This is a genomic window from Bradyrhizobium sp. UBA2491 (genome assembly GCF_002341725.1).
Taxonomy (GTDB): domain Bacteria; phylum Pseudomonadota; class Alphaproteobacteria; order Rhizobiales; family Xanthobacteraceae; genus Bradyrhizobium.
Genome location: NZ_DDOP01000042.1, coordinates 114,631 through 172,301, shown reverse-complemented (window position 1 = coordinate 172,301; position 57,671 = coordinate 114,631). Strand labels below are relative to the sequence as shown.

Annotated in this window: 48 protein-coding genes and 1 tRNA gene (2 of these 49 only partly in view); 29 read left to right on the top strand and 20 right to left on the bottom strand. The window is 64.3% G+C overall.

Annotated features, from left to right (window positions below):
- Positions 1-1,558 carry the beginning of an efflux RND transporter permease subunit gene (locus B2W55_RS14135; protein ID WP_006022564.1) on the bottom strand. The gene continues 1,673 nt to the left of window position 1, outside the view, so only the first 1,558 of its 3,231 coding nucleotides appear in the window; it begins with the start codon at positions 1,556-1,558; its stop codon lies beyond the left edge, outside the window.
- A complete protein-coding gene (locus B2W55_RS14130; RefSeq protein WP_006022563.1) occupies positions 1,555-2,829 on the bottom strand; it encodes a TolC family protein in 1,275 nt (424 codons plus the stop codon). The genes B2W55_RS14135 and B2W55_RS14130 overlap by 4 nt, the downstream gene beginning before the upstream one ends.
- A 119-nt stretch (positions 2,830-2,948) precedes the next feature.
- On the opposite strand from B2W55_RS14130, the gene B2W55_RS14125 reads away from it, so the two are divergent.
- Both B2W55_RS14125 and B2W55_RS14120 read left to right on the top strand, forming a co-directional pair.
- Positions 2,949-3,602: a response regulator transcription factor gene (locus tag B2W55_RS14125; RefSeq protein ID WP_024343199.1), complete on the top strand. Its 654-nt coding sequence runs from the start codon at positions 2,949-2,951 to the stop codon at positions 3,600-3,602.
- The gene (locus B2W55_RS14120) at positions 3,602-4,948 is read left to right on the top strand and encodes a sensor histidine kinase (RefSeq protein ID WP_006022561.1); all 1,347 of its coding nucleotides are present in this window, start codon (positions 3,602-3,604) and stop codon (positions 4,946-4,948) included. The genes B2W55_RS14125 and B2W55_RS14120 overlap by 1 nt, the downstream gene beginning before the upstream one ends.
- A 31-nt stretch (positions 4,949-4,979) precedes the next feature.
- Here the strand turns inward: B2W55_RS14120 and B2W55_RS14115 are convergent, their stop codons facing one another.
- Both B2W55_RS14115 and B2W55_RS14110 read right to left on the bottom strand, forming a co-directional pair.
- Positions 4,980-5,498 (bottom strand): tetratricopeptide repeat protein, encoded by a 519-nt coding sequence (locus B2W55_RS14115; RefSeq protein ID WP_223806705.1) that lies wholly within the window; start codon positions 5,496-5,498, stop codon positions 4,980-4,982.
- 640 nt (positions 5,499-6,138) lie between these two features.
- Positions 6,139-6,215, bottom strand: a tRNA-Arg gene (locus tag B2W55_RS14110).
- A 421-nt stretch (positions 6,216-6,636) separates the two neighbouring features.
- Between B2W55_RS14110 and B2W55_RS14105 the strand changes: the two genes are divergently transcribed.
- Positions 6,637-7,716, top strand: coding sequence for an LLM class flavin-dependent oxidoreductase (locus tag B2W55_RS14105; protein WP_024584640.1), 1,080 nt, complete (start codon positions 6,637-6,639; stop codon positions 7,714-7,716).
- Positions 7,717-7,837: 121 nt separating this feature from the next.
- A complete protein-coding gene (locus tag B2W55_RS14100; protein WP_024584641.1) occupies positions 7,838-8,878 on the top strand; it encodes a hypothetical protein in 1,041 nt (346 codons plus the stop codon).
- 97 nt (positions 8,879-8,975) lie between these two features.
- Here the strand turns inward: B2W55_RS14100 and B2W55_RS14095 are convergent, their stop codons facing one another.
- Positions 8,976-10,322 (bottom strand): oxygenase MpaB family protein, encoded by a 1,347-nt coding sequence (locus B2W55_RS14095; protein ID WP_024584642.1) that lies wholly within the window; start codon positions 10,320-10,322, stop codon positions 8,976-8,978.
- 92 nt (positions 10,323-10,414) lie between these two features.
- Between B2W55_RS14095 and B2W55_RS14090 the strand changes: the two genes are divergently transcribed.
- Positions 10,415-11,089, top strand: coding sequence for a TetR family transcriptional regulator (locus tag B2W55_RS14090; protein ID WP_029880140.1), 675 nt, complete (start codon positions 10,415-10,417; stop codon positions 11,087-11,089).
- Between the two features lie 31 nt (positions 11,090-11,120).
- Here B2W55_RS14090 and B2W55_RS14085 read toward each other — a convergent pair whose 3' ends face one another.
- The gene (locus B2W55_RS14085; protein WP_024584643.1) at positions 11,121-11,525 is read right to left on the bottom strand and encodes a YccF domain-containing protein; all 405 of its coding nucleotides are present in this window, start codon (positions 11,523-11,525) and stop codon (positions 11,121-11,123) included.
- Positions 11,526-11,655: 130 nt separating this feature from the next.
- Here B2W55_RS14085 and B2W55_RS14080 point away from each other — a divergent pair, with 130 nt between their 5' ends.
- The gene (locus tag B2W55_RS14080) at positions 11,656-12,291 is read left to right on the top strand and encodes a carboxymuconolactone decarboxylase family protein (protein ID WP_024584644.1); all 636 of its coding nucleotides are present in this window, start codon (positions 11,656-11,658) and stop codon (positions 12,289-12,291) included.
- An 83-nt stretch (positions 12,292-12,374) separates the two neighbouring features.
- Here the strand turns inward: B2W55_RS14080 and B2W55_RS14075 are convergent, their stop codons facing one another.
- The gene (locus tag B2W55_RS14075) at positions 12,375-14,147 is read right to left on the bottom strand and encodes a putative bifunctional diguanylate cyclase/phosphodiesterase (RefSeq protein ID WP_024584645.1); all 1,773 of its coding nucleotides are present in this window, start codon (positions 14,145-14,147) and stop codon (positions 12,375-12,377) included.
- Positions 14,148-14,360: 213 nt separating this feature from the next.
- Complete coding sequence (locus B2W55_RS14070) at positions 14,361-15,323, bottom strand: sensor histidine kinase (RefSeq protein WP_024584646.1); 963 nt, start codon at positions 15,321-15,323, stop codon at positions 14,361-14,363.
- Between the two features lie 179 nt (positions 15,324-15,502).
- Here B2W55_RS14070 and B2W55_RS14065 point away from each other — a divergent pair, with 179 nt between their 5' ends.
- Positions 15,503-16,345 (top strand): SDR family NAD(P)-dependent oxidoreductase, encoded by an 843-nt coding sequence (locus B2W55_RS14065; protein ID WP_024584647.1) that lies wholly within the window; start codon positions 15,503-15,505, stop codon positions 16,343-16,345.
- A 155-nt stretch (positions 16,346-16,500) separates the two neighbouring features.
- Complete coding sequence (locus tag B2W55_RS14060; protein ID WP_024584648.1) at positions 16,501-17,520, top strand: adenylate/guanylate cyclase domain-containing protein; 1,020 nt, start codon at positions 16,501-16,503, stop codon at positions 17,518-17,520.
- 199 nt (positions 17,521-17,719) lie between these two features.
- Here B2W55_RS14060 and B2W55_RS14055 read toward each other — a convergent pair whose 3' ends face one another.
- Positions 17,720-18,961, bottom strand: coding sequence for an LLM class flavin-dependent oxidoreductase (locus B2W55_RS14055; protein WP_024584649.1), 1,242 nt, complete (start codon positions 18,959-18,961; stop codon positions 17,720-17,722).
- Between the two features lie 295 nt (positions 18,962-19,256).
- Between B2W55_RS14055 and B2W55_RS14050 the strand changes: the two genes are divergently transcribed.
- Both B2W55_RS14050 and B2W55_RS14045 read left to right on the top strand, forming a co-directional pair.
- Positions 19,257-20,663 (top strand): MFS transporter, encoded by a 1,407-nt coding sequence (locus B2W55_RS14050; protein ID WP_024584650.1) that lies wholly within the window; start codon positions 19,257-19,259, stop codon positions 20,661-20,663.
- Between the two features lie 219 nt (positions 20,664-20,882).
- The gene (locus B2W55_RS14045; RefSeq protein WP_024584651.1) at positions 20,883-22,088 is read left to right on the top strand and encodes a PHB depolymerase family esterase; all 1,206 of its coding nucleotides are present in this window, start codon (positions 20,883-20,885) and stop codon (positions 22,086-22,088) included.
- A gap of 20 nt (positions 22,089-22,108) precedes the next feature.
- On the opposite strand, the gene B2W55_RS14040 is transcribed toward B2W55_RS14045, so the two are convergent.
- On the bottom strand, positions 22,109-22,777 hold the full coding sequence (locus B2W55_RS14040; protein WP_024584652.1) for an MBL fold metallo-hydrolase: 669 nt from the start codon (positions 22,775-22,777) through the stop codon (positions 22,109-22,111).
- A gap of 145 nt (positions 22,778-22,922) precedes the next feature.
- On the opposite strand from B2W55_RS14040, the gene B2W55_RS14035 reads away from it, so the two are divergent.
- Complete coding sequence (locus B2W55_RS14035) at positions 22,923-23,768, top strand: RMD1 family protein (RefSeq protein ID WP_244442332.1); 846 nt, start codon at positions 22,923-22,925, stop codon at positions 23,766-23,768.
- 92 nt (positions 23,769-23,860) lie between these two features.
- Positions 23,861-25,477: an alpha-amylase family glycosyl hydrolase gene (locus B2W55_RS14030; RefSeq protein ID WP_024584654.1), complete on the top strand. Its 1,617-nt coding sequence runs from the start codon at positions 23,861-23,863 to the stop codon at positions 25,475-25,477.
- A 68-nt stretch (positions 25,478-25,545) separates the two neighbouring features.
- Here the strand turns inward: B2W55_RS14030 and B2W55_RS14025 are convergent, their stop codons facing one another.
- Positions 25,546-26,664 (bottom strand): vWA domain-containing protein, encoded by a 1,119-nt coding sequence (locus tag B2W55_RS14025; RefSeq protein WP_024584655.1) that lies wholly within the window; start codon positions 26,662-26,664, stop codon positions 25,546-25,548.
- A gap of 207 nt (positions 26,665-26,871) precedes the next feature.
- Between B2W55_RS14025 and B2W55_RS14020 the strand changes: the two genes are divergently transcribed.
- A complete protein-coding gene (locus B2W55_RS14020; protein ID WP_024584656.1) occupies positions 26,872-27,354 on the top strand; it encodes an MmcB family DNA repair protein in 483 nt (160 codons plus the stop codon).
- A gap of 102 nt (positions 27,355-27,456) precedes the next feature.
- Here B2W55_RS14020 and B2W55_RS14015 read toward each other — a convergent pair whose 3' ends face one another.
- Both B2W55_RS14015 and B2W55_RS14010 read right to left on the bottom strand, forming a co-directional pair.
- Positions 27,457-28,011, bottom strand: a complete 555-nt coding sequence (locus tag B2W55_RS14015; protein ID WP_024584657.1) for an ActR/PrrA/RegA family redox response regulator transcription factor — start codon at positions 28,009-28,011, stop codon at positions 27,457-27,459.
- 134 nt (positions 28,012-28,145) lie between these two features.
- Positions 28,146-29,468 (bottom strand): ActS/PrrB/RegB family redox-sensitive histidine kinase, encoded by a 1,323-nt coding sequence (locus B2W55_RS14010; protein WP_024584658.1) that lies wholly within the window; start codon positions 29,466-29,468, stop codon positions 28,146-28,148.
- A 108-nt stretch (positions 29,469-29,576) separates the two neighbouring features.
- Between B2W55_RS14010 and B2W55_RS14005 the strand changes: the two genes are divergently transcribed.
- The 4 genes from B2W55_RS14005 (at position 29,577) to B2W55_RS13990 (ending at position 33,698) form a co-directional block, all read left to right on the top strand.
- On the top strand, positions 29,577-30,383 hold the full coding sequence (locus tag B2W55_RS14005) for an ABC transporter ATP-binding protein (RefSeq protein ID WP_024584659.1): 807 nt from the start codon (positions 29,577-29,579) through the stop codon (positions 30,381-30,383).
- The gene (locus B2W55_RS14000; RefSeq protein WP_024584660.1) at positions 30,380-31,204 is read left to right on the top strand and encodes an ABC transporter permease; all 825 of its coding nucleotides are present in this window, start codon (positions 30,380-30,382) and stop codon (positions 31,202-31,204) included. The genes B2W55_RS14005 and B2W55_RS14000 overlap by 4 nt, the downstream gene beginning before the upstream one ends.
- 127 nt (positions 31,205-31,331) lie before the next feature.
- Positions 31,332-32,660, top strand: coding sequence for a polyhydroxyalkanoate depolymerase (locus B2W55_RS13995; RefSeq protein ID WP_024584661.1), 1,329 nt, complete (start codon positions 31,332-31,334; stop codon positions 32,658-32,660).
- Between the two features lie 198 nt (positions 32,661-32,858).
- Entirely contained in the window at positions 32,859-33,698 is an 840-nt protein-coding gene (locus B2W55_RS13990; RefSeq protein ID WP_080890911.1) for a M48 family metallopeptidase, read from the top strand.
- 160 nt (positions 33,699-33,858) lie between these two features.
- Here the strand turns inward: B2W55_RS13990 and B2W55_RS13985 are convergent, their stop codons facing one another.
- The gene (locus tag B2W55_RS13985) at positions 33,859-36,111 is read right to left on the bottom strand and encodes a PBP1A family penicillin-binding protein (protein WP_024584663.1); all 2,253 of its coding nucleotides are present in this window, start codon (positions 36,109-36,111) and stop codon (positions 33,859-33,861) included.
- A 136-nt stretch (positions 36,112-36,247) separates the two neighbouring features.
- On the opposite strand from B2W55_RS13985, the gene B2W55_RS13980 reads away from it, so the two are divergent.
- Positions 36,248-36,673, top strand: coding sequence for a DUF1330 domain-containing protein (locus B2W55_RS13980; protein WP_024584664.1), 426 nt, complete (start codon positions 36,248-36,250; stop codon positions 36,671-36,673).
- 200 nt (positions 36,674-36,873) lie between these two features.
- Here the strand turns inward: B2W55_RS13980 and B2W55_RS13975 are convergent, their stop codons facing one another.
- The 3 genes from B2W55_RS13975 to B2W55_RS13965 form a co-directional block, all read right to left on the bottom strand.
- On the bottom strand, positions 36,874-38,100 hold the full coding sequence (locus B2W55_RS13975) for an ABC transporter substrate-binding protein (protein ID WP_024584665.1): 1,227 nt from the start codon (positions 38,098-38,100) through the stop codon (positions 36,874-36,876).
- Between the two features lie 307 nt (positions 38,101-38,407).
- Entirely contained in the window at positions 38,408-39,628 is a 1,221-nt protein-coding gene (locus B2W55_RS13970; protein WP_043855229.1) for an ABC transporter substrate-binding protein, read from the bottom strand.
- Between the two features lie 129 nt (positions 39,629-39,757).
- Positions 39,758-40,120, bottom strand: a complete 363-nt coding sequence (locus B2W55_RS13965) for a DUF1304 domain-containing protein (RefSeq protein ID WP_024584667.1) — start codon at positions 40,118-40,120, stop codon at positions 39,758-39,760.
- Positions 40,121-40,274: 154 nt separating this feature from the next.
- On the opposite strand from B2W55_RS13965, the gene B2W55_RS13960 reads away from it, so the two are divergent.
- Positions 40,275-40,799 (top strand): methylated-DNA--[protein]-cysteine S-methyltransferase, encoded by a 525-nt coding sequence (locus B2W55_RS13960; protein WP_024584668.1) that lies wholly within the window; start codon positions 40,275-40,277, stop codon positions 40,797-40,799.
- A gap of 129 nt (positions 40,800-40,928) precedes the next feature.
- On the opposite strand, the gene B2W55_RS13955 is transcribed toward B2W55_RS13960, so the two are convergent.
- Positions 40,929-43,721, bottom strand: coding sequence for a [protein-PII] uridylyltransferase (locus B2W55_RS13955; protein ID WP_024584669.1), 2,793 nt, complete (start codon positions 43,719-43,721; stop codon positions 40,929-40,931).
- Positions 43,722-43,919: 198 nt separating this feature from the next.
- Here B2W55_RS13955 and B2W55_RS13950 point away from each other — a divergent pair, with 198 nt between their 5' ends.
- The 5 genes from B2W55_RS13950 to B2W55_RS13930 all read left to right on the top strand — a co-directional run bounded on the left by B2W55_RS13950 (position 43,920) and on the right by B2W55_RS13930 (position 48,221).
- On the top strand, positions 43,920-44,894 hold the full coding sequence (locus B2W55_RS13950) for an aliphatic sulfonate ABC transporter substrate-binding protein (RefSeq protein WP_024584670.1): 975 nt from the start codon (positions 43,920-43,922) through the stop codon (positions 44,892-44,894).
- Positions 44,895-45,093: 199 nt separating this feature from the next.
- On the top strand, positions 45,094-45,930 hold the full coding sequence (locus B2W55_RS13945) for an ABC transporter permease (RefSeq protein WP_024584671.1): 837 nt from the start codon (positions 45,094-45,096) through the stop codon (positions 45,928-45,930).
- Entirely contained in the window at positions 45,930-46,715 is a 786-nt protein-coding gene (locus B2W55_RS13940; protein WP_024584672.1) for an ABC transporter ATP-binding protein, read from the top strand. The genes B2W55_RS13945 and B2W55_RS13940 overlap by 1 nt, the downstream gene beginning before the upstream one ends.
- 57 nt (positions 46,716-46,772) lie before the next feature.
- Positions 46,773-47,282: an OsmC family protein gene (locus B2W55_RS13935; protein ID WP_024584673.1), complete on the top strand. Its 510-nt coding sequence runs from the start codon at positions 46,773-46,775 to the stop codon at positions 47,280-47,282.
- A gap of 141 nt (positions 47,283-47,423) precedes the next feature.
- Positions 47,424-48,221, top strand: coding sequence for a hypothetical protein (locus B2W55_RS13930; protein WP_024584674.1), 798 nt, complete (start codon positions 47,424-47,426; stop codon positions 48,219-48,221).
- A 91-nt stretch (positions 48,222-48,312) separates the two neighbouring features.
- Here the strand turns inward: B2W55_RS13930 and mutS are convergent, their stop codons facing one another.
- Entirely contained in the window at positions 48,313-51,042 is a 2,730-nt protein-coding gene (mutS, locus tag B2W55_RS13925) for a DNA mismatch repair protein MutS (protein ID WP_024584675.1), read from the bottom strand.
- Positions 51,043-51,254: 212 nt separating this feature from the next.
- On the opposite strand from mutS, the gene pcaF reads away from it, so the two are divergent.
- The 5 genes from pcaF (at position 51,255) to B2W55_RS13900 (ending at position 55,972) form a co-directional block, all read left to right on the top strand.
- Entirely contained in the window at positions 51,255-52,463 is a 1,209-nt protein-coding gene (gene pcaF / locus B2W55_RS13920) for a 3-oxoadipyl-CoA thiolase (RefSeq protein WP_024584676.1), read from the top strand.
- A 105-nt stretch (positions 52,464-52,568) separates the two neighbouring features.
- Positions 52,569-53,270, top strand: a complete 702-nt coding sequence (gene pcaH, locus B2W55_RS13915) for a protocatechuate 3,4-dioxygenase subunit beta (RefSeq protein ID WP_024584677.1) — start codon at positions 52,569-52,571, stop codon at positions 53,268-53,270.
- Entirely contained in the window at positions 53,271-53,870 is a 600-nt protein-coding gene (pcaG, locus tag B2W55_RS13910) for a protocatechuate 3,4-dioxygenase subunit alpha (protein ID WP_024584678.1), read from the top strand.
- Between the two features lie 67 nt (positions 53,871-53,937).
- Positions 53,938-54,786: a shikimate dehydrogenase gene (locus B2W55_RS13905; RefSeq protein ID WP_024584679.1), complete on the top strand. Its 849-nt coding sequence runs from the start codon at positions 53,938-53,940 to the stop codon at positions 54,784-54,786.
- Positions 54,787-54,802: 16 nt separating this feature from the next.
- The gene (locus B2W55_RS13900) at positions 54,803-55,972 is read left to right on the top strand and encodes a Gfo/Idh/MocA family protein (RefSeq protein WP_024584680.1); all 1,170 of its coding nucleotides are present in this window, start codon (positions 54,803-54,805) and stop codon (positions 55,970-55,972) included.
- 392 nt (positions 55,973-56,364) lie between these two features.
- On the opposite strand, the gene B2W55_RS13895 is transcribed toward B2W55_RS13900, so the two are convergent.
- Positions 56,365-57,671, bottom strand: partial view of an ABC transporter substrate-binding protein gene (locus B2W55_RS13895; protein WP_024584681.1) — the 3' portion only. Its footprint extends 4 nt past the window's final position; only the last 1,307 of its 1,311 coding nucleotides appear in the window; its start codon lies off the right edge, out of view; the stop codon is at positions 56,365-56,367.

Below are 57,671 nucleotides of genomic sequence, written 5' to 3'. Positions count from 1 at the left end.
TTTCACTGACGCTCGGCTGACGCACCTTCTCGCCTCGTAGCAGCCGGGCGCACAGCGCCGGCACTAGCGTAAAGGTAACGATCAGCGCCGCTGCCAGCGCCAGCATCACGGCTTGCGCCATCGGCTGAAACAGCTTCCCCTCGACGCCGCCCAGGCTGAGTACCGGCACATAAACCAGCGCGATGATGGCCATGCCGAAGAACACGGGCCGCGCCACGCCCCCCGCAGCGTTGATGACGATGCGACGGCGTTCATCGGCCGTCAGCTCGCGCCCCTTGAGGCGCTGTGCCTCGCCCATCAGACGCAATGTGTTTTCCACGACGACGATCGCGCCATCTACGACCAGGCCGAAGTCGAGCGCGCCGAGGCTCATCAGATTGCCCGATATACCGAGCGCATGCATGCCCGAGATCATCATGAGAAAGGCCAGCGGGATGACCGACGCGACGATAAATGCCGCGCGCCAGTTGCCGACCACGATCAGCAATACGACGGCGACCAGCAACGCTCCCTCGCCAAGGTTGCGCTCGACCGTCGCGATGGTGCGATCCACCAATTCTGAACGATCGTACTGAACCTGAAGGATCATGCCTTTGGGCAGCGCGGCGCGCAGGTTCGGCAATTGCGCATCGACGCGCCGGGCAACGTCCCGGCTGTTCTGCCCGACCAGCATCATCACTGTGCCGAGCACGGTTTCCTTGCCGTTGGTGGTCGCGGCGCCATCGCGTGGAGCATGGCCGATGGTCACGGTCGCCAGATCCGCTACAGTCAGCGGCCGCACGCCACCTGCGAATTTCACGGGTAATGCGCGGATCATCTCCGCCGTCGTGACACGCGCTTCGGTTCGGACGGTGAAGCGTTGGCCGTTCTTGGTGATGGTCCCGCCGCCGGCATTGGCGACGTTGGCGCCAACAGCCTGGGCAAGCTCGCTCGGCGTGATGCCCGCTGTCGTGAGCTTCTTCAGATCAGGCTCGATGACAAACTGACGTTCGAGGCCGCCGTTGGAATTGACGTCGGCGACCCCCTCGATCGCGCGCAGCATCGGGCGCACGATATATTCCTGAGCCTCGAACAACTCCATCAGTTGTTGCCGCTCGTCCAAATCGGACGGCGGTTGCGCCCATTCGAGTGTGTAGTACCAGATTTCGCCAAGCCCGGTGGTGATCGGAGCGAGGCGCGGCGATGATCCGGCTGGCAGCATGTCGCGCACTGCGGAAAGCCGCTCGTTGACGAATTGGCGTGCGCGAAGCTGGTCCGTGCCGTCCTGATAGATGAGCGTGACCTGTGACAGTCCGGTCTTGGTGAGCGATCGCATTTCCCGCAGGCCCGGCTGACCACCCATGCTGCGCTCGATGGGCAGCGTCACAAGACGCTCGATTTCCTCTGGCGCCAGGGCAGGAACAGTCGTGTTGATCTGCACCTGCACGCCTGTGATGTCGGGAATGACATCGATTTGCAGATTCACGAAAGACCAGATTCCAAGACCAGCGATCAGCAAAGCGATGATCATCACCGTGGCTGGTCGACCGGTTGTCCATTCCAGAATCCGCCGCGTCATCGGGACACGCCGTCGAAGCTGCGGCCGCCATTGAGCGCCCGAAGTTGAAGCATCGCTTCCATAGCCTCACGTCGCGTGTCGAGCAGAGCCGACAGCGCGTCCAGATACTGGCGCTGCATCTCGACGTAAGTTGCGATCGGGATCGCTCCCTGGCGATAACTATCGGCGGCGGCGGTAGCTGCGGCCGCAAATTTCTCGGTGGCCCCGGCTGGCCAGCCCGCAAGGGCTCGACGCTTCGCCTCGTAGTAGGCTGCCTGTTCGTAAACCTGCCTCGCGATCCGTCGGTTGGCGGCGAGCAGGGCCGCATCGCCCTGGGATTGACGGCTCAACTCCTGTGCGAGGCCAGCAGCCTGGCTATTCCAAAGCGGCAACGTCGTCGTCAGCCGTATGCCGAAATTGGTCTCGCGGCTGTCTGACTTCGCGCGATTGAAGTAGGGACCGACTGAGACGTTCGGCACACGCGCTGCTTGTGCGAGGTCAACGCGCAACCCTTGCTGCTGCAATTGCGCGCGCAGCGACTGAATCTCGAAATTGTTGATGCCAGCTTGTTGCGCCATGCGCTCGACCGACGGAAGGCCGGGCAGCGTGATATCGGGCGGAGCAATGCGGAGCCGCGCTTTGAGCGGCGCGCCGCGAAGTTGATTCAGTTCGTAGACGATCGTGCTGGTCTCGGAATCAGCCATCGCGGCATTTCGCTCCGCCGTGATGGCACCCGCATCCAGAATGGCCGTGTCCAGCGTGGTGGCGATGCCCGCCGGATCCCGCTGCTCCACAACGCGTGCAAGCTCGCGCATCCGCGCGGCAACGTCGCGTGCCGCGGCGGCTTTCCGCTCGGCCGCGAACAAGGCATATCCCAAAGAGCGTGCCCGGCTTGCGAGCGTTGCGTCGAATTGCGCAAGACCGAGCCGCGCCAGCGCGATCTGATGCTCGGCGATGGCGCGACGGAGCGCCCCGCGTCCGGCAAAGTCGAGCGGCTGCATAATCGACAAGCCATATGTCGGCCCGGCGCCTTTCGGTGCACCTGTCAGGCCGTCGGCCATCCGGCGTTCGCCTAACTCGAATGCAGCTTCAGGGTCCGGCAGGCGATCAGCCGCGTCGCGCTCAACACCTGCAAGCCCGATCTGCTGGAAATAAAAGCGTCGTTCGGGGTTACTTGCCACGACGGAATTGGCAAGTGCATCAATCGACAGCACGGCGGCCTGCTGAGCGAAGGCTGGGGTCACCAAGATAATTGTTGATATGCGAACGATTATCAGGAGCAATTTTAACATTGGCACGAGTCTCAACACTGACTTCTAGACGCCTGATTGCCACGCTAGTCTGAACACAAGCTGTCAGCGTAAATGCAGGTTGATCCAGTATCGGACTGCAGCAATCAGGAGACATGACCATTCGCATTCTTCTTGTCGAAGACGATCAGGACATTGGCGCCCGCCTGAAGGAAGGGTTGGCCAGCTTTGGCTTTGTCGTTGAGCATGTGGAAGATGGTGAGCACGCCCTTTCCTTCGCGCTGCAAGAAGAATTCGACGCGATCGTTCTCGATCTCGGTTTACCCGGCCTGTCAGGCATCGAGGTCTTACGGAGGTTGCGACGTACCGGGGCCGCCACACCGGTCCTGATCCTGACGGCGCGCAGCAGCTGGACTGAGAAGGTGGAAGGTCTCAATGCAGGGGCTGATGACTATGTGGCGAAGCCGTTTCACGTCGACGAAGTCGCAGCTCGCCTGCGCGCGCTGATGCGGCGCGTCGCGGGCCAAGCCACCTCCGAATTGCGCCACGGAGATATCGTGCTTGACCCCGTTGCCGGCACCGCCAATGTTGCGGGCCAGCCGATCGAATTGACGGCACAGGAATTTCGCCTGCTCCACCTCTTCCTGCATCGCGTCGGCCGCGTCGTGACGCAAGCCGAGTTGCTCGACCATCTCTACGGCCTGAATGAGGAACGCAGCTCGAATACGATCGAGGTCTATGTCGGTCGGCTGCGACGCAAAATCGGCCGCGATACCATCAGGACCCTGCGCGGTCTGGGCTACAGGTTCGGCTGATGGTCAGAAGTCTGCGCGCCCGGCTGCTGGTTGGCGTTATTCTCACGACCGTGACAGGTATCGCTGTCGCTGGCGTTTCGATTTCCGCGCTGTTCCGGGCGCACGTCACGGAGCTTGTCAATGCCGAGCTGATCGGTCATCTCGACGAGCTCGAAGGTCTGTTGGCCCGCACGGCCGACGGACATGTCGCTCTGGCACAAAGGCTCAGTGATCCGCGCTTCGCGCAGCCCGGGACTGGCTATTACTGGCAGGTGAGCGATCGCAACGGCATCGTCCTACAATCAGCCTCCCTCGAACCGCAACGGCGTTTTCCGCCACCCGCGCGGGGGGCGGATCGGCAGCTTACTCGCTCAGTCGAAGCTGGCCCGGCTGGTGAGCCGATGATCGCATATGAGCGACCGTGGCAGACCGCTGAAAACGGTTACGTGCTTCAAATTGGCGCCGACCAGCGGATCGTCGATGATGTACTGAGACATTTTAATCAGGCGCTGGCCCTGTCACTCGGCACACTGGCAATAGCCCTAATTGGGGCCGGCACGTTGCAGGCCTGGTTTGGTCTGCGTCCCATGCGCCGTCTGCGCGACGCGCTGGGCGACATTCGCGCGGGCAAAGCAGAAACCCTGCCTGGTGACTTCCCGTCCGAAGTTCGGCCGCTGGTCGATGATCTCAACGCTCTGATCGACGCCAATACCCAGATGGTTCGCCGCGCCCGCACGCAGGCGGGCAATCTCGCGCATGGCCTGAAGACACCATTGGCCGTGCTGACGGACGAAGCGCGCCGGCTGCTCGCGAGAGGTGATACCGAGGGCGCCGCGGTCCTGACTCAGCAAACAGGGCGGATGCAGCGCCAGATTGATTTCCAGCTTGCCCGAGCCCGTGCCGCAGCCAACGCCGGCCTGCCTGGCGTCATCACGCAGGTCGAACCTGCCTTCGCATCAATAGCCGCGGCGATGCGGCGGCTCTATGCTCATCGTGAGCTGACGATCGTCCATACAGCCGAGACGGAATTGCTTGCCGCCGTCGATCCCAACGACCTTGACGAGATGGTCGCCAACCTGGTCGATAATGCCTGCAAGTGGGCTCGTGGTGTTGTCTCGATCAAGGCTACGCGCGATACCCCGACGGGGCAGCTCCTTATTACGATCGTTGATGACGGGCCAGGCATCCCGGCTGATGCACTAAACCGCGCGTTCGCCCCAGGCGAGCGGCTCGACGAGGCCAAACCGGGAAGCGGGCTCGGACTCGCAATCGTCCGCGATCTCGCCACACTGCACGGCGGCTCTGTCGAACTATCCAATGGCAGAAATGGAGGCCTTCACGCGGAGTTGCGGCTCCCATCAGCCTGACAAGTTCAACGGCGTCTAGGTTGGGCGAGTTTCATCGTGGCCGCGTCGTCCGCGCACCATTCGACCTGAGCGATTCGGCGCGCTCGAAATCAGCATCCGCGCCGCTCTGATCTCCAGCGTTCGCTTTCATCGTTCCGCGTTCGAACAAGAAGGTCGGATTCTTCGGATCAGCCTTGATGACCAGATCATAATCCGCGATGGCACGATCAAAGAGTCCTTTACGCCCGAGTGCCTTCCCGCGATTATAATAGGCACCGAGGTAGTCAGTCCTCAGTTGTACGGCGCGATCGAAATCAGAAATCGCGCGATCAAGCTCTCCCTTGCTCATTAAAGCAACGCCTCGGTTGTTGAGCGCGACATAGTAGTCGGGGGACAAACGAAGTGCTCGATCGTAATCCTCCATGGCACGGTCGATATCTCCACTCGACCGCAGCGCGACACCGCGATTGTTATAAGCCGCCGCCAACTGGGTGATCATCCGCTCGCCTGCCTGGATAACCGCTGTGCATCCCCGGATCGAGCGATCGGGTACGATTTCGGCCGCATGCACGCACGAGTCCCAATCCTCGTCGCTCAAAGCTGATGTGGGCGACGAGTTAATTGCAAAGTACGCAATAAATATCGTTGTGCTCAATAACGTAAGAGCACAACGCTTCCAGCGGGTGGTTCGCGCTAGGATCGATGCAGTTCGTGTTCTCGTATACAGCGGCGTAATGCAAATGAGCAAAGAGTAGCCTCAAGTACGTGCATTATATTATTCCCAGTTTGTTCTCTAACAATCCTGTCTGAATTTTCCCTGACAATCGACGTTTGAGACATCCGATCTGGTCGCTTCCCGAACGAGAGTACACCCGTCGAGTGCTATAGAGATTACCAAGCGAGCGCCGTGCGTGCCATCCGACAGGGACAGATCCAAGACTCCCGGACTAAGCCTCAGTCTGGTAGCATGAAGACATCAGCGGTGTTTGATGTACTAGCAGCGGCAATCGACGGGACGGGATGGATCCGGACTCGGTCACGGGAGGGCAACGAGGAGCCGCTATCCGGAAGAAATCGTCCTGCAAGAATTGAACATCGCGCTCTGCGGCGCTGCCAACTTGAATGACCTCTGAAATATCTGGAGGTCAATACGGCGAATTGCTCTGCAACGGCGCTCCGCAAATATGCAAGATATCAACCTAATATTAAGTTGGCGCGCCCGACACGATTCGAACGTGTGGCCTCCACCTTCGGAGGGTGGCGCTCTATCCAGCTGAGCTACGGGCGCATCGATATTCAGATAGTGTCCGAGATCGACCACGGTCAATCGCGAATTCTAGAATCGACATGGCTCAAACGACGCGGGCTAAAGCCTCGCCGATCATCGCCATTCGTACTCCACAACCTCCTTTCGGTTTGCTTCCGTGGTGCTTCCGCGACCTCGAATGCGATTTTCGTGCTTCCTTCGAGTTTCGCCAATCGCTTGGTTTCACTCGTTTTTTACGACACCCTCGACCATCAGAAAGAGCTTGCATTTGCCTTCGGAGGGCAACGCTCTATCCAGCTGAGCTACGGGTGCGTGCAGGGGTTCATTTAGCTGATTGGCCCGGTGTCGGCAACGGCCTTGGCGGGCCAGGGCCAGGCTGTAAACTGCCTGCGTTAATATGACAGGCCGACCCAAAAAGGCCGTGTTTCGAGGGAGTTTGCCCATGCGTCCGTTGGAGTTTGGCTGGTATCTGCCCACGCATGGCGACACCACGGCCTATGGGCTGATGGAGGCGCAGGTCGCCGGCTCGCCGGAACTCTGCGAGCGTGTGGTCGCGGCTGCGGAAGCGGCCGGTTTCGAATATCTGCTGATTCCGGTCGGCTCGGTGTGCTGGGAGGCCTGGATCACGGGCGCCTTCATGGCGGCGCGCTCGGCGCGGATCAAGCCGCTGATCGCAGCGCGGCCCGGCTACATCAACCCGGTGCTGATGGCCAAGATGATCTCGACCTTCGACCAGATGTCGGGCGGACGGATCTGCATCAACCTGATCGCCGGCCAGAACGAGAGCGAGGTCGAGGCCGAAGGCGTGCGCTACGCCAAGGAGGAGCGCTACGCGCTGATGGAGGAGGAGGTCTCGATCCTGAAGGCGCTGTGGACGACGCGCGGGCCGGTGAATTTCCAGGGCAAGTTTCACACCATCTCCGGCGCCCATATCAGGCCGCGCCCGTTGCAGCAGCCGTTTCCGAAATTCTATCTCGGCGGCGGCTCGCGGCAGGCCTGGGAGGTCTCGGCCAGGCATTCCGACATCCATCTGTTCTGGGGCGATCTGCCGGAGCGCATCGCCGACAACATCGCCGAGATCCGGCGGATGGCGCGGGCGCATGACCGCGAGGATGCGATCGGCTTCGGCATGCGGCTCCAGGTGATCTGCCGGGAAAACGAGGCCGATGCCTGGGAGGCCGCCGATCAATTGGTGCGTCACGCCACCGAGCGGCAGAGGCAGGAGATGAAGACGCTCTACGTCAGGTCGGAGGCCAACCAGCGCGTGCAGCAACTCGCGCGCGACTATGGCGACCTGCTGATGCCGCATCTGTGGACCGGGATCACCAAGGTGCGGCCCGGCGCCGGCATCGCCGTGGTAGGCAATCCCGAACAATGCGCCGCGACCTTGCAGCAGTTCATCGATGCCGGTTGCCACTCATTCTGCCTGTCCGGCTATCTGCACGACGAGGAAGCCGAGCGGTTCGGCCGCCTGGTCCGCCCGATCCTCGCTGCGAACAATCGCGGGCGGCTTGCCGCCTGAGCTCGGTCCGCCCGCGAGGGCGAACCTTTCCGAGATTTCATGCCTCAACCGCCGCGTAACGCGCCATGATCCAGGTCGCTCGCATCGCGTCACACGAGACTGGTAGCAACGGAGTTGAACCATGCATCATCGAGCCTGGCTTGCGGCCCTGGCGCTGTTCGTTGTGACGGCCGTTCACGCACCGATCGCGTCGGCGACGCAAGCGCAGATCGAGCGCGACAAGAAGCCGGTCAAGGCGATCGCGAGCGGGCGGATCGCGGTCGGCAATGCGAGCTTTCCGGTCTATCTCTCGGCGGACTGGTCCAATCCGCTGCCCGACGTCACCCGCGCGGTGCTGGTGTTGCATGGCGTGCTGCGCAATGCCGATGATTATTTCAGCGCGGCGCTGAGCGCGCAGGCCGCGGCCGGCGATGTCGGCAAGAGCGCGCTGATGATCGCGCCGCAATTCCTGATCGAGCCGGATGTCGAGGCGTTCAAGCTGCCGGAAGACACGCTACGCTGGAGTCTCTATGGCTGGCAGGGCGGCGAGCCCGCGCTCGCGCCCAATCCGGCGAGCTCGTTCGAGGCGCTGGATGCCATCCTGGCCAAGCTCGCCGACCGCAAGCTGTTTCCCAATTTGAAGCAGGTGGTCGTATTCGGCCATTCCGGCGGCGGCCAGGTGGTGCAGCGCTATGCGATCGCGGTGAAGGGCGATCAGGTGCTGCTGCGCGAGGGCATCGGCGTGCGCTATGTGGTCGCCAATCCGTCCTCCTATGCGTATTTCAGCAAGGACCGGCCGGATCCCGCGATCGCGGCGACATGCGAAGGCTATAACAGCTGGAAGTTCGGCATGGACGACCGTCCGCCCTATCTCGCCGCGCCGACGCCGGCCGCGCTCGAGCAGGCCTATGTCGGGCGCCGCGTGATCTATCTGCTCGGCACGCTCGACACCAACCCCAACCATCCCGCGCTCGACAAATCCTGCATGGCGGAGGCCGAAGGGCCGTATCGTTACGCGCGCGGTCACGCCTATGTCGCCGCGATGCAGGCCCGCGACCACGGCACGCCGAACCACAGCCTGTGGGACGTGCCCGGCGTCGGCCACGAGGGCGGCAAGATGCTCAACTCGCCGTGCGGCCTGACCGCCGTGTTCGACATTCCCGGCTGCGAGGCCGCGCGCTAGCGCATGATCCGGAAAAGTGCGAAGCGGGTTTCCGAAAGGACCATGCGTAAACAAGAAGCTGGAGCGCGATGAGGATTCAACCTGATCTCATCGCGCGCTAGGTGGATTTCGCGACCGAAGGCTGCGCCGGCCGATAGGCCGAGGCGTCGGTCGTAAACTCGGCGTGGCCATAGTCCTTCAGCAGGTTCTGGATTCGCCTGACCAGCCGCCGGTCGGCAATCCCGCGTAGGCCGGGAATGCGGGAGGCCAGCCGGTAGAGCGCAACCCGGCTGAACAGAAAGGCTCCGACCAGCGCCGTCAGAGCGCGATCCCCGGCTGTGATCGGCACGCCGATCGATGCGGCCCTCGCTCTGTCGCCGTTCAGGAAGCTATTGACGAAGAACAGCTTGGCGAAGCTGCGTTCGAAGGTCTCGAACAGGCGGCTGCGGAGCGACTCGTCCGGCCGCAAGGTCGCGGCCATCGTTGCCCGTACCAGCTCGCCGCAGGTCTTGTCGTCGTAGCCCGCGCGCAAGGTCGCGGATCGCAGCACCATGAGATCGACGATGCCCTGCGGCGTATCGGAGAGCAGGTCCTCCGGCAGGCCGAGTAGGAAGCAGCGGTAGCGCGCGAGCTCGACGCGGGCCCGCTCCTCCGCCGTGAACTGCGTGCGCCCTTCGGACAGCACCTTCTGCGCCAGCAGGAAGATCGGGATCAGTCCGGCGGGCATCTGGTCGACCTGCGGAATCGGGATGCCATAGACCGCGATGTCCCAATTGTCGGCGCGGCGCATCACATTGGCGCGCACCATCGCGTGCATCAACCGCACCATCGCGGCCGCCTTGAAGCCCGGGCCGAAACGGCCGAGCGCGCCCGGAAGCACCGACGTGGCGAAGAACGTCGCGGTTTCCTTGACGCGCCGCGCCGACGAGTTGCTCGACAGCGCGTTGGTGATCGCCATCGGCAGCGCCGCGTATTTGTTCATGAAGGTCGCGAGAAACGCGCCGCGGATCAGGAACGGGCTGAGATTGGCGGCTCCATTGCGGTCGATCTGGGCGCCTTGCTCGACCAGCTTCATGTCGAGCCAGGCCGGCGTCCGCTCCATGTCGCGGATCAGGGCGACGAGCTCGCGCGGCGCATCCGCGACCGTCTCGACTCCGGCGTCGCAGGCTTGCACCAGCATGCCGACCAGCCGGCGGAAGCCGTGTTCGCGCATCAGCGCCGCATAGGCGTCGGCCGCGGGATCGCCCATCATGCTGTAGTTGCGGATGAATGCCACGCGGTCGGCATCCGCCAGCAGCGCCGCGCGGGCGGCGGCGAATTTGCCGGGCAGGACGCTGGTGGCGCCGACGTCGCCGGCAAACCGCTCAGGGACGATCGAGAAATCGACCCTGCCGTAGATCTCGGGGATTTTCTCCCTTTGTGCCGCAACCCTGCTGCGCAGCCTGTCCAGCGTTTCGGTCTGCATCCGTCCGCCTCCCTCGAATTCATTGCTTGCTCATAATTTATATCAAGCGATAGCAAATGCAAATAAATAATGTCGTGTGATATGATTTGGCGATGAGCACGAAAAACAGTCCCCTTCCGCCGCCGACGCGGTCGGCGACCACCGGTTACAAGAAGGGTGACGAGACCCGGACCCGCATCCTCAACGCCGCGCTCGCAGCGTTCGGCAACAGCGGCTTCGCCCGCGTGACGACCCGGCAGATCGCCGAGGAGGCGGGCATCAACCTGCCCGCGCTCACCTATTATTTCGGCAACAAGGAAGGCCTGTACCTCGCCTGCGCGCATGAGATCGTGGCGCGCTATCGCGAGGCCATGGAAACGATAAGCCAGACCGCCGCGGCCTCGTTGCAGGCGCCACCCGATCCGAGCGGCGCCCGCGCGCAGCTCAAACTGCTGCTCGCGGCGCTGGCGCGGTTTCTGCTGACATCGGCGAGCGCCCAGAACCGGCTGTTCGTTCAACGCGAGCTGGCCGACCCTGGCCGGGCATTCGAGGTTCTCTACGCCGGGCTGTGGCGGCCCGGGATAGAGCTCGTCGCCCTGCTGATCATCGCTGCCTCACGCGCGCAATTGACGATCGCGCAGGCGCGTGTCCGCGCCGTGCTGATGATCGCGGGCCTGACCGGCTTTCAGTCCGGCGCGCCGATCATCTCGCGGACGATGGGGCAGGCGGCCTCGCTGACGATGGTGATCGAAGCGCTCGAAGCGCAGGTCGACGCGCTGGCGAACTGATCACAGCCGAGCAGCCGACGCGATTGGCCGGTTACGCCGGCACGATCACCTTGCCGATCGGCCACAGCGCGATGCCGGCAAGCTTGAGATGTGCCCATGCGAACGGAATGCCGATGATCGTCACCGCGAGCAGGATCGCGGTGATCAGATGGCCGATGGCGAGCCACCAGCCGGCCAGGATGAACCAGATCAGATTGCCGATCAGCCCGAGCGGCCCGGTTCCGATATCGGACATGCCCGTGACCTCGTCGCGGCGGACTGCGCGCGAGCCGAACGGCAGCAGCGTGTAGACCGCGATGTTGAAGGCGGCGCGCGCCCAGGGCAGCCCGATGATGGTGATCGCCATGATCACGGCGGCGATCAGCCAGCCAAACGCCATCCACGCGCCACCGATCAGGATCCAGAGGATATTCAGGAGGATAGAGACTGGCTGCATGGCTGAACCCTTCGCGCCGCGTAATACCAGCCCCAATATAGGCTGGCAGCCGGCACTCCGGTAGGGTGCGGCACCGATCGCGCGACGGCGGCATCGGAACGGGAGAGCGACAATGAGAAAAACATTTGGGATGACAGGACCAGGAGCGGCGATTTCGGTGGTGCTGGCATTGTCGGTGCCGGCTGCACGCGGCGAGGATGCCGTGCGCTTCGCGCCGCTCAAGGCCGAGGAGTTGTCGCCGCCGCAAAAGGCCTGGGCCGACATGATCAGCGCGCCGCCACGCAACGCCAAATTCACCGCGCCGCCCTACCGCGCCTATATCCGTAATCCCGACCTGGCGCCGAAGCTGTCGAGCTTGTCGGAGTATCTGCGCTGGAACACCTCGCTGCCGGCGCGGCTCAGCGAGATGGCGATCCTGATCACGGCGCGGCACTGGACCGCGCAATATGAATGGTCGGCGCATTATCCGTTGGCGATGAAGGGTGGGCTCGATCCGAAGGTTGCCGACGCCATCGCCAAGGGTACGCGGCCCGAGGGCATGAAGGACGACGAGGCCGCGCTCTACGATCTCGGCGTCGCGCTCTATCGCGACCGCAAGGTCAGCGACGCCGTCTACAAGGCCGCGCTGGAGAAGTTCGGCGAGCGCGGCATCATGGATATCATCGGCATCATGGGCTACTACGACCTGGTCTCGATGACGCTGATCACGATGCAGGCCGGCTCGGCCAATGACAGCGTGCCGCGATTGCCGGTGCTGGAGAAGTAGCGCTACTTTATCCCCCGCCCCGCTAGCGGGGGCGAGGTCAAGCAGGAGCCAGCAGTTCGAACGATTGCGCGATCGGCGCTTGCCTATCGCCTGAAGCCGCTGGCGCGGGAATAGCTCTGGCGGCCCTCCTGGGCCGGGCGCGCCGCCATGCTGGCGCGGGCCTCGCTGGCGACAGGGGTCGCGGGCTTCAGATCCTCGAGGAAGATCGGCTTGGCGAAGTAATAGCCCTGGGCGTAGCGGATCTTGGTCGCCGCCTGCAGGTAGGCGAGTTCCTCGTAGGATTCGATGCCCTCGGCGATCACGGTCATGCCGAGCGCCTCGCTCAGCGATTCGATCGCGCGCAGGATGCCCTGGCTGCGCGGCCGCTTATGGATGTCGGTGATGAAGGAGCGGTCGATCTTGATCTCGTCGGCGGTGATGTCGGCCAGCGCCGACAGCGACGAGTAGCCGATGCCGAAATCGTCGATCGAGATGCCGACGCCGATGCCACGCAGGATCGGCAGGATCTCGTCCTGGAAATGCGTTCGGGTCACGAACGCGTCTTCGGTCACCTCGATCATGAATCGCTTCGGGAAGCCGGTCTCCTCGATCGCGCGTGCGAAGCGGCGCATGAACTCGAGATTGCCGGCCTGCTTGGCCGCGACATTGATGCTGATCGTCGCCGCCGGCCCAAACGTGTCGTTGATCAGGTCGATCGACTTGACGATTTCTGCCAGCACCAGGAACGTCAGTTCGTCGATCAGGCCGAGCTCCACGGCGAGGTTGATGAAGGTGCCGGGCGCCTGGATCACGCCCTCGTCGTCGCGCAGCCGCACCAAAGCCTCGATGCCTTTGACCTCCTGGGTGCGGATATCGACCTTGGCCTGGAATGCGCAGCAGAAGCGCTTTTCCAGGATCGCCAGCCGCAGCGACTGCTCGATCTTCATCCGCGCCAGCGCCTCGCGCTCCATGCTGTTGTCGAAGAACGCGGTAGAGCCTTTGCCGTTGTTCTTGACCCGGTACATCGCGATGTCGGCATTCTGGCGCAGCGCCTCGTAGCCCCTGCCGTGCATGGGGTAGAGGCTGACGCCGATCGAGGTCGAGGCGAAGATCTCGGATTCCTCGATGAAGAACGGCGCCTTCAGCCGCTCCTGCATGAGGTGGATGAATTCGGCGACCTCGTCATTGCCGCTGATCGGATTCAGCAGCAGCAGGAATTCGTCGCCGGAGATGCGCGACAGCACGTCGGTGTCGCGCAGCGCGTGGCCGAGCCGCTTCGACAGTTCGATCAGCAGCGCGTCGCCGATCGCGTGGCCGTAATAGTCGTTGATGTGCTTGAAATTGTCGACATCGAGGAACGCCAGCGCAAAATGGCTCTGCGAGGCGTCGCGGATCAGGCTGTTGACGCGATGCTCGATCACGCGGCGGGTCGGCAGGCCGGTGAGCTCGTCGTAATAGGCGGAGCGGAACAGCTGGTCCTCGAATGCCTTCTGCTCGCTGATGTCGGTCGAGGCCGAGATCAGGAGATTGCGGCCGGCGATCTGGACCGGCCGGTGCGAGGTGAGGAACACGTGCCTCGCCGCGCCGCAGGACAGCACTTCCTCGAGCACCACCGGACGGCCGCTGCGCAGCAGGTCCAGGCTCGCGGCATGGCGATCGTCGGCGGCAGACGGCTGGCTCGCGGTCGCCGCGAGCTGCAACTGGGTCGCGGCCGCTTCATTCACCAGGATGAACTGGCCTTGCTCGTCCTGCACGGTAACGCCCGCCGGCAGCAGCTGGAGCAGGTCGCGCAGGATGCGCAATTCGTTTCCGGAAATGTCATCGTGACTTGGCGCTGTCGCGCCCGTCTGAAAATCGTTCTTGGTGAGATTATGCATGCGTCGACCTTGGCAAAGTCCGTTGTAGTTTTGGTTAAGCGGACCTGCGAAATGCCGTGACAGAATGAGACCCGGGCTGCTTTCGCAAGCCGCCGCGGCAATCGTCATTAACAGAGTATCAATGGCGGGCCCGGTCGCCGGCGAAAGCGATTGCGGAGCGCGCGGTTGCATCGGCATGCGCAAACAATATGCGTGTACCGAAAACCCGACTTATCAACAGCTCGGAAGCTTGCACTGCATCGTGCAGTGAACACCGGTCCTCAGGTAGCTGATCTCGGTCTTGCCGTCGAACGGCCGCAGCGCCGACTTCAGCAGCTTGGTGCCGAAGCCGGCTTCGCCAACAGCTTCGACCACCGGTCCTTCGGTCTCGTCCCAGATCACGTTGAGACGCCCGTCGTCGACCGTCCACGACACCTGCAGCAGCCCGCGTGGCGAGGAGAAGGCGCCGTATTTTCCGGCGTTGGTCGCGAGTTCATGGAAGATCAGCGCCAGCGAAACCGCGAGCTTGGCGGGCAGGAACAGCTGCTCGCCATTGAGATTGAACCGCACGTGGCCGTAAGGCCCAAGCTCCGAGCGCAGCAAATCCTTGATATCGCAGCCATAGCCGTCGACCCGCGCGATCAGGTCATCGGTCGCGGAGAGCGCGCGGATGCGATGGTCGATGCGCTGCCAGACCTCGGGCCGGTCCTGGAGCGCCTGATGCAGCACGGCGTGAATGGTCGAGGACTTGTTCTTCAACCGGTGCTGCAATTCGTCGACCACGATCTTGCGGTACTGCTCCTCCTCGATCAGCCGCCTGGAGACTTCGCGCTGCTGCGCGACCAGGGAACGATAATGTTCTACCCCCCAGATCGCGATGCCGCACACCACCCAGAAGATCATCAGCAAGGCAAAGCGCGCCGGATCGACGGTCGCGCTGCTGAAATTGATGATGACGCCGAGCAGTCCGCTCGCCAGCGCGGTCGCGATCCCGACCCTGTAGCCGCCGAACGCGGTCGCGAAGAACACCGCCGGGAAATAGGGCGTGAAGAACACGTCGGGCCGGATCTGGGCGAGCCCGAAGCGCGCGGCCGTGGCCAAAACGAGACAGAGCACCGCGAACGCCGCTGCAAGCGACAGCGAAGGCTGGGAATCGCCCCGCCAACCTTCCCTGAAATCGTCGATCCACTTCGCCATCGGTCGTTCCAGTTCACGTGAACAGGCGACCCAAAATAAGGCCGCTGCGACCGAAAAAGCGCAGTTGTGGCCTTCTGGCCACAGGCGGACCTTGCTAGCCGTTAACCGCGTCCATGCCTTGCGTTGCCGGAAACAGCCAGTGAATATCCGCGATATCAAAGGGCAGCTTGGGGACTGGCATGGGACGGCTGGACGGCAAGGTCGCGGTGATCACAGGGGCGACCAGCGGCATCGGGCTGCGCACGGCGGAGGTCTTTGTCGCGGAAGGCGCGCGCATCGTGATTGCCGGGCGTCGCGCGCCGGAGGGCGAGGCACTGGCGCAACAGCTCGGCGGCAATTGCGTGTTTCGGCAGACCGACGTCACGGTCGAGGAGCAGATGCAGGCGCTGATCGCGCTCGCGGTGGAGAAATTCGGCCGGATCGACTGCCTGTTCAACAATGCCGGCGGGCCGGCGCAGACCGGCGGCATCGAGGGTCTCGACGTCGAGCGGTTCGACGCCGCGATGGCGACCCTGGTACGCAGCGTCATGCTCGGCATGAAGCATGCCGCGCCGTACATGCGCAAACAGGGCTCCGGCAGCATCATCAACAATGGCAGCATCGCCGGACGGCTCGCCGGCTTCTCCTCGTCGATGGTCTATGGCGCGGCGAAGGCCGCCGTGATTCACTTCACCAAATGCGTGGCGATGGAGCTCGGCGAATCCGGCATCCGGGTCAACTCGATCTCGCCCGGCGCGATCGCCACCGGCATTTTCGGCAAGGCACTGGGGTTGTCGACGGAAGCTGCCGAGAAGACCCCGGCCGTGATGCGCGAGGTCTACAAGGCGGCGCAGCCGATCCCGCGTGCCGGCCTGCCCGACGACATCGCACATGCCGCGGTATTCCTGGCGAGCGACGAATCGAGCTTCATCAACGGCCATGACCTCGTCGTCGACGGGGCCATCACCGGCGGCCGCAACTGGAGCCAGCAGCAGGCCGGCTACGTCGCGCTGCGCAAGGCGTTCGATCAGGGGGCGGAGTAATGGGCCCGGTCATCACGGGGCGATGCAGAGCAGCGAAACCGGAATCCTGAGATTCCCCGCTGCGCAATTGCGCATCTGCGGTTCGCACTTCGCGTGCCCCGGAATGACGATAGAGGGAGTTTGGCTTTGTTGGCTTGAGATTGTGGACGTCTCCCATGAACGCGAAACTTGAGCGGCAACTGCGCTTTCTCGCTGCCATCATCGTCGCCGGCGTTCTGGCGAGCGTGGCGGTCAATATCGCGCAAGGCCGTGCCGCCTGGCCGCAGCTCGTCGCGGCAATTTCCTACACCATCGTCAGTTGCGTCGTGATCGGCGGCCTCGAACTGTTCGTGCTGCAAGGCCCGCTGTCTGAGCCGCTCCGCCGGCTGTCCTTTGTCGCTCTTCTCGCCGTACGCAGCGCAATCTACGCCGTCCTCATCATCGTCATCCAGCTGCTTCAGGTCGGTGAACGCGTTGCCGGGTTTGAGTTGCAAACCTCGCCCGAGGATTTTTGGCGCAGCATCGCCTATTCGGGGGTGATTTCCGTGATCCTCAACCTCGGCTTCAGCATCGCCAACCTGATCGGCCCGCGCGTCTTCATGAATTTCGTCTCTGGCCGCTATCACTCGCCGGTCGAGGAGAACCGCTTTGTGCTGTTCGTCGACATCGCGGGCTCGACCGGGCTCGCCGAGCGGCTCGGCGGCATCGGGATCCATCGTTTTCTCGATCGTACCTTCCGTCTGCTGACGGAGTCAGTGGTCGACTATCGCGGCGAGGTGCTCAACTATATCGGCGACGAAATTATTGTCACCTGGCCGGAAGGGCTTGGCGCGGTCGATTGCCGGCCGCTGCGCTGCTTTGTGGCGATGCGCGCCGCGCTGCAAAAGGCGGCGCCGCAGTTCGAGCGCGAGTTCGGCGCGGTGCCGCAGATCCGTGGCAGCCTGCATTTCGGCCCCGTGATCGTCGGCGAGATCGGTGACGTCAAGCCGGCCATCGTGTTCAATGGCGACGTCATGAACACCGCCGCGCGGCTGGAGGAGCTGAGCCGCAAGGTCGATGGCGGCTTTCTCGCGTCGCGCGCGGCGATGTCGCGTTTCGCCGCGCCGCCGCCATTTCCGGTGAATGATCTCGGCACGCTTCCGATCCGCGGCCGCGTCGATGGCATCGATGTGGTGGGAATCGGCGCGGCGGCGTAGAGCTGCGACAGCCAGCGCAACAATTTAGCGTCGTCCCGGCGAAGGCCGGGACCCATTACCCCAGATCTCAATTGTTGCGCGACGCCGGGGCTACAGCTTTCCTCACCAACTCAACTCTGTGGTTATGGGTCCTGGCTTTCGCCAGGACGACAGCTGTGGACATGGCGCGAGCTGGCCTTCCTGCAAGGCGCCTGTGCTCTCACGCCTTCTGCTTCGCCGCTTCCTTGGCGAGGTCGGGCGCGTTCACGGCCGGGATCGCGACGCGGCCTGTGCCAGTTTGCTGAAGCGCGGCGGCGGCCTTGTCGTTCTGCATGATCTTGGCCATCACGGCTTGTCCCGCGCGCTCGAACACGGCGCGGTTGTCGATCAGGAACTGGCGCGACTTGCGCAGGCCGTCGATATAGCCGTTGATCTCGGGCACGACATAGCGCGCCACCAGGTCCCAGCTGCGACGGGTGTTTTCGATGTTGGCCCAGTCATGCGCGAAGCCGATGATCGAACCGACGCCGCCGGAGACGTCGATCAGGTTCTTGATCATCTTCACGAGATCATCCGGCGTGCCGATAGTCGACGCCGCACCTTCGATGAAGGCGGTCTTGTCGACGGCCTCATCGGGCGAGCCGAACGCGGTCAGGCCCGGTCGCATCAGGGTGCCGACGTTATATTCGTTGTGCCAGCGCATCAGGCCGGCGCCGGCCTCGCGCCGCGCCTGCTCGCGGGTCTCGGCGATATGCCAGGACAGCAGCACGCGCCAGTTGGCGCGGCTCACCGTGGTGCCGGCCTTCGTCGCGGCATCCTCGGCGAATTGCCATTGCTGCGGCAACGCCATCAGGCCCTGGGTCGACATCGAGCCCAGCGAGATGATGCCGATGCCGTATTTGCCGGCCAGCGTCATGCCCGACGGCGAGATCTGCGAGGCCACCACGAACGGCATGTCCTCCTGTAGCGGCAGGATCTGCAACGCGGCATCGTGCATCTCGAACCAGTCGGTCTTGGCGGTGACGCGCTCGCCATTGAACAGGCGGCGGATTACCGCGATCGCCTCGTCCTGGCGGTCGCGCTGGGTCATCGGGTCGATGCCGAGCGTATGCGCGTCGGAGGCGAGTGCACCCGGACCGGAGCCGAAGATGGCGCGGCCGCCGGTCATGTGGTCGAGCTGCACCATGCGCTGCGCGACGTTGAAGGGATGATGATAGGGCAGCGAGATCACGCCGGTGCCGAGCTTGATGCGCTTGGTGCGCTCGCCGGCGGCAGCCAGGAACATTTCCGGCGAAGCGATGGTCTCCCAGCCCGAGGAATGGTGCTCGCCGCACCAGAATTCGTCGTAGCCGAGGTTGTCGAGCTGCTCGACGAAATCGAGGTCGCGGCGGAATTGCAGCATCGGATGCTCGCCGATCGGGTGATGCGGGGCGAGGAAGGCTCCGAACTTGAGGCGCGCCATAGGTCGTTCTCTCCGGACTATTGTTATCGGGGGCTTTGCGCCAACCTACGGGGTGGGCGAAAGCAAGGCAATGCTCCGAGGCCGCGGCACCCGCATGGTTGTTGCGCAAATCAGCGGCGATTGCCGCCCTCCGGAATGTTTCCCAGCGCATCAACGCAAATTGCGCGGCGACCGCAGGCCGGTGGGGGTGGCCATGGATGACGTGCCCGTGAACCAGCGCTTACGTCCGAGGTAATCGAAGAGATGACGGGAATCTGCTGATGTCGGCTGCAACGTCATGTGGGCAGGACAGGGCATGCACCAGATCGTTGCGACGCGCGCGGAGACATCCCGCCGCTGGTGGGTGCTGGCGATCGTCGTCGCCGCCCAGTTCATGTTCGGCGTCGATGCCTTCATCGTCAACGTCGCGATCCCGACGATTGCGACGGAGCTGCACGCAACGCCGGCGCAGATCGAGGCCGTGGTCGCGATCTATCTGATCGCCTATGCCACGCTGGTGATCACCGGCGGCCGGCTCGGCGACATCTATGGCACCAGGAACGTGTTCGTCGCCGGCGTCGCGGGGTTCTCGGTGACCTCGCTGTGGTGCGGGCTCGCGCAATCCGGGCCGGAGCTGATCATTGCGCGGCTCGCGCAGGGCGCGACCGCGGCGCTGATGGTGCCCCAGGTGCTGGCGACGCTGCATCTGTTGTTCTCCGATGCCGCCCGGGCGCGGGCTTTCGGCATCTACGGCATCGTGCTGGGGCTTGCCGGCGCTGCCGGCTTCACGCTTGGTGGCGTGCTGGTGACGCTCGATCTCGCCGGCCTTGGCTGGCGCGCGGTGTTCTTCGTCAACGTGCCGATCGGCATCATCATCATCGCCGCCGCGCTGAAGATGATGCCGACAGTGCCGCGCCGCGCCGGCACGCGGATCGACGTTCCCGGCGCGATCGTGTTGTTCGTCGGGCTGCTGTGCCTGATCGGCCCGTTGCTGTTCGGTCACGATCTCGGCTGGGCGGCGTGGGTCTGGCTGGTGATGGCGATGGGCGTCGCCGTCATCGCGGCCTTCGTGCGGCTCGAACGCAGCGTCGCTCGCCGCGGCGGCATGCCGCTGATCGATCTGTCGCTGCTGTCGGATGCTGCCTTCATGCGTGGGCTGGTCGCAGTGTTCTTCTTTTTCTTCGCCAATCTGTCGTTCTATCTGGTCATGACCATGTTCATGCAGAAGGGTTTGAAGATTCCGCCGTTGGAAGCCGGGCTGGTGTTCGTGCCACTGGCGCTGACCTTCGTGATCGCCTCGCGGCACAGCGGCGCGCGCGCCAAACATCGCGGCACGCTGGTGATCATCGAGGGCTGTGCCGTGCAGATCGCGGGGCTTGCGGTGCTGGTCGCGACGGTTCACACGGTCGCCGCGCCATCGGCGCTGTTGCTCGCACTGGTGCTGATGATGTTCGGTTACGGTCAGGGCCTTGTGATGGCGCCGCTGTCGAGCGCAGTACTGTCGGGTGTGAAGCCCGCAAGCGCCGGTGCCGGTGCCGGCATGTACGGCACCACGACCCAGATCGGCAATGCGGCCGGCGTCGCCGCGATCGGTGCGGTCTTCTTTGCCGTGGAGAGCGCGACATCTGCGTATCTGGCGCTGTTTGCGGCATGCGCATTGTTTGTGCTGTCGATATCGATTTCGGCCGCATTTCTGTCATGGATGCGGCGCGCCACCTCATGAATCCACCGACCATGGCGCGCCTTTTCTGGAAAGTTCATGCCCAAACAAGGTGCTAAGGCAACTAATTCAAGCAATCTGCCTCGCACGGAGTTCCGATCACGCGTTAACGCCGATTCTCACAATTCCGCAGCGAAAGACAGCACACGGCCTTTTCATTTTGCAGTGCAGCAATTATCTGATCGGGTGACACGGAAGAATAAATCACCTCAGGAGTTGCTGTTGTCTCTGGTCAACAACGTCGAATTCTTGCGTCATCTGCCGAAGATGAGCGGGTTCGGCGGCCTCGGCGCGCTCGCGCCGGCCGTACCGACGCCGCTCGTCGAGACGACCGAATTCGGCGTCAACCCAGGCGCGCTGAAGATGTTCTGCTACGTGCCCGAGCAGCTGGCGCGATCGCCCGCGCTCGTCGTGGTGCTGCATGGCTGCGGCCAGACCGCAGCGTCGTACGATCTCGGCGCCGGCTGGTCGACCTTGGCGAAGCATTACGGCTTCGCGCTGCTGATGCCCGAGCAGCAGTCCGTCAACAACGCCAACACCTGCTTCAACTGGTTCGATCCGGAAGACATCGCGCGCGGCCAGGGCGAGGCCGCATCGATCAGGGAGATGGTCGGTCACATCGCCGGCACGCACAAGATCGATCCGCGCCGGATCTTCGTCACCGGACTTTCCGCCGGCGGCGCGATGGCGGCCGTCATGCTCGCGACCTATCCCGACGTGTTCGCGGCCGGCGCCGTCATCGCCGGCCTGCCGTTCGGCGTCGCCGGCAATCTGCGTGAGGCCCTCGGCGCGATGATGCAGGGAAGCGCATTGTCGGCGCCGCAACTCGGCGACCTCGTGCGCAACGCGTCGCCCCATAAGGGCGATTGGCCGCGGATCTCGGTGTGGCATGGCAGCGCCGACCGCACCGTGCATCCGGGCAATGGCGATGCCATCGTCCGGCAATGGCTCAATCTTCACGGCCTGCCGCTGAAGGCGATGTCAAAGTCTGATGTCGACGGCCATCCACGCGAGGTGTGGTGGAACGCCGACGGCCAGACGCTGGTCGAATCCTACTCGATCACCGACATGGCGCATGGCACGCCGCTCGGCCTCGCCGGCAATGATGAGCGTTATGGCGTCGAGGGTGCGTTCCTGATCGAGGCCGGAATCTCCTCGTCGTATCACATCGCCGAGTTTTTCGGTCTGACCGATCAGGTCCGTCAGCCGCAGATCGCGCCGACCGGCGTGCCGCGCGAGCGTGCGGACACGATCTCGATGACGATACCGGTGCCTGCCGATCAGCCCGAGCCGGCAGCCGGTCGCAGCAGCGGTCGGCCGACGAAGAAGCAAGCCAGGCAGCCGGGCAAGCAGCGCAGCAACGGCGTCAATGTCAGTGGTGTCATCACGCGGGCATTGACCGCCGCGGGGCTGATGAAGCAGCCGTAAGGCGATGCGCGAACGAGGCGCTACATCTCGCCGGTCAGGAACGGGTTGGTCATCCGCTCCTGCCCGATGCTCGATCCGGCGCCGTGGCCGCAGATGAAGCCGACGTCGTCGCCGAGCGGCAGCAGCTTCTCCTTGATCGACTGGATCAGGGTCGGGTGGCTGCCGCCAGGCAGGTCGGTGCGTCCGACCGAGCCGGCGAACAGTACGTCGCCGACATGGGCGAAGCGCAGCTCCTTGTTGAAGAACACCACGCTGCCCGGCGAGTGGCCGGGGCAGTGCAGGATGTCGAAGGTGAGGTCGCCGATCGAGACCTGATCGCCCTCGTCGAGCCAGCGGTCGGGGCCGAAATTGCGGACGCCTGTCATGCCGAAGCGTTCGCCGCTCGAGACCACGTTGTCGAGCAGGTACTTGTCGGCGATATGCGGCCCCTCGATCTTGACCTGCAACGCGTCGCGCAGATCGGCGGCGCCGCCGACATGGTCGATATGGCCGTGGGTCAGCCAGATTTTCTCGACCGTCACGCCGGCCTGCGCGATCGCCGCCTGGATCTTCGGCACATCCCCGCCGGGGTCGATCACCACGGCCTTCTTGGTCGGCTCGTGCCAGATGATGGTGCAGTTCTGCTCGAACAGCGTCACCGGCACGATCATCGCGCCGGCCTTCGGTTTGGTTTCGGTTGTCTCGTTCATGGAGCCACCATAGGCCACCGGAAAATGCCGTCAACATGCACCGGAAATGCCGCTGCACCGGGCGTGTGATCCCAAAACGGACCGTGATAAGGTCGCGTCGACAGAACAAATACATGGGCAGGCCGGTCCGCGGCCGTTCTCGATCATGAACCAGGTCCCCGTAGTCCCGAACTCGATGACGACCCAGGCTCCCAAACCGCCGCTCGGCGGACCCCGAACCACGGCCCGCGCCTTCTTCGTCGCGGACCGTATCAACACGTCCGGGCTCGAGCGCGGCGACGTGCTGGCGACGACGCCGTTGGCCTTTCGCGTCAATGACAATGGTGTGGCGATCCTGTTCCGCTACGGCGTCGTCGTCCTGATCGGCCTCAACGCGCTGGAGGAGGATGAATTCCTGCGCAGCCTGCAGTCGCGCATGACCGGCCTGTTCACGCGGCGCGAGGAGGAGATCGCGATCATCGAGGTGGCCGCCGACAAGGAAGACCAGATTCCGCCGGGTGGTCCGATCTACCTGCAAAGCCTGTCGCCGGAGCGGCTGATCCTGGTCGGCGAGGCGCTGGCGAAAAGCGTCGTGCTGGCACGGCATGAGCGCGAGGTGCGCGCCGTGTTCGATTCGACCGAGCCGTTCGCGCGCGAACTCGCCAAGGACGGCCGGGTGCTCGGCGGCCGCGTCGCGATCCTCAAGCACATCGGCAACGCGCTGTCGGTGCGGCATCGCGTGGCTGGGCCGGTCGAGGTGTCGGAGAAGCCCGACATCCTCTGGGACAAGCCGCAGCTCGAACGGCTCTATGCCCGGCTCGAGGACGAGTATGAATTGAAGGAGCGCGCGGAATCGCTCAACCGCAAGCTCGCTGTTGTGGCCGAGACCGCGCAGGTGCTGACCGACATCATCGACACCAGCCGCTCGCTGCGGCTGGAGCTGATCATCGTGTTCCTGATCCTGTTCGAGGTGCTGATCACGATCTATCAGCTCGCCATCGCCCGGCATTGAATACCGCCATTTTTCCGTCCCGAATTGTGCGTCATCCCTGAACGGCTGGATCGCCCCGGGGACACGGGCGCGACGACGGATTGGGGAGCGGGATGGACCAGGGTGACCGGGACTGGTGGCGGCGCGGCATTTTCTATCAGGTCTACCCGCGTTCGTTCGGGGATAGCGACGGTGACGGCGTCGGCGATCTCAGGGGGATCATCGCGCATCTGCCCTATCTGACGCGGCTTGGCGTCGACGCGGTCTGGCTGTCACCGGTCTTCCCGTCGCCGATGGCCGATTTCGGTTACGACATCTCCGATTACACCGGCATCGATCCGCTGTTCGGGACGATGGAGGATTTCGACGAGCTGGTCGCGGCCACCCACGATGCCGGCCTCAAGCTGATCCTCGATCTGGTGCCGAACCACACCTCCGACCAGCATCCCTGGTTCATCGAGGCCAAGAGCTCGCGCGATAATCCGAAGCGTGACTGGTACATCTGGCGCGATCCGGCGCCGGATGGCGGGGTGCCCAACAACTGGCTGTCGGAGTTTGGCGGCAGCGCCTGGACCTATGACGAGGCCTCGGGTCAATATTACTATCACGCCTTCCTGGCGCAGCAGCCCGACCTCAACTGGCGCAACCGCGAGGTCAGGGACGCAATCTACGACGTCATGCGCTTCTGGCTGCGCAAGGGAGTCGACGGCTTTCGTGTCGACGTGATCTGGCACCTGATCAAGGACGTCGAATTTCGCGACAATCCGCCGAACCCGCATTATCGCGATGGCCGGCCGCCGCATGAGAGATTGCTGACGCAGTATTCGACCGACCAGCTCGAAGTGCACGCCGTCATCACCGAGATGCGCCGGGTCACCGAGGAGTTCGGCGACCGCGTGCTGATTGGCGAGATCTATCTGCCGCTGCACCGGCTGGTCGCCTATTACGGCAACGATCTGCGCGGTGCACAGATGCCGTTCAATTTCGCGCTGCTCTCGACCTTGTGGAGTGCGCGCTCGGTGGAGGCGATCGTCGCCGATTACGAAAAGGCGTTGCCGCCGGGCGCGTGGCCGAACTGGGTGCTCGGCAACCACGACCGGCCACGGGTGGCAAGCCGGGTCGGGCCCGCGCAGGCGGCGGTCGCCGCGATGCTGCTGCTGACGTTGCGCGGCACGCCGACGCTCTATTACGGCGACGAGATCGGCATGCGCCAGGTCGCGATCGCGCCGCATCAGGTGCGCGATCCCTGGGAGAGGAACGTGCCTGGTCTTGGCGTCGGCCGCGATGGCTGTCGCACGCCGATGCAATGGAACGCCGAGCGCTATGCCGGGTTCTCGACCGCCAGGCCTTGGCTCCCGCTCGCGCCGGATTTTGCGAGCGACAATGTCGCAAGCCTCGAGGCGGATGCGGCGTCGATCCTCAGCCTCTACAAGGCGTTGATCGCGTTACGACGGAAGCTGCCGCAGCTCGTCCATGGCAGCTACGAGCCGGTGGCTGCGCATGGCGATGTGCTGCTGTTCCGGCGCCGCGCCGCTGAAGGCGTTGCCGTGGTCGCGCTGAACTTCGGCGCAGCGCCCGCATCGGTCTCCTCCAGCGCGATCGGCTTCAGCAATGAGGTGCTGCTGTCGACCTTCATGGACCGGCGGGGCGAGAAGGTCGAAGGCATCCTCGATTTGCGCGCCAATGAAGGCGTGATCCTGGGGCCACCGCTGGATGTCGCGACCGAGTGAGGTGAGCATGTCGGTCAGGCCCCCGCCCCCGCAAGCGGGGGCGGGAAGTGATAAAATTCGGCTGATCTCTACCGCTTGATCTGTGCTTTCAGCGTGTCCTCGACCACGCGATCGAACGACGATGCCTTCGGCGCGCTCTTGCGGTGCTCGGCGACGTATTTGTCGCGCTTGGCGACCAGGGCCGCGAGCTTCTCGTTCAACGCCTTGCGTTGCGCGATCTGCCTGTCGATCTCCGCGGCGCGTGCCTCGGGCTTCATGGCGCGGAGGTTGTCGGGCAGGTCCTCGTCCTTGACCTTGGCGATCTCGTTGCGGCCGGCCGCGACGTCGGCGACGAGGTCGCCATCGCCGGTGACCGCTTCCGACGTCGCCTTCGCCCGCTTGTTGATGAAGCTCGCCATCTCCGAGGCGCGCGCCGGCGAAGCCGCGGCGACGCTGGCCAGCTGCTGGGTCTTGGACTCCGTTCGCTTTTGCAGCGCGCGGGGGCCGTAGGGGATCACCGTGCCGTTGATCTCGCGTTGCAGGATGATGATGTCGTCGTCGAACGGCGTCTCGATGGTGACGATCTGGCCGCCATCCTGCGGGATCGGGATGAACTCGCCATTGCCGTTCTGGGCGATATCACGCCATACCCGTTCGGTATCCTGCGCATGGCCGGCGAGTACGGCGTTGACGATGATGCCGCGTTGCTTGGCGACTGCGAGCGTAATCGGATATTTGGTGTCCTGTGCATAATCCATATGCGGCGGGGCGTCGCCGACGAGGAACACGATGCGCGTGTTGTCGGGCCCCTGCGTCCACTGCATCTTGTTGACGGCGACGTCGAGCGCCTCGTTGACGCTCTCCGGCCAGTCGCCGCCGCCGCGCGCCTTCAATTCCAGCAGGTTGGCATAGAGATCCTGGATGTCGCGGGTCAGTTCGACCTTTTTGGTTACATAGTCGTCGCCGATGTCACGGTAGGCGATCAGGCCCATCCTGATGTCGGCGTCGGGATTGGAATCGACGATCGCTGACGCGATCGACCAGATCTTGCGCTTGGCGCCCTCGATCAATCCGCCCATCGAGCCGGTGGTGTCGAGCACGAACGCGACTTCGACCACGGGCTTGGCCATGGCCGACGACAGTCCGGCGGATAGCGGCAGGGCTGCGAGAGCGAAGACGAGTGAGCGAAGTGTGATGCGTGACCGCATGGGTCTCTCCTTCAGTGTTTCGTCCCTCGGTATCCAGGTTCCACCGGCTTCGCGGTGGCTTGAGGCCGAAACCAAGGCGCCTTCCTCGCGAATTTGCGGCCGATTCCGGCGCTGCCGTTGGCCTTCATGCGCGCGAGCATTGCCTTGACGAAAAACCGGATTCCACTTTTCCGGATCATGCTCGATGGAATCGGCTAGTCTGGGAGGATGGAATCGCCTGCCCGCCAGATCGCGCTCGTGCCCGCGCCCGACCGACGTCAGTCGGAAACCGCGCTTGCGATCGCGCGCGGCACCGCGCGGCTTCTGCGATCGCTGGGATTTTCCTGCATCAGCGAATTGCCGCTGCCGTCCGGCCGAAGGGCTGATCTGGTGGCGTTGAATGAGCGCGGGGAGATCTGGATCGTCGAGATCAAGTCGTCGGTCGAGGATCTGCGTGCCGATCAGAAATGGCAGGACTACCGGCTACATTGCGACCGGTTGTTCTTCGCGTTCACGCAGGATCTGCCGTGCGAGATTTTTCCGATCGACACCGGCCTGATCATCGCCGACGCCTATGGCGCGCATCTGCATTGCGAGGCGCCGGAGCATCGCCTGCCGGCCGCCACCCGCAAGGCCATGACGGTGCGCTTTGCGATGGCGGCGGCGCAGCGGATCAACCGCCTGGTCGATCCGCAGGGGCATGAATTTTAGAAGCGCGATTCGGTAGGATGGGTAGAGCGAAGCGAAACCCATCCTACAAAAGCAAATGGCCGGGGCGAGCCCGGCCATCGCGAAAACAGATGAAGCGATCGCTTAGCGCGGCGCGCGCTTGGCGAGGATGCGCTGTAGCGTGCGGCGATGCATGTTGAGGCGGCGCGCGGTCTCCGAGACGTTGCGGTTGCACATCTCGTAGATGCGCTGGATGTGCTCCCAGCGCACGCGGTCCGCCGACATCGGATTGGCCGGCAGCTCGGATTTCTCGGTACCGGTCGCGAGCAGCGCGGCGACGACGTCATCGGCATCGGCGGGCTTCGACAGATAGTCGACGGCGCCCATCTTCACCGCGGTCACGGCGGTGGCGATATTGCCGTAGCCGGTGAGCACGATCGCGCGTGCTTCGGGACGCTTGCGCTTCAACGCCGAGACGACGTCGAGGCCGTTGCCGTCACCGAGCCGGAGGTCGACGACCGCAAAAGCCGGCGCGGCGCGGCCGATCTCGGCGATGCCGTCGGACACCGTATCGCATGACTTCACTGAGAAGCCGCGCGTCTCCATCGCGCGCGACAACCGTTCCAGGAACGGCTTGTCATCCTCGACGATGAGGAGCGATTTGTCAGCATGGTCATTCAGTTCAGTGATTGCGTTCACGATCCATTTTTCCCTGTGGCAGACATGCATAATATGGGGTTGCACTGGGGCGCTGCCAAGGCAGCCGAAAGTCGCGTGCAAGTCCGGAAAGAACGATGCATCCGGTATGCCAGAGGTGCGATTGAGAACCGTTCTTAAGATGTCGTGCCTGTGTCTCCCGCCGCTTCCTCGAAGCGATCGCGCGGCCAGACGATCTGCACCACGGCGCCGTGATCGGGGAAAGTGCGATTGGTAAACGACACCTTGGCTCCGGTGCGTTCCAGCAATGTCCTTGCGATGAAAACCCCCAAGCCCAAGCCCCCACGCGCATTTTGGGCCTCATCCGCGCCCCGGCGGCGCGACAGATACGGCTCGCCGATCCGTTTCAGCATGTCGGGCGCGATGCCCGGGCCGTCGTCGGAAACCACGATTTCGATGGTTTCCGCATTCCACCAGGCGTTCACCTCGACGGTCTGATGCGCGAAATCGACCGCATTTTCCAGAATGTTTCCGACGCCATAGAGGATCGCCGGATTGCGCGCGGCGACCGGTTCGGGGGTTGCTGCGACAGCAAGCCGCACCTTGATATTGATGCCGAAATCGCGATGCGGCGCCACCGCCTCCTCGATCAGGGTCGACAGCTTCATGTTGTCGAACGGCGCGCCGCTCGATGACAATTGCGCGATCTTGCTCAGGATGTCGCGGCAGCGCTGCGCCTGTTCGCGCACGGTCTTCAGGTCGCCGGCGATCGCCGGGTCATGCGCCGTCTTCTCGAGCTCGCGGGAGATCAGGAAGATCGTCGACAGCGGGGTGCCGAGCTCATGCGCGGCAGCGGCGGCGAGGCCGTCGAGCTGGGTCAGATGCTGTTCGCGCGTCAGCACCAGTTCGGTCGCGGCCAGCGCATCGGAGAGCTGGCGCGCCTCCTCGGTCACCTGGAATGCGTAAAGACTGGTGACGCCGATGGCGAGCAGGATCGAAAGCCAGACGCCGATCAGATAGATCGGCGGCAGCACCAGCGGATCGTCGCCGCCATCCCATGGCAGCGGCAGATGGTAGAAGAAGAGCGCCGAGGCGCAGGCGACCGCGAGGCAGCCGAGCGCGATCGTCAGCCGGATCGGCAACACGGTGGCCGAGATCAGCACCGGGACCAGGAACAGGAACGAGAACGGGTTCTGCAACCCTCCGGTGAAGTACAACAGCCCACCGAGCTCGACGATGTTGAACGCGAGCAGCGCCGCCGCGTAGGCCGGCTCCAGCCGCTGCATCGGGTTGAAGGCGATCTGTAGCGCCAGATTGAGCAGCGCCGAGAACGTCACGATGATGACGCAGGGGACGATCGGAACGTCGAACTCGAGTCCCTGCGCCACAATGAAGATCGCAACCAGCTGGCCGAGCGCGGCAAGCCAGCGCAGCCGCAGGATCGTATCCAGGCGGACGTAGCGGCGGGGTTGGCGGAAATCGGAAGCGACGTCGGTCATCATCTCGGGACTTTAGCTGTGCCGCGGGCGGCGCACAAATTCGCGACTTAGCGCAAGGATGCCGGGCAAGCCTTGCGCTTATTGTCGCAATGGCTCAATGACGGCCGTATGCAACAGAGCGGGACGGGTCACGGACAAGCGCCCAATCAGCCGTCGGTGGCCGATTGGGGCGGATCGGCCGCGATCGACGTTGCCCAGCTGGTCAAGGTCTACAAGACCACCCGCGCGGTCGACGATATCTCGTTTCGCATCGCGCGCGGCAGCATCACCGGGCTGCTCGGCGGCAACGGCGCCGGCAAGACCACGACCATCGCGATGATCATGGGACTGGTGCTGCCGACCTCGGGCAGTGTCAGCGTGCTCGGCGCAAAAATCCCCGAGCAGCGCTATGACGTGCTCGGCCGGATGAATTTCGAGAGCCCCTATGTCGACATGCCGATGCGGCTCACGGTGCGGCAGAACCTGACCATTTTCGGCCGCCTCTATGCCGTGAAACATCTGCGCGAGCGGATCGGCCAGCTTGCTGCCGATCTCGATCTCACGGAATTCTTGGACCGTTCCAACGGCAAGCTCTCGGCCGGGCAGAAGACCCGCGTCGCGCTTGCGAAGGCCTTGATCAACGAACCGGACCTGCTGCTGCTCGACGAGCCGACCGCCTCGCTCGACCCCGACACCGCCGATTGGGTGCGGCAGCATCTGGAGACCTACCGCAAGACCCACAATGCGACCATCCTGTTGGCATCGCACAACATGCTGGAGGTCGAGCGCCTCTGCGACCGCGTCATCATCATGAAGCGCGGCAAGATCCAGGACGACGACAGCCCCGAGCGGATCATGGCGCGCTACAACCGCGACACCCTGGAGGAGGTGTTCCTCGACGTTGCGCGCGGCCGGGCGCGGGAGGGCGCACCATGAGCGAACTCGTCAGCCATCAGCCGCGCGGGATTTCATTGCAGCGCATCAACGCGATGGTGCTGCGCTATTGGTATCTCCTGATGTCGTCATGGCCGCGGCTGCTGGAGCTGATCTACTGGCCGGCCTTGCAGATCATCACCTGGGGATTCCTGCAGAATTACATCTCGCAGAGCTCGGGCTTCTTCGCCAAGGCCGGCGGCACGCTGATCGGTGCCGTGATCCTGTGGGACATCCTGTTCCGCGGTCAGCTCGGCTTCTCGATCTCGTTCCTGGAAGAGATGTGGGCGCGCAATCTCGGCAACCTGATGATGAGCCCGCTGAAGCCGATCGAATTCCTGCTTTCGCTGATGATCATGAGCCTGATCCGGCTCGCGATCGGGGTGATCCCGATGACGCTGCTGGCGCTGTTCTTCTTCGGCTTCAACTTCTACGCCATCGGGCTGCCGCTGATCGCCTTCTTCTGCAATCTGATCTTCACCAGCTGGTCGGTCGGCGTGTTCGCCTCCGGCCTCGTGCTGCGCAACGGGCTCGGTGCCGAGAGCATCGTCTGGACGTTGATGTTCGCGGTGATGCCGCTGGCCTGCATCTACTATCCGGTCGAGGTGCTGCCGGCCTGGCTGCAAGTTGTCGCCTGGGCGTTGCCGCCGACCTACGTGTTCGAAGGCATGCGCTCGCTCCTGATCGATCACGCCTTCCGCGCCGACCTGATGGTGTGGGCGCTGGTCATCAACGCCATCCTGTTTGCTGCCTCTTTTGCGGTCTTCCTTGCCCTTTTGCAGAGCGCCAAGCGCAACGGTTCGTTGCTCGGGGGTGGTGAATAAATGTCACTTTCACGTGGATTTTCGGGGTTTTAGCCCGATATCGGCTCCATATTCGGCTCGCGGCGCATTGACGCATTGTTACGCATTGGTCAGTATGCTGCGGCGCAAACAGGGGTCTGAAAATACTATGCCCATCGGTGAATTTGGCGGTGCCCCGCCACTGGCGGCGGAAGGCAGTCCGGCACTCACGACGCCGTTGTACTGGATGTATGAGATGGCGCATGCGTCGCTCAACCCGGTACGCGCGGTGACCGACGCCACCAAGATCCTGTTTCAGAATCCGCTCAATCCGTGGACGCACACCGAATTCGGCAAGTCGGTCGCCGCTGCCTGCGAGCTGTTCGAGCGCACCACGCGCCGCTACGGCAAGCCGGACTGGAACCTGCCGACGACCGAGGTCAACGGCGTCCGCACGGCGGTCGAGGTCCGCTCTGTCTGGGAGAAGCCGTTCTGTCGCCTGCTGCATTTCGATCGCAAGCTGACGCGGCCGTTGCGCTCGCCGCAGCCGCGCGTGCTGATAGTGGCGCCGATGTCGGGCCACTATGCGACGCTGCTGCGCGGCACGGTCGAGGCCTTCCTGCCGACGCATGAGGTCTACATCACCGACTGGGCCGATGCGCGCATGGTGCCGCTCGCGGCCGGCCGGTTCGATCTCGAGGATTACGTCGATTACCTGATCGAGATGCTGCACGCGCTCGGCGGCAACATCCACATCGTGGCGGTGTGCCAGCCATCGGTGCCGGTGGTTGCGGCCGTTTCGGTGATGGAGGCCAACAACGACCCGTTCGTGCCGTTGTCGATGACGTTGATGGGCGGCCCGATCGACACCAGGCGCAATCCGACCGCGGTCAACAACCTCGCGGAGGAGCGCGGCATCGACTGGTTCCGCAACAATGTCATCACCAAGGTGCCGTTCCCGCATCCGGGCGTGATGCGCGACGTCTATCCCGGGTTCCTGCAGCTCAACGGCTTCATCAGCATGAACCTGGATCGGCACATGGACGCACACAAGGCGCTGTTCGCCAATTTGGTGAAGGGTGACGGCGATCTCGTCGACAAGCATCGTGAGTTCTATGACGAATATCTCGCGGTGATGGACCTCACCGCCGAGTATTACTTGCAGACCGTCGATCTCGTGTTCGTCAAGCACGCACTGCCGAAGGGCGAGATGACCCATCGCGGCAAGCCGGTCGATCCGTCGAAAATCCGCCGTGTCGCGCTGATGACGGTGGAAGGAGAGAAGGACGACATCTCGGGTCTCGGTCAGACCGAGGCGACGCATGCGCTCTGTACCGCGATTCCGAACCATCGCCGCGTGCACTATGTGCAGAAGGGCGTCGGGCACTACGGCGTGTTCAACGGCTCCCGGTTCCGCTCCGAAATCGTGCCGCGGATCTCCGATTTCATGGTTTCGGCGGCCAATACGCGGCTTTCCCTGGTCACCGCGGCCGAATAGGTATCACCCCGGCCGCGATTATCGCGGTCCCGCAAGCCATTGATTTAACTAAATAAATCTCAAATCGGGCAAAGCCCAAGTGATGAATTTAATTTCATCTCTTGGGCCTTTTTCGTAACCTTGATTCATCAGAAAAATACCGGTTCCGACCCCAGCCGGTAGAGGTCAATTAACGGCCGACCCCTGTATATTGGGCAAATGATTTGTTTTTGCGCCGAGCGCTTTCCCTGGCGGCGGATATGGCAGACTTCGGGCGAACTCCTGCTCCCCGGACTCTCAGAAATGGCTACTCGCGCGCTCCTCTATCGGCGGCCTGCCGAACCGTCGACTATTCTGGTCAGACACGGCTCCCAATTCTTCACCGTCAGGTTGCGCCGGCACCGACGCGCGCGCCGCTACACGCTCAGAATTCATCCAACCGATCGAGAAGCGATCCTGACGATGCCGCCGCGCGGCACGATCGCCGAGGCCAAGGAGTTCGCCAATCTCCATGGCGGCTGGATCGCCGCTCGTCTCGGCCGTTTGCCGAAGGCCGCACCGTTCCAGCCCGGAACGGTGGTGCCGTTGCGCGGCGTGCCGCATCGGCTGGTGCACCGCTCGGGTGAGCGCGGCACGGTCTGGACCGAGACGCGCGACAGCGGCGAGAAGATTCTTTGCGTCGCCGGCGGCGTCGAGCACATGGACCGCCGGGTGCACGACTTCCTCAAGCGTGAGGCGCGCAAGGATTTGCAGAAGGCGGCGCAGTTGCACGCCGCGGAACTCGGCGTGCGGGTGCGGCGGATCTCGATCCGCGATCAGTCCAGCCGTTGGGGTTCGTGCACTTCGGCGGGTTCGCTGTCATTCTCGTGGCGGCTGATCCTGGCGCCGCCCTTCGTGCTCGACTACCTCGCCGCGCATGAGGTCGCGCATCTCGTCGAGATGAACCATTCGGCGCGGTTCTGGCGGGTGGTCGACAAGGTCTGCGCGTCGGTCACGCGTGCCAAGACCTGGCTCGATACCCACGGCAACGACCTGCATCGCTACGGGATTCAGGAGTAGGCAACCTCTCCAATCCGACCTCCGCTGTCATCGCCCGCGAAAGCGGGCGATCCAGTATTCCAGAGGCGCCTGTTTTCAATCGAGAGGCCGCGGCGTACTGGATCCCCCGCTTTCGCGGGGGATGACAGTTGACGTTGCGGCGCGACTTGCCGTCTCACGCTTACCGGAACAACCGATCGGCCAACCAGCCATCGAGCCCGGCTGCCGCCTCCGGCCGCGCGTTGGGATTGGGTGGCGGTGATGCGCGCGTCGGCGTCGGTGGTGGCTGCCGGTAGTAGCCGGCGGAGGGGACCGGCACCGGCTGTGGCGCCTGCATCTGCGGTTGGATCTGCATCGGTGCGGACGGTACCGATGGCGCTGTGATCTGCGAAGTGATCTGCATCAGGTTCGCCGCTCCCCAATTGCCCTGCGAGTTGGGGATCGCCGCGACCGGCACACCCTGATGCGCTGCCTTCATGAAGCGGCTCCACACTTCCACGGGAAGGCCGCCGCCGGTTGCCTTCTTGGTCGGCGAATTGTCGTCATTGCCGAGCCAGACGCCGGTGACGAGCTTGGCGGTGTAACCGATGAACCATGCGTCGCGATAATCCTGGCTGGTGCCGGTCTTGCCGGCCGCGGTCCAGCCGGGGATCTCCGCCTTGCGCGCGGTGCCCGAGATCAGCGTCTCGCGCATCATGCTGTTCATCATCGCGTCATAGCGCGGTTCGATCACCTGGTTCGGCGGATCGGCCGGACGATCGTAGAGCAGCTTGCCGGAACTGGTCTTGATCCTGGTCACCACATGCGGCGACACCGCGTAGCCGCCATTGGCGAACGGCGCATAGGCGCCGACCAGTTCGAGCACGGACACTTCCGAGGTACCGAGCGCGATCGAGACGTTGGGCTCGAGCTTGGAGGAGATGCCGAGCCGGTGCGCGGTGCGCACCACGTTCTTGGCGCCGACCTCGACGCCGAGCCGCACCGCCACGGTGTTGAGCGACATCGCCAGCGCCTGGGTCAACGTCACCGAGCCGAAATATTCGTGGGTGTAGTTCTCCGGCTTCCAGCCCTTGATGTCGAGCGGCGCGTCGGTGCGGATGGTGTCCGGCGTCAGCCCGGACTCGACCGCGGTGAGATAGACGAATGGCTTGAACGCCGAGCCCGGCTGCCGCTTCGCGGTCACCGCCCGGTTGTATTGGCTCTCGGAATAGTTCCGGCCGCCGACCATGGCGCGGACTGCGCCATCGGGCGTCATCGCCACCAGCGCACCCTGGCTGACATTGAACTTGACGCTCTTGGCGGCCAGCTCGTCGATCACGGCGACTTCGGCGACGCTTTGCAGCTTCGGATCGATCGTGGTCTGCACCACGATGTCCTGGTCGATCTGGCCGACCAGATCGTCGAGCACTTCGCCGATCCAGTCGGCGACATAGTTGACGGTGCCGGCGCCGGCCGGCTTCACCGCGATCGACGGCTGGCCGATCGAGGCCTTTGCCTGCGCGTCGGTGATGAACTTGGCGTCGGCCATTGCCGCGAGCACAATTTGCGCGCGCTGCTCGGCGCCCTCGGGGTTGCGGTTTGGCGCCAGCCGCGACGGCGACTTGACGAGGCCGGCGAGCATCGCGGCTTCCGGCAGCGTGACGTTTTTCGCCGACTTGCCGAAATAGCGCTGCGCCGCGGCCTCGACGCCATAGGCGCCGGAACCGAAATAGACCCGGTTGAGATAGAGCTCGAGGATCTCGTCCTTGGTGTGCTTGCGTTCCAGCCACAGCGCGAGCTCGGCCTCTTGCAGCTTGCGCTGCATGGTGCGCTCCTGGGTCAGGAACAGGTTCTTGGCGAGCTGCTGAGTCAAGGTCGAGCCGCCCTGCGAGACGCCGCGATGCAGGACGTTGGTGATGGCTGCGCGTAAAATGCCGACCGGGTCGACGCCGAAATGCGAATAGAAGCGGCGGTCTTCGATTGCGATGAACGCCTTCGGCAGATAGGGCGGCAGGTCCTTCAAGGCGATGTTGGCGCCAGCCATTTCGCCGCGCTGTGCCAGCACTGAACCATCCATGCCGACGATCTGGATGGTTGGCGGACGCTTCGGGATTTCCAGCGACTGGATCGGCGGCAGATGCGCGCCGACCCACACCACGACACCGATCACCGCGATGCCGGCCCACAGGCCGAGCACCGCGGTCCAATAGAACAGCCGGCCGATGCCAAAGCCGCGCGACTTGCTGCGCCGCTTGCTGCCGCTGCGCGACGGGCGTGGCCGCTCGCTGCCGGAATCGCTGCTCTTGTCGGCGCTCTTGTTTTTCGATTTGGCGGGCTTGTCGTCGCCGCCGCCGGGAATGCGATCGGAGGGCGACAGTCTGAGGTCGGCAAGCGCGGCCGGAAGCCCGAACAGCGGCTCCTTGCGCCCACCGCCTTTTTTACGTCCCCACGCCATCCGCAACGCTCACACCCTTCACGCGCGGACGCTAGCGTTCCCGGTTTAAGGGGCGGTTACGCAAAGCTTAACGGGGGATTAGGAGGTGGGGCGGTGCGTGCTAGATATGAGCGGAACCAATGAAAAGGAGCTCAACATGAGCCATATCGATCCGACCAAGGACGTCTTCGCGCAGTTCCGGGACAACAACCGGCCGGGCCCGATCCACATGCTCAACCTGGTGCGCTTGCGCGAATGGGCCGCCTATCCCGATGGCCGCAAGGCGACCGGCGCCGAGGCCTATGCGGCCTATGGCCGCGAGAGCGGGCCGGTGTTCGAGCGCCTCGGCGGCCGCATCGTCTGGCAGGGCCGCTTCGAGCTGATGCTGATCGGCCCGCAGGAGGAGCGCTGGGATCACTGCTTCATCGCGGAGTATCCAAGCGTTGGCGCTTTCGTCGAGATGATCCGCGATCCCGTCTATCGCGAGGCGGTGAAGCACCGCCAGGCCGGCGTGGAGGACTCGCGGCTGATCCGCCATGCCGTGCTGCCGGTCGGCAAGAATTTCGGCGAGATACCGAAGTAGGCGCGACGCGATATACTGGTCCCGTCATCCTGAGGAGCCGCGAAGCGGCGTCTCGAAGGATGCACGGCCCTGCTGGTGGCCGTCGACCCTTCGAGACGCGCAAGGGCGCGCTCCTCAGGGGACGGTGAGGGAGTGCACGAACTCCAAAAACAAATCGGCGGCCCGGAGGCCGCCGATTGCATCTCAAATCTGCGCGAACGCTAGCCCGCCGCGCCGGTGTCCTCGAGGATCGGGCCGAACAGCTCCCAGCGTTCGCCGTTGAACTTCATCATCTGCAACTGCTTGTTGACGCGATAGTCGGTCGCCGAGGTGTTGGCCTTGATGCCCGGCAGCGCGATGTCGGTCGTCACGTCCTTCATCGATGCGGCCTGCTTCATGACGTTCTCGCGGGTCAGATTGTCGCCGCATGCCTTGAGCACGGTGACCAGCATCTGCGCGGTCGCGTAGCCATAGGTGTTGAAGTTCGAATCCTTGTCGCCGTCCGGATAGTACTTCGCCATGAAGTCGAAATAGCGCTTCAGGCCGGCATCGTCCTTCCAGGTTGGATCGAGCGGGTCCTTGCCGTAGTTGACGCTGATCACGCCCTTGGCCGCTTCGAGCCCGGCGGGCTTCATGACTGCGCCGACCGAGGTGGCGTTGATGTCGACGATCTGAACCGGCTTCCAGCCCATCTCGTAGATTTTCTTGATCGCCTGGGCCGCCTGCTTCGGTGTCGTGGCCGAGAAGAACAGGTCCGCGCCGGCATCCTTGATCTTGATGACCTGCGAATCGATGGTCGGATCGGACACTTCGTAGGACGCCTCCGACACGATCATCGAGGCCGCCTTGGCGCCGAGGCCGGCCTTGAGGCCGTTCAGATAGTCCTTGCCGAGGTCGTCATTCTGATAGAGCACGCCGACCTTGGCGTTCGGATATTCCTTGAGGATGTACTGGCCGTAGATTCGCCCTTCGACGAAGTAGTTCGGGTTGAAGCCCATCGTCCAGGGGAAGTCCTTCGGGTCGGTGAACTTCGAGGCGCCGGTGGCGGCGAACAGCTGCGGCACCTTCTTGGCGTTGAGATACTTCTGCACGGCGGCGTTCGAGGGCGTTCCGACGATCTGGAAGGTCAGCAGCACCTCGTCGCTCTCGACCAGCTTGCGCACCTGCTCGACGGCCTTGGGCGGCGAATAGGCGTCGTCATACTGGATCAGATTGATCTTGCGGCCGCTCACGCCGCCCTGATCGTTGATCATCTTGAAATAGGCGGCCTGGCTCTTGCCGATGGTGGCGTAGGCGGAGGCCGGTCCGGAGAAGGGGACGGTCTGGCCGATCTTGATTTCAGTATCGCTCGCGCCGGGATCGTATTTCTTCTGCGCGAAGGCCGACGTTGCAGACAGCGCAATCGCGAGCGCCGTTCCCGTGACCAGGTGGAAAATCCCATTCCTCATAATGCTGCTTTCCTCACGTGATTGATGGTTTGGCCGATGATCTTTCCCGCGGGTTCAAGGTCCCGCGGTCGCCATCGCTGGGCCGGGATACTGGCGGAACGCTTGCTGCGACGCAAGACGAGCAATGCCGAAAAGGCGAGCGTTTTCAGTCAACGAAAGTAGGGGGCGACGCAAAAAAGGAAGGTCGAAGCTGGACCAGCACTTCACTGTCGTCCCGGCTTTCGCCGGGACGAGAGTGCGCGGGTGATGACACCGGACAAGGTGTTCGACGGGTTGAACCGGAAGGCCGTCTGCGCAGCGGCCCGACCTAGCCCGCCGGCCCGGTGTCCTCGATGATCGGGCCGAACAGCTCCCAGCGCTCGCCGTTGAACTTCATCATCTGCATCTGCTTGTTGATGCGATAGTCGTTCGGACCCGTCGTGATCGACATGCCGGGCAGCGCCAGGCTCGGGACGAACTTGTTCAGGCTGGTCACCTGCTTCATCAGGTTCTCGCGGGTGAGGTTGTCGCCGCACTGCTTGAGCACCTGGATCAACAGCTCGGCCGTCGAGTAGCCATAGGTGTTGACGGTGTTGAGCTTGTCGCCCTCCGGGTAATATTTGTCCATGAAGGCGAAATAGGCCTTCACGCCGGGATCGTCCTTCCATTGCGGGTCGGCGGGATCCTTGCCGTAATTGGTCGAGATGATGCCCTTGGAGATGTCGAGGCCGGCCGGCTTCAAGGTCGCCGACACCGGGCTCGCGTTGATGTCGAGGATGTGCACCGGGTGCCAGTCGAGGTCAGCGACCTTGCGGATCGCCTGCGCCGCGAATTTCGGCGTCGACGCGTCGTAGAGCAGGTCGACGCCCGCGGCCTTCAGCTTGACGATCTGGGAATCGACGGTCGGGTCGGTCAGCTCATAGGAGACCTCGGCGACGATCATGCTGGCGGCCTTGTCGCCGAGCCCGCTCTTCAGGCCGGTGATGTAGTCGCGGCCGAGATCGTCGTTCTGGTAGAAGATGCCGATCTTGGCGTTGGGGTGATTGGCGAGGATGTATTTGGCGTAGATACGCCCTTCGGACTGGTAGTTCGGGTTGAACGCAATCGTCCACGGCGCGTTCTGTGGATCGGAGAAGCGGGACGCGCCGGTCGAGGCGAGCAGCTGCGGCACCTTCTTGGCATTCAGATACTTTTGCACGGCGGCATTCGACGGCGTGCCGATGATCTGGAAGGTGAACAGTACCTCGTCGCCCTCGACCAGCTTGCGCACCTGCTCGACCGCCTTTGGCGGCGAATAGGCGTCGTCATACTGGATCAGGTTCAGCTTGCGGCCGTTGATGCCGCCCTGATCGTTGATCATCTTCATATAGGCCGCCTGGGTCTTGCCGATGCCGGCATAGGCAGAGGCGGGGCCCGAGAACGGCACGGTCTGGCCGATCTTGATCTCGGTGTCGGTTGCGCCGATGTCGTATTTCTTCTGTGCGGCGGCCGATGTAACCGACAACGCGATGGCAAGCGCTGTCGCAGCGAGCAATTGCACGCTCCTCATGTCCGTGACCTCCCATGTTGCCGATGATCTTGTCCGCAAGCGGTGGGCCAGCGGATGTCACCGTTGCCAGGGATGATGGAGGAAGGGCGCTTGCATTGCAAGGCGATGCACCCTGCGCGCGATGTCGCGTCACACCAGCCACAGCAGCATCAGCGTCAACGCCGCGGGTGCGGCCTGCACATAGAGGATGCGCCGGCTTACGGTGGCGGCGCCATAGGCACCGGCGACGATCACGCAGAGCAGGAAGAATGTCTTGATCTGGAATGCGAAGCCGGGATTGCCGTGCACCAGGCCCCAGATCAGCCCGGCGGCGAGGAAGCCGTTATAGAGCCCCTGATTGGCAGCCAGCACCGCCGAGTCGGTTGCCTTCTCGAGCGAGTTGCGAAAGGTCTTCAGTCCGAGCGGCCTGGTCCACAGAAACATCTCGAGCACCAGGAAATAAATGTGCAGCGCGGCGACCACCGCGACCAGGATATTCGCAAGCAAAAGCATCGTTCGGCCCCCAGCTCAATTTCTCGTAATGATGCGTTGTGTTCACGCGAGCCGATGTCCATTTCGCTCGCAACTGCGCCCAACGGAATTCGGGTGGACGCTAGCATGCGGACGGTCAATTGTATGCCGAGCGACCCACTCCAGAGCGACGACCATGGCCGACCGCAAGACCGCACAGACCTTCAACCTCGATCGGCTCAAGACCCCGATCGGCGCCGCATTGCTGGTGACCGATGATGACGGCGTGCTGCGCGCGCTCGACTGGGACGATTATGAGGGGCGGATGCTCGATCTGCTGCGGCTGCATTATGGCGTGGTGACCTTGCGGGACGGCCGCGCGCCGGCCGCGATGCGCAAGGCGCTTGGCGATTACTTCAAGGGCGACCTCGATCGGCTCACGGATGTCGAGTGGCGCGTCGCCGGCACCGCATTCCAGCAGAAGGTCTGGCACGCGTTGCCGAAGATTGTTCCCGGTACCACCATGAGCTACGGCGCACTGGCTGTGAGGCTGAAAGTGCCGAACGCGATGCGCGCGGTCGGCCATGCCAACGGCTCGAACCCGATCAGCGTCGTCGTGCCGTGTCACCGCCTGATCGGCGCCAATGGCTCGCTGGTCAAATATGGCGGCGGGCTGGAGAGGAAGCGCTGGCTGCTAAGGCACGAGGGGGTGGAGGTTTAGCCCCCCTCGTCATTCCGGGGCTCGCGAAGCGAGAGCCCGGAATCCATTGCACCACAAATCGCGCGGCCCGATGGATTCCGAGCTCGCGCTACGCGCGCCCCGGAATGACGCGTGGAGAGAGTTTGGCTCTCACGCCGCCGGCTTCGCGGCCTGGTCCTCGCTCGCCAGCAAATGCAGCAGCGAGCTCTTGATCGCCGACTGCCGGGTCGGCGCGGTGATCTGGGCGCCGAGCAAATCGGTGACATAGAACACGTCGCGGGCGCGTTCGCCGAACGTCGCGACATGGGCGGAGGCGATGTTGAGGTTGAGCTTCGAGATCGCGGTCGTGAGCTGGTACAGCAGGCCGGGACGGTCGAGGCCGGAGACCTCGATCACGGTGTAGCGGTCGGACCACTGGTTGTTGATGGTCACCTCGGGCTCGACGATGAACGGCCGCGCCTTGCTGCGCACCGCGCGCTTCGCCACCGCCTCGGGCAGCCTGAGCTTGCCTTCCAGCACCTGCTCGATCATCTCGCCGATCCGGGTGGCACGGCGGCCCTCGTCGTCGTCGCGGTCGTATTCGCGCGAGATCGAGATGGTGTCGAGCGCGCGGCCATCGGTCGTGGTGTAGATCTGGGCGTCGACGATGTTGGCGCCGGCCGACGCGCAGGCGCCCGCGATGATCGACAGCAGCCAGGGATGGTCGGTCGCCAGGATCGTCAGCTCGGTGACCGCGCGGATCTCGTCGAAGCCGACATTGATCGCAAGCTTGTGCCCGGCCTGCTCGCTGGCGCGGATGAAGCGCGCCTGGCGGATCTTGCGCGGCAGTTCGACCTTGAGCCAGTAGGCCGGGTAGTGCCGGCCGATATAGGCGTTGAGCTCGACCTCGGGCCATTCGGTGAAGGCGCGGCGAAATTCGGCCTGTGCCACCGCGATGCGCTGGGCCCGGTTGACTTCCGAGAAGCCGCCGGTCAGCACCGGCTCGGTCTCGTAATACAGCGTGCGCAACAGCTGCGCCTTCCAGCCGTTCCAGACGCCGGGGCCGACGCCGCGGATATCGGCGGTGGTCAGGATCGTCAGCAGCTTCATCTGCTCGACCGATTGCACCACAGCGGCGAAATTCTCGATGGTCTTGCGATCCGACAGATCGCGCGATTGCGCTACCGTCGACATCGTCAGATGCTCCTCGATCAGCCACGCCACCAGTTCGGTGTCGGCGGCGGAGAAGCCGAGCCGCGGGCACAGCCGTCGCGCCACCTTGGCGCCGGCGATCGAATGGTCCTCGGGGCGGCCCTTGGCGATGTCGTGCAACAGCGTCGCAATGTAGATCACCGGGCGATGCTCGGGACGGATCTTGCGGAACAGGTCGCTGGCGACCACGAACTCCTCGTTGCCGCCGCGTTCGATATCCTGGAGGAAGCCGATGCAGCGGATCAGATGCTCGTCCACCGTGTAGTGGTGGTACATGTTGAACTGCATCATCGACACGATCTTGCCGAAGGCGCGGATGAAGTGGCCGAGCACGCCGGTCTCGTTCATCCGCCGCAGCACGGTCTCCGCATTGTCGGAGGTCAGGATCTCCATGAACAGGCGGTTGGCTTCGTCGTTCTCGCGGAGCTGGGTGTTGATCAGCTTGAGCGAGCGCGTCACCGTGCGCATCGCGTCGGGATGGAAGGCGAGGTTGTTCTGCTGCGCGAGGCGGAAGATCCGGATCAGATTGACCGGATCGTGCTTGAACACGTCGGGCGCGGCGAGGTTGATGCGGTTGTTGTCGACGATGAAGTCGTCGCTACCGTTAACCCGCCGCCGCTTGGTGCCGGGCCGCAGCCGCGCCACCATCCGGCTCAGCACCGGCGCCGGCTTGTTGTGCTCTTCCTCGAGCTTGGCACACAGGATCGCGGTAAGGTCGCCGACGTCCTTTGCGATCAGGAAGTAGTGCTTCATGAAGCGCTCGACGTCCTGCATGCCGGGATGCGAGGTGTAGCCGAGCCGGACCGCGATCTCGCGCTGCATGTCGAACGACAGCCGCTCCTCGGCGCGGCCGGCGAAGAAGTGCAGGTTGCAGCGCACCGACCACAGGAAGTCGGCGCAGCGGCGGAAGGTGCGGTACTCCTGCGCGTCGAACACGCCGCGTTCCAACAGCTCGTCGGTCTCGCGCACGCGGTAGACGTATTTGGCGATCCAGAACAGCGTGTGCAGGTCGCGCAGCCCGCCCTTGCCGTCCTTGACGTTGGGCTCGACCAGATAGCGCGACTGGCCGGCGCGGCGATGCCGCTCCTCGCGCTCGGCGAGCTTGGCGGTGACGAATTCCGCCGCGGTGCCCTGCACCACCTCCTTGTCGAAGCGCTCGACCAGCTCGTCATACAGCGGCTGGTCGCCGGTCAGGAACCGGGTCTCCAGGATCGCGGTGCGGATCGTCATGTCGCCGCGCGCCTGGCGGATCGACTCATCGACCGAGCGGGTGGCGTGGCCGACCTTCAGCCCCATGTCCCAGAGGCAATAGAGAATGGCTTCGGCGACCTGCTCGCCCCAGGCGGTCTGCTTGTAGGGCAGGATGAACAACAGATCGATGTCGGACTCCGGCGCCATCAGTCCGCGGCCATAGCCGCCGGTCGCGACCACGGCCATGCGCTCGGCGCCCGAGGGGATCGGCGAGTGGTAGAGATGCCGGGTCGCTGCCGCATACAGGATGCGGATGATCTCATCCTGCACGAAGCACAGCCGTTCGGCGCAGCGGCGGCCGTGACGGTCCTTCAGCAGCAGTGCCTGCGCCTTGGCGCGCGCCGCGATCAGTTCGGCCTTGAGCAGCTGCGCCATCGCGGCGCGGAACTGGTCCTCGCGGCCGGCATGTTGCTCGGCGAGTGCATTGACCGCCGCGGTGATCCGCGCGGTCTCGAAACGATCGTCCGCTTCAGGGCGGGTCTCGGCTACGACGCTGTCCATACGCTCATCCGATATCGGACGGAGCTGTTGCTGTCACTGACCAAAGTATAACGACAGCAGCTCCATGCTGTTTCGCCTGCGCTTCGAGCAAGATGGTTCTCGCACCGCTCGACAAAAGGTAGAGATTTTCTCGTTGACCGCAAGTCTAACTCATTGAATGAAAAGACTGTTTCTTAATCTGATCGAGGAGATCGACGAATGCACAAATTTTCCCGGCGCGCCTTCGCTGCGCTGCTCGCGGTCTCGACATTGTTGCCCGGCGCGGCGTTCGCCGCCGATGCGCTGAAGGAGATCCGGATCGACTGGGCGACCTACAATCCGGTGTCGATGGTGCTGAAGCAGAAGGGCCTCCTGGAGAAGGAGTTCGCCAAGGACGGCATCAGCATCGTCTGGGTGCAGTCGGCCGGCTCCAACAAGGCGCTCGAATTCCTCAACGCCGGTTCGATCGATCTCGGCTCGACCGCGGGCTCGGCCGCTTTGGTCGCCAGGATCAACGGTAACCCGATCAAATCGATCTATGTCTATTCGCGTCCCGAATGGACCGCGCTGGTCACCACCAAGGACTCCAGGATCGCGTCCGTCGCCGACCTCAAGGGCAAGCGCGTCGCGGTGACCCGCGGCACCGACCCGCACATCTTCCTGGTCCGCGCGCTGCTCGGTGCCGGTCTGACCGAAAAGGACATCACGCCGGTGCTGTTGCAGCATGCCGACGGCAAGACCGCGCTGATCCGCGGCGATGTCGACGCCTGGGCCGGCCTCGATCCGATGATGGCGCAAGCCGAGGTCGAGGAGGGCGCCAAGCTGTTCTATCGCAACCCCGACGCCAACACCTGGGGCATCCTCAATGTCCGCGAGCAGTTCCTGAAGGACCACCCGGACATCGTCCGCCGGGTGCTCGCTACCTATGAGGAGGCGCGGAAATACTCGCTGGCAAACTATGACGAGCTGAAGGAGACCTTCATCGCGGTGACCAAGCTGCCGGACGCCGTGGTCGACAAGCAGCTCAAGGAACGCACCGAGCTGACCCACAGCCGCATCGGTAGCGCCCAACGCGAGTCGATTTTGGCCGCCGGCCTCGCCTTGCAGCAGGCGGGCGTGATCGACGCCAAGACCGACGTGAAGGCAGCGGTCGATTCGTTGATCGACGATCAGGTCCCGCTGCCGACCAACTGACCGCTGTCGTCCCGGACAAGTGAAGCGCGATCCGGGACCTATAACCACAAGGCTCTGTTGTTGAACAAGGCTGTGGCCCCAGCTCGCTCCGTCCCCACGTCCTGTGGTTATGGGTCCCGGCCTTCGCCGGGACGACGGGGGATAGAGCCGGGCGTCCCCACCTTGCAATCCCGCCGGAAGAATAGTTCTTGCTATGGCCATGACCGTTGACCTGCCCGCGCTGGAACAGACGGCCGCGCCGCGTCCGGCGTCGGCCAGATGGACGCGTCTTGCGCGCCCGGTGCTCGGTCTTTTGGTGCCGGTCGTGCTCGCGCTCGGCTGGGAATTGATCGTCGATCTCGGCTATTCCAACGGCCGCCTGGTGCCGCCGCCGTCGAAGGTGTTCCAGACCATCGTCGATCTCGCCAGGAGCGGCGAACTGTCGCGCCATATCCTCGCGACCTTGTGGCGGGTCGGCGCGGGCTTTGCGCTCGGCGTGGTCGCCGGCACCATCATGGGTGCGGTCTCCGGCTATTGGGATTTCGCCAAGCGGCTGCTTGACCCGACTGTACAGGCGCTGCGCGCGATCCCGTCGCTCGCCTGGGTGCCGCTGTTCGTGCTCTGGCTCGGCATCTTCGAGACCTCGAAGGTCGCGCTGATTGCGGTCGGGGTGTTCTTTCCGATCTACCTCGGCGTGATGGGCGCGATCCTCTCGGTCGATCGCAAGATCGTCGAGGTCGGCCGCGTGTTCCGGCTGTCCGGGCCTGCCATGATCCGCCGCATCCTGTTGCCGGCCGTGCTGCCGGCCTATGTGGTGGCGCTGCGGGTCGGGCTCGGCCTGGGCTGGATGTTCGTGGTCGCGGCCGAACTGATCGGCGCCTCCGAAGGCCTCGGCTATCTGCTGCTCGACGGCCAACAGCTCGGCAAGCCGGCGCAGATCCTCGCCGCGATCGTGATCTTCGCGATCCTCGGCAAGCTCACCGACTGGCTGATCGAGGTCGCCGCCGCGCCGCTGCTGCGCTGGCAGGATGCGTTCGGCGCGCGGGGAGGGGCCTGATGCTGGCGTTGAGAGAAGTCGGCAAGACCTATCCGAACGGTGTCCACGCGCTGGAACGCGTCTCGGCCGAGATTGCGCCCGGCGAGATCATCGCCATCATCGGCGGTTCCGGTTGCGGCAAGTCGACCTTGCTGCGCGCCATCGCCGGCCTCGATCGCGCGACCACGGGCTCGGTCTCGCTCGACAATGCGGTCATCACCTCGCCGCACGCCAAGATTGGCATCATCTTCCAGGAGCCGCGGCTGCTGCCCTGGCTCAGCGTCGCCGATAATATCGGCTTCGGCCTTGCCGATCTGCCGGCCGACATCAGGCGCCAACGGATTGCCGCGGCGCTGGCCCGCGTCGGTCTTTCCGACAAGGCGACAGCCTGGCCGCGCGAACTCTCTGGCGGACAGGCGCAGCGGGTCGCGATCGCCCGCGCGCTGGTGCCGCAGCCCGAAGTGCTGCTGCTCGACGAGCCGTTCTCGGCGCTCGATGCCTTCACGCGGCGCGATTTGCAGGATCACCTGCTCGATCTCTGGGCCGACACCCGTCCCACCTTGATCCTGGTCACCCATGACGTCGACGAGGCCGTGGTGCTGGCCGACCGCGTGCTGGTGATGCGGCCGCGGCCGGGCCGGCTGTTCGAAGAGATCACCATCAACCTGGCGCGGCCGCGCGACCGCAAATCGGAACTGTTCGACAGCTTCAAGCGCCGCGTGCTGACCGCGCTCGACCGCTCGCTGGACCGTTCGGTGCGTGACGTCACGGACAAATCCAGCGCCGGCGAGGCGATGTGGTGGTGACATCGGCGCGCCAAGGCCTTACACCGGCATAAAGAAAAACAGCCGGGAGACAAGACCATGGACTCCGCCGAACTCCGCGCAATGCAGGCTCCGATCAAGGAGCGCTACAAGACCGACCCCCAGGCCGCCGTGATCACGTTGAAGGCCAAGGGCACGATCGACAATGAAAGCCTGTCCTGCAAGGTCGAGACCGGCCGCGCGCTCGCGGTCGCCGGCCTGCATCCCGCCACCGGCGGCTCCGGGCTCGAACTCTGCTCCGGCGACATGCTGCTGGAGGCGCTGGTCGCCTGCGCCGGCGTCACGCTGAAATCGGTCGCGACCGCGGTCGAGGTGCCACTGAAGGTCGGCAACGTGTTCGCCGAGGGCGATCTCGATTTCCGCGGCACGCTGGGCGTCGACAAGGAGGCGCCGGTCGGCTTCCGCGAGATCCGCCTGCGCTTCGACGTCGGTACCGACGCGCCGCAGGACAAGCTCGATCTCTTGCTGAAGCTCACCGAGCGCTATTGCGTGGTCTATCAGACCATCAAGAACGGCCCGAAGGTTTCGGTCTCGATGCAGCGGGTGTAGCGTGTCGCCCCGGCGAAGGCCGGGGCCCATACGCCGTATCCCATCGTTTCAAGCTCCGCTGTTCAACGGCTTTCGCTCTCAACGAACAGTCGTGGTTATGGGTCCCGGGTCGCGCTTCGCTTGCCCGGGACGACGAATCGAATGTCCCCCGACCTCCACTTCATCCTGCTCCTCGTCCTGCGCATGGCGGTTGCGGCCGCGTTCGTGGTCAGTGCGTCCATCATCACGGAACGTTCGGGACCGGTGATCGGCGCGCTGATCGCGACGTTGCCGATCTCGGCGGGGCCATCCTACACCTTCCTCGCGCTCGACCATGACGCCGCCTTCATCGCCGAGGGCGCGCTCTCGAGCCTGCCGGTCAATGCGGCGACGATCTTCATGGGGCTCACCTACGCCGTGCTGGCGCAGCGCCGCAGCATGTGGATCAGCGCGGGAAGCGCGATCGCGTTGTGGCTCGTACTCGGCACCATCATCCGCCAGTTCGCGTGGACGCTGACTGGCGGGCTGATCCTCAATGCCATTGCGTTCGCAATCTGCATTCCCTTGCTCAAGCCCTACCGCCACGTCGCCAAGATGCCGCTGATCGCGCGGCGCTGGTACGACATTCCGCTGCGCGCCGCGCTGGTCGCGAGCCTGGTCGGCACCGTGGTCACCGCGTCCACCTGGGTCGGCCCGCGGGTCACCGGTGTGATCGCGCTGTTTCCGATCGTGTTCTCCCCGATGATGCTGATCCTGCATCCGCGCATCGGCGGCCCCGCCACCGCCGCCGTGCTCGCCAACAGCGCCTGGGGCCTGCTCGGCTTTGGCCTCGGCATCGCCGTGCTGCATGTCGCGGTGCTGCAATTCGGCTCAGCGATCGGTCTCTGCTGCGCGCTCGCCACCTGCATCGCGTGGAATCTGGCGCTGTGGCAGCTCGGCCGGAGGAAGGCGAAGGCGTAGAATCGTAGGGTGGGTTAGCCGAAGGCGTAACCCACCACGTCTCGCGCAAGAAGCGGTGGGTTACGCTTCGCTAACCCACCCTACGGCACCTTTATTGTTTCGGCAGCTTCGCCCTCAGCGCATACAGCGCATCCAGCGCTTCGCGCGGCGACATTTCGTCGGGGTGCAGCGCCTTCACGGCTTCCACCAGCAACTCGGCCTCGCTCGGCGGCTTGTCTTCGGCGGCGGCGCGGGAGGGGACGGCGAACAGCGGCAAATCGTCGGCGAGTGCGCGCGCGGTCTGGCCGCGGTCCTGGGCTTCGAGTTTTGCCAGCACCGATTTGGCGCGGGTGATCACCGCGGGCGGCAGGCCGGCGAGCTTCGCGACCTGGATGCCGTAGGAGCGGTCGGCGGAGCCGGGCAGCACCTCGTGCAGGAACACGACGTCGCCCTGCCATTCCTTGACCCGCACCGTGGCGTTGAACATCCGCGGCAGTTTGGCCGAGAGCGCGGTCAGTTCGTGATAGTGGGTGGCAAACAGCGTGCGGCAGCGGTTGCTCTCGTGCAGATGCTCGATCGCGGCCCAGGCGATCGAGAGGCCGTCGAAGGTCGCAGTGCCGCGGCCGATCTCGTCGAGAATGACGAGCGACCGCTCGCTGGCCTGGTTGAGGATCACGGCGGTCTCGACCATTTCGACCATGAAGGTCGAACGTCCCCGCGCCAGATCGTCGGCGGCGCCGACGCGCGAGAACAGCCGGTCGACGATGCCGAGCCGCGCCCGCGACGCCGGCACATAGCTGCCGATTTGAGCAAGCAGCGCGATCAGCGCGTTCTGGCGCAGGAAGGTCGATTTACCGGCCATGTTCGGACCGGTGATCAGCCAGAGCTGGCCGGATTTTTGTGCCGGTGCCGGGGAGAGATCGCAGGCATTGGCGATGAACGGCTGGCCGTCGCGCTTCAACGCCTGTTCGACCACCGGATGGCGGCCGCCCTCGATCGCAAAGCCGAGCGAGCCGTCGACGTCCGGCCGCACGTAATTGTCGTCGATCGCGAGCTTCGCCAGCGAGGTCGCGACGTCGAGCATCGCAAAGGCATGCGCGGCGTTGCGCAGATCGTCGCTGGCCGCGAGCGCCATCGCGCTCAGCCGCTCGAAGATCTCGAGCTCGAGATTGAGCGCACGCTCGCCGGCATTGGCGATCTTGGCTTCGGTCTCGCCGAGCTCGGCGGTGGTGAAACGCACCTGTCCCGCCAGCGTCTGGCGGTGGATGAAGGTCGCGTTCAGCGGCGGCGCAAACAGCTTGTCGCCGTGTTGCGCGGTGACCTCGACGAAATAACCCAGCACATTGTTGTGCCGGATCTTCAGCGTCTTGATGCCGGTGTCTTCGGCATAGCGCGCCTGCATCGCGGCGACGACGAGGCGCGAGGCATCGCGCAGATTGCGGCTTTCGTCGAGCGCGGCCTCATAGCCCTCGCGGACGAAGCCGCCGTCGCGCTTGATCAGCGGCAATTGCTCGGACAGCGCGCGGGAGAATTCCTGCGCCAGGTCGCGCGAAGGGCGCCGCAAGGCCGCCATCACGGTCGAAACCTCGGCTGGCGGATCGGCAAGCAGCGCCAGCAGCTCCAGCGCCTGATCGGCGGCAAGGATGCCGTCGCGCAGGCTCGCGAGATCGCGTGGGCCGCCGCGGCCGACCGAGAGCCGCGCCAGCGCGCGCGACATGTCCGGCGCCGCGCGCAGCACCGTCCTGACGTCCTCGCGCGCCGCCGAATCTGCGACGAAGGCAGAGACGGCATCGAGCCGGCGCGTGATCACGGCAACATCGGTGAGCGGCGCGGCAAGCCGCTGCGCCAACAGACGCGAGCCGGCCGCGGTCACGGTGCAGTCGATCGCATCGAGCAGCGAGCCGCGGCGCTCGCCGGCGAGCGTGCGCGTCAGTTCCAGGTTGGCGCGGGTCGCCGGATCGATCGCCATCGTGGTGCCGGCGGCCTCGCGCGCCGGCGGTGACAGCGGCGGGCGCTTCCCGACCTGGGTGCGATCGATATAGGTGACCGCGGCGGCTGCGGCCGTCGCTTCCAGCCGCGACATCGCCGATAGGCCATCCATCGTCGCGACGGCAAAGTAGTCGCACAGCCGCCGCTCGGCGGTGGCGCTGTCGAACACGTCGCGGGTCAGCGGCGTCACCGATGGCAGCTCGCGCAGGGTCGGTGCCAGCTCATTGTCGCTGTAAAGCGCGTCGGTGACGATCGCCTCGTTCGGATTGATGCGCGCCAAGGTCGCGGCAAGCTCCGCGGTCGCGCATTCCGTCACCATGAATTCGGAGGTCGAGATGTCGATCCAGGCGAGCCCGAGCCGGTCGGCACCGGCCGAGCCGCGGGCGCGCGCGATCGCGATCAAATAGTTGTTGGTGCGGGCGTCGAGCAGCGTGTCTTCGGTCAGCGTTCCCGGCGTCACCAGCCGCACCACGCCGCGGCGGACCACGCTCTTGTTGCCGCGGGCCTTGGCCTCGGCAGGATTTTCGGTCTGCTCGCACACCGCGACACGATGTCCGGCGCCGATCAAGCGATGCAGGTAGTCTTCCGAGCGCTCGACCGGCACGCCGCACATCGGGATGTCCATGCCCTGATGCTTGCCGCGCTTGGTCAGCACGATGCCGAGCGTCTTGGAGGCGATCTCGGCATCCTCGAAGAACAGCTCGTAGAAATCGCCCATCCGGTAGAACAGCAGCAGGCCAGGATGCGCGGCCTTGATCTCCAGATACTGTTCCATCATCGGCGTGACGCGCGACGGCGCCTCGGCGGCAGGAGCGGATTCGGGCGGAGCGGGGATGGGCTGTTGGATCGTCATGAGGAGGCGGAAACTACAGAATTTCGCCGCGCGGTCATATCCGAGGAGACGAGGTTTTCCACCCTGTCCACGGTGCCTTTATGACAGTCCTCACGGTAATGCGTGCGGGCCGCGCGGCCGGGTCAATTGACCTGCCGCGGGCACGCTCCTAAAACTCCCTTCAAGTTCCAGCCGATCCAACGCCTAAGTCGCGGCATTCAGGGAGAGATTCAATGCGTGATGTGTTCATTTGCGATGCCGTCCGGACCCCGATCGGCCGTTTCGGCGGTTCGCTCGCGAAGGTGCGTGCCGACGATCTGGCGGCGGCCCCGATCAAGGCGCTGATGGCCAAGCACCCGACGCTCAACTGGAACGAGGTCGACGAGGTCTATTTTGGCTGCGCCAACCAGGCCGGTGAAGACAACCGCAACGTCGCGCGCATGGCGCTGCTGCTCGCCGGTATGCCGGAGTCGGTTCCCGGCCAGACCCTGAACCGGCTCTGCGCCTCGGGCCTCGATGCGGTCGGCGCCGCTGGCCGCGCCATCCGCGCCGGCGAGATCGATTTCGCGATCGCGGGCGGCGTCGAATCGATGACGCGCGCACCGTTCGTGATGGGCAAGGCCGCGGAAGCCTTCTCGCGCTCGTCCGATATCTATGACACCACGATCGGCTGGCGCTTCATCAATCCGCTGATGAAGGCGCAGTACGGCGTCGATGCGATGCCGGAGACCGGCGAGAACGTCGCCGAGGAATTCCAGGTGTCGCGCGCCGATCAGGACGCGATGGCGATCCGCTCGCAGCAGCGCGCCGGCGCGGCGATCGCGTCGGGCTATTTCGCCGAGGAGATCGTCCCGGTCCAGGTGCCCGGCGGCAAGGCCGGCCCGATCACCGTCGACAAGGACGAGCATCCGCGTCCCGAGACCACGCTCGAAGGACTGGCAAAACTGAAGCCGATCGTGCGCAATCCGGGCACGGTGACTGCGGGCAATGCGTCCGGCGTCAATGATGGCGCGGCTGCGATGATCCTGGCTTCGGAGGCGGCGGTGAAGCGGCACGGCCTGACCCCGCGTGCAAAGATCCTCGGCCTCGCATCGGCCGCGGTGCCGCCGCGCATCATGGGCATCGGCCCGGTGCCGGCGACCAAGAAGCTGGTCGAGCGGCTCGGTATCAAGGTGTCGGACTTCGACCTGATCGAGCTCAACGAGGCCTTCGCTTCGCAGGGCATCGCCTGCCTGCGTCAGCTCGGGGTCAAGGAAGACGCCGATTTCGTCAATCCGCATGGCGGCGCGATCGCGCTCGGCCATCCGCTCGGCATGAGCGGCGCGCGGCTGGTCCTGACCGCCGTGCACGGCATGGAGAAGCGGGGCGGGAAGCTTGCCTTGGCAACTATGTGCGTCGGGGTCGGCCAGGGCGTCGCGGTCGCGATCGAAAAGTTGAATTAATCCAATAGCTTGGAAGGGCTGAAAACAGCCCTTCCCCAATTTGGTTATGCACTATAATGATCTGAAGTGAGCTCACCGGGCGCGTGGGCCGCGGAGGACTTCGCCATGACCCTGTTGTATCCGCTGCAATCGCTTGCGGCTCATCCGGCGCGGCTGTCGCCGGACTATCGCTCCACCGTGAAGCGCGCGCCCTCGAAGCCGTTGATCCCGATGCGGCACACGCTCTCGGAACTGACCGGACCGGTCTACGGTCATGAGACGGTGCGCGAGCACGACAACGACCTCACCATCCAGGCCAAGGGCGAGCCGCTCGGCGAGCGCATCATCGTGCACGGCCATGTACTCGACGAGGATGGCCGCGGCGTGCCGAACGCGCTGGTCGAGCTGTGGCAGGCCAATGCCTGCGGCCGCTACGTCCATGTCGTCGATCAGCATCCAGCGCCGCTCGATCCGAACTTCACCGGTGCCGGCCGGACGCAGAGCGACGACAAGGGCTATTACAAGTTCATCACCATCAAGCCCGGCGCCTATCCGTGGGGCAATCACCACAATGCGTGGCGACCCGCGCACATCCACTTCTCGGTGTTCGGACACTCCTTCGTCTCGCGTCTGGTGACGCAGATGTATTTCCCCGGCGATCCCCTGTTTCCGTTCGACCCGATCTTCAATTCGGTGACCGACGAGAAAGCGCGGGCGCGGATGATCTCGTCGTTCGATCTCGACAACACCAAGCCGGAATGGGCGCTGTGCTACCGCTTCGATATCGTGCTGCGCGGGCGCAACGCCACGCCGATGGAGACCAAGTAAGTGTCGAACCAGCGTCCTGATGGAATCACGCCCTCGCAGACCGTCGGCCCCTATTTCAAATACGGCCTGACGCCGAACGGCGAATACGAATGGAACGACGCCTTCACCAACAATCTGCTGACGCCTGATACATCCGGCGAGCGCATCCGCGTCGAGGGCAAGGTCTATGACGGCGACGGCGCCGTGATCCCCGACTGCATGCTGGAGATCTGGCAGGCCGACAGCCAGGGCCGCTTCTGCGATCCGCAGGACAAGCGCGCGCTGCCCAATTCGAGCTTCAAGGGATTCGGCCGCGTCGGCACCGACGAGAGCGGGGGCTATGCCTTCGACACCATCAAGCCGGGCGTGGTGCCGGATGCCGACGGCAAGCCGCAGGCGCCGCACATCGTGCTGGCGGTGTTCGCGCGCGGCATGCTGCTGCATCTCTACACGCGGATCTATTTCGACGACGAGGCGGCCAACGCCGGCGATTCCGTGCTGGCGCTGGTGCCGGCCGATCGCCGCGCCACCTTGATCGCCAAGAAGGCCGCTGCCGGCAACGTCTACAGGTTCGACGTCCATCTCCAGGGCGACAACGAAACGGTGTTCTTCGACGTTTGATTTGTGTCTCAGAAGGTAGCTATGCTCGGCTCGACCGCATGAGCCGGGCACGGCCCTGTGAGGGACAATGCGCGACCGCTTGCTGACCGGCCTGATTGGCTATCCGATCGCGCATTCGGCGGCGCCTGCGATGCACGAGCGGGCCGCCGCCGCGCTCGGCGTCCATTGCCACTACCATCTCATCGAGGTGAAGGGCGCTGGGCGCGACGATCTGCGCGCAATGCTGGACGGCATCAGGCGGCTCGGCTTTGCCGGCGTCAACGTCACCTTTCCCTACAAGGAAGCGGTCGTCGACCTCGCCGATGACCTCACGCCGGATGCGCGCGCGATCGGCGCGGTCAACACCATCGTCGTCAATGGCGCGCGTCTGGTCGGGCACAACACCGATGCCACGGGCTTTGCCCGTGCGATCGGACCGCTGCTCGCCGCCACGCCGCATGGCCCGATCGCGCTGATCGGTGCCGGTGGCGTCGGCAAGGCGATCGCCTTCGCACTTGCCGGCCTCGGCGCCGCCGAGCTCCGGATCTTCGATGCCGATGCGACAAAGGCCGCACAGCTCGCGACCCAATTGCGCGATCGTCATGCGGTCCGCGCTGCCAGCGTCGAGGCGGCGGTGCAAGGGGCCGTAGGTCTCATCAATGCGACGCCGGTCGGCATGCTGCCGAGCCGCGCTACGCCGGTGCCGGAGGCGCTGTTGCATCCGTCAATGTGGGTCGCCGACGCGGTCTATACGCCGCTCTGGACGCCGCTGCTGACCGCCGCCAAGGTCAGGGGCGCAAGCGTCCTGACCGGACGCGTGCTTGCGATCAACGCATCCGCCGATGCGTTCAGGCTGTTCACGGGGATGGCGCCGCCGCATGACGTGATGGCAAATGCGTTCGACGCGGTGATGGCTGCGCGCTACGCTGCGCCGTGAAGGGCGGAGACAGTCAATGAAAAAAATCAGGATCGGTCTGGCCGGCTGCGGCTTCGTCTCGGAGCTGCACATGTATGCTTACCGGCGCGTCTATGGCGTCGATGTCGAGGTGAGGGCGGTCGCGGCACGCGGCGATCACGTCGATGAGTTCGCGCGCAAGCACCAGATCCCCAACGCCTGTCGCAGCTTTGCCGAACTGGTTGCCGACGCCGATATCGACGTCATCGACATCTGTACGCCGCCCAACCTGCATGCTGCGATGATCGTCGAGGCCATGCAACGCGGCAAGCACGTGATCTGCGAAAAGCCGTTCAGCGGCTATTTCGGACAGCCCGGCGACAAGGTGCCGATCGGCAGGCATGTGCCGAAGGCGCTGATGTATCAGCGCGTGATGGAGGAGATGGAGGTGACCCGCGCCGCGATCGAGCGGACCGGGCAGCTCTTCATGTATGCCGAGGACTGGATCTACGCGCCGGCGATCACCAAGACCGCGGAGATCGTCCGCGCCACCAAAGACAAGATCCTGTTCATGAAGGGCGAGGAGAGCCATTCCGGCTCGCATGCGGCGCATGCCGCGCAATGGGCGATGACGGGCGGCGGCTCCTTGATCCGGATGGGCTGCCATCCGCTGTCAGCGGTGCTCCATCTCAAGCAGGTCGAGGCCAAGGCCCGCGGCGAGACCATCAATGTTGCCAGCGTCACCTGCGATGTCGGCAATGTCACCGCCGCCCTCAAGCCGGCGGAGCGCGTCTACATCAAGGCCAACCCGGTCGACGTCGAGGATTGGGGCACGCTGACCGCGACGTTCTCCGACAGCACCAAGGCCACGGTGTTCTCCGGCGACATGATCATGGGCGGCGTGCGTAATCTGATCGAGACCTATACGAGCGGCGGCTCGCTGTTCGCCAACATCACGCCGAACACGCATCTGACGAGCTACCAGACATCAGAGGAAAAGCTCGCGTCGGTCTACATCACCGAGAAGGTCGACCGCAAAACCGGCTGGCAATATGTCTGCCTCGAGGAGGAATGGACCCGCGGCTATCTGCAGGAGATCCAGGACTTCATGGAATGCGTGGCGACCGGCCGGCAGCCGCTCGCCGATCTCGCGCTGGCGTATGAGACGACGAAAGTGAACTACGCCGGCTATTGGGCGGCCGACGAGGGCAGGCGGGTGGTGTTGTAGGTCACGGACAGCAGCGAGACGACTTTCTCGCGTGTGCCACGCCAGACCCGTCATCCTGAGAGCGCGTAGCGCGTCTCGAAGGATGAACGGCCCGGCCGGTGGCCGTCGATCCTTCGAGACGCCCGCAAGTGCGGGCTCCTCAGGATGACGGGGATGATTGCCAACCAGCCAGGACAAGGATCACCCGCCAGTCTAGCGGCGTGCCGTTCTCCCTTCTCCCCTTGTGGGAGAAGGTGGCGTGCGCAGCGCGCCGGATGAGGGATTGTCACCGCATACTCAACCGCGAGACGTCATTCGCGGAGAGAACCCCTCACCCGGCTTCGATGCAGAGCATCGAAGCCACCCTCACCCACAAGGGGAGAGGGTGTGCTCCGCCGCTGCAATCCGTAACCCTAAGCCCCGTACACCGAACCCTTCGGCAGCGGAAACACCGGGTCTTGCGTGCGAATATTGGTCGGCCACACCACGGTGATGCGCTCGCCGGCGTTCTGCATCACGACTGGCGTCGAGCGCTCGTTCTGGCCCGACATCGGCGTATCCGGCGGATAGAATTTCACGCCATAGCCCTGGATGGTGCCGCCGGGCGGGATGTCGACGTCGAGCGCCGCCTTGCGGATCGCCTCGGGATCGAAGCCGCCATATTTCTCCTTGGCGACCGGCAGTACATTGTTGAGCAGGATCCAGGTCTGGTTGAAGCCCATCGAGCAGTGCGGCGGCACTTCGGTGGCGCTGGTCTTCTCGCGATAGCGCGTAACCATCACCTTGGTGAGGTCGCCGACCCCGGGCGCCAGCTTGGCGGGATCGAGCAACTGCGCCGGCACCGGGTCGATGTTGCAGAAATTGTCGATGTCGGCGCCGAACGTCGTGCGCAGCTTGTCGAGCTGGCTGTAGCCGGCGCCGGCGCCGAACAGCATCTTGAACTTCAGCCCGCTCTCGCGCGCCTGGCGCAAGAACAGCGTGATGTCGGGGTTGTAGCCGGCATGCGAGATGATGTCGGCCTTGGCGCGCTTCAGCTTGGTCACCAGCACCGAGAGATCGGGGGCGGAGGCCGAATAGCCTTCCTTGAGCACGACCTGTAGTCCGGCTTCCTTGGCGAACATCTCGTCGGCGGCGGCAACGCCGACGCCGTAGGGACCGTCCTCATGGATGAGCGCGACCTTGACGTCCTTTGGCTCCATGCCGAGCCTGGCCTTGGCGTGCTCCGCGAGGAAGCCGCCAAAGGCCTGGCCGTACTGGTCGGAATGGATCTGCGCACGGAACACATAGTGCAGGTTCTTGTCCTTGAACACGGCGGTCGAGACCGCGGTCGTGATCCAGAGGATGCGCTTCTGCTGCTCGACCTTGGCGGCGAGCGGCACCGCGTGCGAGCTCGCGAACACGCCGTTGAGGATGTCGACCTTCCCCTGGTCGATCAGCCGGTTGGCCTCGTTGATCGCGACATCAGGCTTGCTCTGGGAATCGACATTGACCGGCGCGATCTTGTATTTGCCGCCGACGCCGCCCTTCTCGTTGACGAGATCGATCGCGATCTGGGTGCCGATCGAGGAGGCGACCGAGCCGCCGGCGGCGAACGGGCCGGTCAGGTCGTAGATCACGCCGATGCGGACCGCTTCGGCCTGCGCCTGTGCCCGTGTCCAATCGAAACTGAAAGCAGCGGCGGCAGCCGCAGAAGTCTTCAGCAGCGTCCTGCGTGAAGTCG

Coding starts and splice junctions, on each gene's coding strand:
- B2W55_RS14130 (WP_006022563.1), bottom strand. CDS start 2,829: ATGTTAAAATTGCTCCTGATAATCGTTCGCATATCAACAATTATCTTG.
- B2W55_RS14120 (WP_006022561.1), top strand. CDS start 3,602: ATGGTCAGAAGTCTGCGCGCCCGGCTGCTGGTTGGCGTTATTCTCACG.
- B2W55_RS14105 (WP_024584640.1), top strand. CDS start 6,637: ATGCGTCCGTTGGAGTTTGGCTGGTATCTGCCCACGCATGGCGACACC.
- B2W55_RS14100 (WP_024584641.1), top strand. CDS start 7,838: ATGCATCATCGAGCCTGGCTTGCGGCCCTGGCGCTGTTCGTTGTGACG.
- B2W55_RS14095 (WP_024584642.1), bottom strand. CDS start 10,322: ATGCAGACCGAAACGCTGGACAGGCTGCGCAGCAGGGTTGCGGCACAA.
- B2W55_RS14090 (WP_029880140.1), top strand. CDS start 10,415: ATGAGCACGAAAAACAGTCCCCTTCCGCCGCCGACGCGGTCGGCGACC.
- B2W55_RS14085 (WP_024584643.1), bottom strand. CDS start 11,525: ATGCAGCCAGTCTCTATCCTCCTGAATATCCTCTGGATCCTGATCGGT.
- B2W55_RS14080 (WP_024584644.1), top strand. CDS start 11,656: ATGACAGGACCAGGAGCGGCGATTTCGGTGGTGCTGGCATTGTCGGTG.
- B2W55_RS14075 (WP_024584645.1), bottom strand. CDS start 14,147: ATGCATAATCTCACCAAGAACGATTTTCAGACGGGCGCGACAGCGCCA.
- B2W55_RS14070 (WP_024584646.1), bottom strand. CDS start 15,323: ATGGCGAAGTGGATCGACGATTTCAGGGAAGGTTGGCGGGGCGATTCC.
- B2W55_RS14065 (WP_024584647.1), top strand. CDS start 15,503: ATGGGACGGCTGGACGGCAAGGTCGCGGTGATCACAGGGGCGACCAGC.
- B2W55_RS14060 (WP_024584648.1), top strand. CDS start 16,501: ATGAACGCGAAACTTGAGCGGCAACTGCGCTTTCTCGCTGCCATCATC.
- B2W55_RS14055 (WP_024584649.1), bottom strand. CDS start 18,961: ATGGCGCGCCTCAAGTTCGGAGCCTTCCTCGCCCCGCATCACCCGATC.
- B2W55_RS14050 (WP_024584650.1), top strand. CDS start 19,257: ATGCACCAGATCGTTGCGACGCGCGCGGAGACATCCCGCCGCTGGTGG.
- B2W55_RS14040 (WP_024584652.1), bottom strand. CDS start 22,777: ATGAACGAGACAACCGAAACCAAACCGAAGGCCGGCGCGATGATCGTG.
- B2W55_RS14035 (WP_244442332.1), top strand. CDS start 22,923: ATGAACCAGGTCCCCGTAGTCCCGAACTCGATGACGACCCAGGCTCCC.
- B2W55_RS14030 (WP_024584654.1), top strand. CDS start 23,861: ATGGACCAGGGTGACCGGGACTGGTGGCGGCGCGGCATTTTCTATCAG.
- B2W55_RS14025 (WP_024584655.1), bottom strand. CDS start 26,664: ATGCGGTCACGCATCACACTTCGCTCACTCGTCTTCGCTCTCGCAGCC.
- B2W55_RS14020 (WP_024584656.1), top strand. CDS start 26,872: ATGGAATCGCCTGCCCGCCAGATCGCGCTCGTGCCCGCGCCCGACCGA.
- B2W55_RS14010 (WP_024584658.1), bottom strand. CDS start 29,468: ATGACCGACGTCGCTTCCGATTTCCGCCAACCCCGCCGCTACGTCCGC.
- B2W55_RS14005 (WP_024584659.1), top strand. CDS start 29,577: ATGCAACAGAGCGGGACGGGTCACGGACAAGCGCCCAATCAGCCGTCG.
- B2W55_RS14000 (WP_024584660.1), top strand. CDS start 30,380: ATGAGCGAACTCGTCAGCCATCAGCCGCGCGGGATTTCATTGCAGCGC.
- B2W55_RS13995 (WP_024584661.1), top strand. CDS start 31,332: ATGCCCATCGGTGAATTTGGCGGTGCCCCGCCACTGGCGGCGGAAGGC.
- B2W55_RS13990 (WP_080890911.1), top strand. CDS start 32,859: ATGATTTGTTTTTGCGCCGAGCGCTTTCCCTGGCGGCGGATATGGCAG.
- B2W55_RS13985 (WP_024584663.1), bottom strand. CDS start 36,111: ATGGCGTGGGGACGTAAAAAAGGCGGTGGGCGCAAGGAGCCGCTGTTC.
- B2W55_RS13980 (WP_024584664.1), top strand. CDS start 36,248: ATGAGCCATATCGATCCGACCAAGGACGTCTTCGCGCAGTTCCGGGAC.
- B2W55_RS13975 (WP_024584665.1), bottom strand. CDS start 38,100: ATGAGGAATGGGATTTTCCACCTGGTCACGGGAACGGCGCTCGCGATT.
- B2W55_RS13970 (WP_043855229.1), bottom strand. CDS start 39,628: ATGAGGAGCGTGCAATTGCTCGCTGCGACAGCGCTTGCCATCGCGTTG.
- B2W55_RS13965 (WP_024584667.1), bottom strand. CDS start 40,120: ATGCTTTTGCTTGCGAATATCCTGGTCGCGGTGGTCGCCGCGCTGCAC.
- B2W55_RS13960 (WP_024584668.1), top strand. CDS start 40,275: ATGGCCGACCGCAAGACCGCACAGACCTTCAACCTCGATCGGCTCAAG.
- B2W55_RS13955 (WP_024584669.1), bottom strand. CDS start 43,721: ATGGACAGCGTCGTAGCCGAGACCCGCCCTGAAGCGGACGATCGTTTC.
- B2W55_RS13950 (WP_024584670.1), top strand. CDS start 43,920: ATGCACAAATTTTCCCGGCGCGCCTTCGCTGCGCTGCTCGCGGTCTCG.
- B2W55_RS13945 (WP_024584671.1), top strand. CDS start 45,094: ATGACCGTTGACCTGCCCGCGCTGGAACAGACGGCCGCGCCGCGTCCG.
- B2W55_RS13940 (WP_024584672.1), top strand. CDS start 45,930: ATGCTGGCGTTGAGAGAAGTCGGCAAGACCTATCCGAACGGTGTCCAC.
- B2W55_RS13935 (WP_024584673.1), top strand. CDS start 46,773: ATGGACTCCGCCGAACTCCGCGCAATGCAGGCTCCGATCAAGGAGCGC.
- B2W55_RS13930 (WP_024584674.1), top strand. CDS start 47,424: ATGTCCCCCGACCTCCACTTCATCCTGCTCCTCGTCCTGCGCATGGCG.
- mutS (WP_024584675.1), bottom strand. CDS start 51,042: ATGACGATCCAACAGCCCATCCCCGCTCCGCCCGAATCCGCTCCTGCC.
- pcaF (WP_024584676.1), top strand. CDS start 51,255: ATGCGTGATGTGTTCATTTGCGATGCCGTCCGGACCCCGATCGGCCGT.
- pcaH (WP_024584677.1), top strand. CDS start 52,569: ATGACCCTGTTGTATCCGCTGCAATCGCTTGCGGCTCATCCGGCGCGG.
- B2W55_RS13905 (WP_024584679.1), top strand. CDS start 53,938: ATGCGCGACCGCTTGCTGACCGGCCTGATTGGCTATCCGATCGCGCAT.
- B2W55_RS13900 (WP_024584680.1), top strand. CDS start 54,803: ATGAAAAAAATCAGGATCGGTCTGGCCGGCTGCGGCTTCGTCTCGGAG.